This window comes from Capnocytophaga sp. G2 (genome assembly GCF_035282625.1).
In the GTDB taxonomy this organism is placed as follows: Bacteria; Bacteroidota; Bacteroidia; order Flavobacteriales; family Flavobacteriaceae; genus Capnocytophaga.
The window spans coordinates 1-57,671 of the sequence record NZ_JAYKBU010000006.1; the positions used below are offsets into that span (position 1 = coordinate 1).

The window sequence follows — 57,671 nt, forward strand, 5'->3', positions numbered from 1 at the left end:
CCGGGGGCAATATTCAGAACAACAAAACCTTACTCGAAATCTATACCCAAAAATTTAACTTACTAACGGAACTTACAATAATAAGATTCAAAAAAGGTTCCATCTTATAAGAGTCTATTACTTCTTCTTTGTTCGCAAGAGCAAAAGGTATCATTGAGATAATAAAGAATAGAACGCTTAAAGTAAAGGATATCTTTAATTTATTAAGGAAAAGAGCTTCTTTTTTCATATCTCATTATTTTTGCTTATCGTTTATATATTTTTTTAGTATTATATAGGAAGAGACAATAATGATACAAAAATAACTAGTAAGAGAAAGTCTAAAATAAAGCAATTCCATAATATAGGTTGCTTTTGTGACCTCTTCGTTTGAGTAAATAGATATAGTTTCATCATTGAGAATTTTATCTCCATAATGACAAATAATATCAACGATGGTAGTTATAAAAATAAGACAACTGTAGAATAGAATGTAAAATGAATAAGTATCTTTCTTTATTTTTCTAAAAAGAATGAGTAATATAAAAAATATGAGCCCTAAATAAAGATAATTGAATTGATAAATTATAAATTGAATAAATACTTCTTGTTTGTTTTTAAATCCTAAACAAGAAACAAGCATCATACATTCAATAAATAGCAAGAATAACAAGCTATAAATTGCATATTTTTTTAGTGATAATAAGAGTGATTTCATAATGATATTTTTTAATAAAGGATTAGTCTTCAAAATTATATTTTATGAGTTGCATATTTTTTTAAGATAAAAAAAGAGGAAACTATATAAACAGAAATGATGCCAGCGTCAAAGAATCTGTTAAAAAATAATTGAATTATTTCTTCTCTGTGTGAGAATAATTCATCCCAAAAATGGTATTCAAAATGTTCATCTCTTCCTATGTAAAATTCTATACATTGGTATATTACAAATAATATTGCGGATAAAAGATGAAAACAAATATAAAACAGCGTATAAAACTTATAGGTATCCTTTTTTTTCTTTTCACATAGCAAAAGCAAAGCAAAGAATACAATTAATGCAATAACATCTGTTTTTTCTAATCGTACTATCTCTTTAAAATTATCCATATTTATATTATAAAATATAGGTATATGGAAAATGAATTTACTAATGATGACAACTAAAATACTATAAATAAAGTATTTTGTCAATTTTAAAAATATTTTTTTCATATCTATTATTCTTATTTATTATTTTGTTTTTTATTTTTATAAATCACTGTCATAAAGTTATTATGGTGTGATAAAAAACATTTTAATAGTTTCTGATAGTAAAATTTTTTATTTATAAAAATTTCAATGCGTCTGACAATAAAATGTATTGAAAAATATTTTGCATACCACTTCTTACTGTAAGAAAATGTTTTTAGCGATTGTGTGATTGAATTTATAATTTATATTATTCTCCTTTGAAAGTAGGTATCCAATTCATCTGAGAAGCTATATAGCAAAATATATTAAGTAAACCCAAAAGTATTACTGTATAAATCATCCAATTACCACCGAATACTTTATAATTGCTATTTGGGAACTTCTTTCTGCTGGAACGTGCTAAAAGTGCGGGTATGATAATCATCCAAAAGTTTACCGCTCTCTTTGACGAGCTTAGCAAGCCCGTTGTCGTGAGAAAGAAAGCGATGATCATACCTGTGATGAGAATCGTACTCAATCGGCTTACAGCTTTGGTGGAAATACTAACAAATAAAGCTAATGCAAAGCAGAAAAGAAGGGAACTTTCCTTATGGTTGATATCAAGTTGTGGTGCTACCCAATGTAAAAAGTTTTCAGTAATTCCGCCTCCAGAGGTAATATATGCATACGTGAGTATATAGAGAGTGAAAGTTACTGCAAGTCCATTGGCTATATTCCAACCTTTTCCTAAGAGATGAGAGACCATTGTATTGAAATTAGCTCCTTCAGGGAAGTGAAGATTGGCTTCCAAGATCATAAGCCCCGCTACTACCGTATAGAACCATGTGAAGAGTAGCATGACAACCGATCCTACAAACCATATTCCTGACATAGAAGTTGGATTGGCAAGCATCCCTGCCCCAATAGCTGTTCCTGCGATAATCATTGATCCACCCAATAGTGAGGGGAGTTTTTGTTTTTTCATTTATTTAAAATTTAGGGATTATAGAATTTAAGAATTAGGATATTTTAACTTTTTCTAATTACCTGTAAAAACAGGAATTATCCCCATTTGTATACCTATTTGAGCAAATATATTGATAAGTCCAAAGAGAATAATAAAATAGATCATTCCCTTTCCACCATATACCCTATAGGAGGATTTTGGGAACTTCTTACGACTGGCACGTGCTAATAAGGCGGGGACAATAACAGCCCAAAGCGTACCTGCTAATCCTGCATATCCAATGGCAATGACAAAACCATAGGGAAATTGTAAACTCAGCAATAAGGGGGGAAGAAAGGTAAGCAAAGCTGTCTTAGTTCTCCCCCAAGGAGTATCTGAGAACTTCAGCAAATCAGCTATATAATCAAAGAGTCCTAAAGTAACCCCTAAGAAAGAACTGGCAATAGCCATATAAGCGAAGAAACTCAGAGCGATATCTATATATTGAATGGATATGTATTTATCTAAGACCTCTAAGAGAGTTGCTACATCACCATCTTTGGCGATTACAGGAGCAAATTTTTCTCTTGGTAAATTTCCTTGTACAGCCATTTGCCATAGTATATAGATAAAGAGTGCTAAAAGTGTACCAATAAAGATGGATTGTATCACTCGACGACTATTTCGGTTATAGTATTTGACCAAGCTGGGGACATTTCCGTGAAAGCCGAAAGAAACTAAACATACAGGTAGTGCTGTAAGGAAGTAAGGGAGATGTGCAGGGGCATTTTCATTTTGAGTATCCAATAATGTGCTTCCATTTACCGAAGAGAGTAGTCCGGTCGTTGAAAGGAAGAAAGCGATAATCATACCTCCGATAAGAATAGTACTTAACCTATCTACAGCCTTCGTAGAAAGCCATACGAAAAGGGCTAATACGAGGCAGAAAAGCAAAGAGCCTGTACTTTTAGAGATTTGTATTTCTTTCTGTAGGCTATTGATAGCATTTTCAGTAATACTTCCTCCAGAGGTAATATAAGCATACGTTAAGATATAGAGTACAAAAGCCACGGAAAGTCCGTTGAGAAAATTCCATCGCTTTCCAAGTAAATCGGTAACAATGGTATCAAAACTTGCTCCTGTGGGGTAATGGAGATTGGCTTCCAAGAGCATAAGTCCGGAAGTGGTCATACAGAACCAAGTATAAAAAAGGATAATTACTGAGCCTACAAACCATATTCCGGCAGTGGAGGTAGGATTGGCAAGCATCCCAGCTCCAATAGCAGTACCGGCAATAATCATAGCCCCACCTAATAGTGAGGGAAGTTTTTTTTGTGTCATTTCAGTCTGATTTATTATAACCAATATAATAGAAGTCCTTGTAGGAGTGCATTGATAAGCAGTCCTCAAATAACCCAATATCCACGACGTTCTTCCTCTACACTGTTTTGCATATAGAGTTGTACTTTTTCGTATAGGGCATCACTTTTCCTCTGGTGAGAATTAAGCGTTGGAGTGGCATATATATCTGCTACAAAGCCTACCATAGGAGTAAAGGATAATACAAAGAGTAGTGGTTTTTGGAAAACTTTAGGGATTTTAGGTAGAAAGTGTTGAAAAGTATCATTGATCTGTTTTTTACTGATAATTTTTTCAGTAGTACTTTCTGCTTTTTGAAAAACACCTTCAAATATTCTGTGAATATAAGATTGGAATTGATTAAAAAGATAAGAAGCATATTCTATCTTGAGCAAATCAAATACCTTTTTGAAGGCAATAAATACAAATAAAATGCCTATTCCTATAATGAGAAGTAAAAAAAATAGTTTTTTATATGTAAAAGAACCATTAAAAAGTAGATATATTCCTGCAAAAAAGAAAATGAGATTTAATGTTGTAAAGAATAATATATTTTTTACAGATTTTACTCCAGAGTTAATTCCTAATAGGCTCATTTCCTTAAATATTTTTAAGGGGTTAGAAGTGTTTTGTAATCGCTTAAGTTCAGGTGTGAGTTCAATATCAGAAGTATTATTTTCTATTTTACTGTTGGACATACTTATCAGGAATAATTTCTGAGTGCAAAGATATAAAAAATTTTTTTTATTTAAAATTTAGTTGTAATTTTGCCGAAAAATTTCTTTTGAAAAGAATTATTGTAATTCTCTGTTTATTTTTTTATTTTTCTTCTTGTGGGATCTATAATTTCACAGGAGGGAGTACGGGTAGTGCAAAGACTTTCCAGGTGAATTTTTTTCAGAATAGAGCACCTTTGATTGAACCAGGGATGGATAGAGATTTTACGTTTTATTTACAAGATCTAATAAATAATCAAACGAATCTGTCTCTGACCAATAGTAATGGAGATTTGGTATATGAAGGGGAGATTACTAACTTTACTATTGCACCTATGGCAGCCAATGCAGAACAGAGAGCTGCCCAAAACAGATTAACGGTGACTATTAATGTACGTTTTACAAATAATAAGGAATCCGATAAAGACTTTGAGAAGTCGTTCTCTCATTACTATGATTTTCCTGCCAACACGCAGCTTAGCGCAGTGAAAAGTAGTGCTTTTGAGGCTATTTTTGAGAGAATAGGTCAGGATATTTTTAATGCCTCTTTGGCAAATTGGTAATGAAAGCAACAGAATTATCATATATACTTAAACATCCTAACCAAATTACACTCTCGCAGGTGTATGAACTGGAGAATATTATACATGAGTATCCTTATTTTCAGGTAGTAAAGGCAATTTATTTAAAAATATTATATGCTCAAGAGAGCTATCGATATAATAAAGAGTTGAAGATTACGGCTGCTCATATAGGGAATAGGACATTGTTATTTGATTTTATCACCTCTTCTTCTTTCAAGGAGAAGAAAGATTTTTTCAAAAAAAGTAATATGCCTAAGGCTTATGTGGATGAGGTTATTCCATCAGAATTTACCACTTATGTAAGTGAGGATGTGTTTGAGAAAAAGGAATTTTATCCAATTCCTCCGCCGCAGGACAAGGATAGGTTTAAGAATGATATAGAAGGAGAATATATACCTACCTCCGAGCAAACACGAGCACAGGAAGAAGCACTCCATTTAGGAAAGCCTATTGATTTTCAGAGGACAGATAAGCATTCTTTTGCTAAATGGTTAGAGGTTACACGATATAAACCTATTGATAGGAAAGCCACTAAGACAGCTTCTATAGAATTACCTTTTGTGGATAAGAATGTATTTGAAGAAGGGGATGCGAGAGCTAAAAAATTTGATTTAATAGATAAATTCTTAGAGAGTAATCCGAAAATAGAAGTAAGTAAAGATTACGAGCCTACAATAGAAATTGTGGAGAAGAAAGATATCGGACGACAATTCATGACAGAGACTTTGGCTAAAGTATATCTGGAACAAGGAAAATATGCGGAAGCTATTCAAGCCTATCAGATATTAATGCTAAAGAATCCAGCTAAGAGTACATATTTTGCTGATCAAATAGCAATTATTAGAAAATTACAGAATAAATAAATTATAGAATTATGCTAACATTTAACATCGTTTTGGGGGTTATCTTATTGGTATCCTTTTTATTAGTACTTGTTATTATGGTACAACAACCTAAAAGTGGAGGACTCTCTTCTTCTTTTGGTGGGAATGCACAAGTGATAGGTGGGGTAAAAAAGACAGGAGATTTCTTAAATACAAGTACGTGGACATTAGGAGTAGCTCTAATTGTTCTTTCGCTTATTAGTAATTTAATTCTTAGTGGTAACCATCAATCACAAGGTTCAAGTATTTTTGATGATGTGAAAGCACCAGTACCTACTCAACAACAAGTTCCTACTACTCCAGTGCAACAACAAAATGATACACAGAAGAAATAAATGTTAATTTGGATATAAATATAATTAAAGATTTCTTTAATTATGAATATATTGTTTTCTTAAATAGTCTGTTCGCTATGATTGATTAAAGAAAATAATATATAAATTTGATAGTTTTTATTAGTTAAAAAAGATTTCTCTTTTAGAAAAATTTCTTATCAAAGGGCATTCTGTTAATATTAATGATAATTAAGGAATTTATTTATTCTCATAAATAAATCATAAATAAAATATTTGATGGAATATTCATAACTTTTCTAAAATATTTTTAATGAACGAATAAAAATTATATATTTTTGCAAAGAAATTAATACCATTAAACGAAGACAAAATGAAAGTAAAAATTTTTCTATTACTTATAATAGGTGGATTACAGTGTGTATTTGCACAAACGACATCTTTGCGACAAAGTCAAAATCACTTAAAAGATATGAATCTTTATGGAAAAGTAAAGACTTTTAAAATCACACCCTATAAGTTGGTAGATTATTTTGGTAAAATAACTAAAGGAAATAAGCAAGATTTTTGGAAAGGAGATGTAGTTATTGTTTTTGATGAACAAGGATATAAAAAGGAAAATAATACTTACAATAAGGTAGGACAACTTAGTCAAAAAGTCATCTATAGATATGATGAGAAAGGTAAACGTACTTCTCGAGATCTCTATAATTCTTATGGAAAGTTGCAGATGAAATTCCTTTATGTATATGACAATAAAGGATTTAAGACAGCATATAATAGCTATAGCCCTACAGGAGAACTTAATGATTCCTATCTTTACAAAAATGATGCAAAAGGACGTATGCTTGATGAAACTTGGATTAAGAAAGATAAATCTTTTGGTTCTAAGTATACCTATGACTATGATGCTAAAACAGGAAAGTTAGCTAAAATGTGCCAATATACTAGCTCTGAAACTCAGGTAGATAATTGTACCACTTATAAGTATGATAAGTTGGGGCGTATCTCCGAGATAGAAATTTATAATAGCAATAATATCCCTACCCGAAAAAGTGTTATTACTTATGATGATAAGGGAAATGAAAAAGAAATAAAATATTATGATGGAAAAGGAGTGTTTTTGGAAGAACGATATTATGAATATAAATTTGATGATAATGGGAACTGGATTGAACGTATAGAATATATCAACCAATTTCCTAAGAGTTTTTTAGAGAGAGAGATTACTTATTATCCATAAAAGTATAAATTATTTTACTTGATATAATATTTGAATTTTAAGGGAGGCTGTCCGAAGAGGGTAGCCTCTTTTGCATAAAATAATAGAAAATAAAAAATTATTTAATAATATGTGTAGTATATATCTACTCAAATTCTTAAAATAAAGACAAAAAAGAATTTTTGTAAGAATAATGTTGTACTTTTGTGCCAAAGAACTAAATATTTATTTTTGATATGAAAAAAGCACACTTACAGATATTTATATTTTTACCTCTACTTGTATTTGCTCAAAAAAATGCTTCTGAAGAGTTCTCAAAAGAAGAATTAAAGAAAATTCGAAAAGCAGAAATACAATCACAAGAATATGCTTATGATGCCTACAAGGCACATAAGGCGCATAAAGTGCTACAATCAGAGGTAGATTACCGAAAGTCAATTTCCAAAGATAAAAATAATGCATTAGCACAATATAACATGGGAGATGTGCTTTTTTCTCAAGAAGCATATAAGGAAGCGGCTAATTATTATAGAGAAGTCTCTGTGAATAAAAAAGCAAATAAAGAAGAAAAGCACAAGGCTTTTCATAATTTAGGAAATCTTGCTATGAAGGATAAGAGGTATGAAGATGCTGTACAATACTATAAGGAAGCTTTGCGTAATGATTCTACAGATGATGAGACTCGATATAATTTTGCTCTTGCTAAAGAAATGTTGAAAAAGCAGCAAAACCAAAATAAGGACAACAAGGATAATAAGGATCAAAATAAAGATAATAAAGACCAAAACAAAAATAATAAGGATCAAAATAAAGATAATAAGGATCAAAATAAAGATAATAAGGATCAAAACAAAGATAATAAGGATCAAAATAAGGATAATAAGAACCAAGATAAGGACGATAAAAATCAAGGAAGTCCAGAACAGGATAAGAATAATTCACAAGATAATCCAAAAAATGAGGATACTCCTCAGGATAATAGGCAACCACAATCTAATAATGGTAAACAAGAAGGAGAACTTTCTTCAGAACAAATAAATCGTATTCTTAATGCTATAAATAATGAAGAGAAAAAAACACAAGAAAAACTTAATGCTAAGAAGATAAAAGGAACTCCTATTCGTACAAATAAAAAAGATTGGTAAGTAATTGGATAATTATCTGACCGATCTTTATGTCATTTAGAATTAGTTATTTATGCGTAATTTCTTATTTTATATATTATTTTTTTCAACTACGGTATTTTTTGCGCAGGAAGTCTCATTTAAGGCAGAACCTTCTCGTAAATCATTAGGAGAAAATGAACGTCTTCGCATAGATTTTACAATGAATAAAGAAGGGGATAATTTTGTAGCTCCTTCTTTTGAAAATTTTGAGGTTACAGGACCTACACAATCGATATCCAATTCTTGGATAAATGGGGTTCGTAGTTTTTCAAAGACTTATACATATATGCTTCTTCCTAAAAAGAAAGGAAGACTTACTATAGGAGCGGCATCTGTGATTATTGATGGCAAGGAATACAAGACAAAGCCTATTACTATAGAGGTAACTAATGCCGTAGCTAATCCTCGTAATGCACAAACAACGCCTCCTACTTCTCCTTTTGGTAATAATCCTTTTGGTAATTTCCCTTTTGGATTTGATCCCTTTGGAACAGAAGATACGCAGCCAGCAGAAGTGATAGAACCTACTTCTGAACAACTTTTTATGACAGCAGAAGTCTCAAAAAGACAAGTTTATGTTAATGAGCCAATTACTATTACTTATAAATTATATATAGCTTCTCAGTTTGGTATAGCAGGATTTGAAAATATAGAGGAGCCACGTTATGCAAACTTTTGGAATCAACAACTTTTAGATAAATTGCAAGTAACTGAAGTTGTACGTAATGGAAAGCATTATCGCTGTGTGACGCTAAAACAAGTATTATTATATCCTCAGCAAGCAGGAGAGCAAACAATAGATCCTCTCTCTATTTCATTCGTACTACAACTTCCTTCCAATCAGGTAGATTTTTTTGGGAATCGTTCGTATGTAACTCGTAGTAGGACTCTTCAAACAGTTTCTACAAAAATAAATGTTCTCCCTTTACCAGAAGAAGGAAAGCCTGCTAACTTTTCAGGAGCTGTAGGAAAATTTTCTTTATCAATAAATTTTCCTACTCAAAAAATGAATGCTAAAGAAACTTCTATAGGAGAGGTTATTATATCAGGGAAGGGAAATTTCAGGCTTTTTGATATGCCTAAATTGGCTTTTCCTCCTGCCTTAGAAGTATATGAACCAAAAGAAATAGAACATTTAAATAATTCCTTATCAGGAATGAGTGGGGATATAACTCATAGTTATACAATTGTACCTCAGTACAAAGGAAAATTCCCCATACCTCCATTGAGTTTTACCTTTTTTAATCCTGATACACAAAAATATGAAACAGTTACGGCTGATGGCTTTACTATTGAAGTACTCAATGGAGAAGAATACAAAGCTCAGGAGGAGGGAAGTATGTATGGTCAAATACAGCAAGGACAGTTCCAACCTTTGATGACGAATACAAAATTACTTCCCATAGCTAAACACATTTTCTTTGGTTCTATATCATTCTATTTACTTTGGCTTTTACCTTTACTTTTGATACCATTGGCAATTTTGTTTAGCTATATTTATCATAAGCGGAATATGGATTCTCAAGAGAATAGAATTCGTAAGACTAATCGTTTGGCTAAGAAATATCTTTCCGCAGCAAAAAGAAATCTACATGATAAAGATGCCTTCTATGAAACACTGGAAAGGGGATTGCATACTTATCTTAAGGCTAAGTTACATATAGAAACAACAGAGCTTAGTAAGGATAAAATTCAGGATCTATTAATGGATAGAGAGGTAGATGATAAGATAGTAGAAGATTTCTTACAATTACTATCTAATTGTGAAAAAGCAAGGTATTCACCTTATACACAAGCAGATATAAATAATGATTATGAGCAAGCAGTAAGTATTATTGCCTTATTAGACAAACAATTATAAAGATATAAAATGAAACAGAAAAGAAATTCTTTTATGCTTAACAGAGATCTTAGTTGGCTTTCTTTTAATGAACGTGTATTGCAGGAAGCAGCCGACCATAGGAATCCTTTGATAGAACGTTTGCGGTTTGTGGGAATTTTTTCTAACAATTTAGATGAATTCTTTAGAGTACGTTATGCCGTTATTAAGCATAATGAAAGAAGTATTCTTTTAGAGCAGATTAATAATCAAGTAAATATACTTCAACAAAAGAGTCTTGATATTCTTGAATCCATTACTCAAGAGTTGAAAAAAGAAAATATTTATATAATTAATGAGAAGGAAATCTTACCTGAGCATATTGATTATGTGAGAGATTATTTTATTAATACAATCAGTCCTGCTCTCTTTACTATTATTCTTAATGAGGTAGAGGCTATTCCTACCCTTAAGGATGATGTAGCTTACTTGGCGGTTCGCATGTTGCTTCCTTCAGAAGGTATGGATAAACTTAAGAAACAATATGCTCTTATAGAACTTCCTAAAACATTAGAACGCTTCATTGTATTGCCTTCTATTAATGAATGTACTTATATCATATTGTTAGATGATGTTATACGATTTTGTTTAACTACTCATTTCTATATTTTCCCTTGTAAGGATATTTCTGCTTATATGATCAAGATTACACGTAATGCAGAGTTAGATTTGGATACCGACCTTAATAAGAGTTTTGTTGAAAAAATTTCTAATAGTGTAGAGGGACGTAAGAGGGCAGAACCTGTGCGCTTTATCTATGATAAGCTTATAGATAATAACATGCTACAGTTCTTAAAAGAAAGGATGGGAATACAGCCTACAGATAGTGTTATTGCGGGAGGACGTTATCATAATCGCCGTGATTATATGAACTTTCCTGATTGCGGTCATAAAGATCTTTTATATCATCCCTTCACAGCTTGTCCTATTAAAAATTTTAGAGTAGAAGAAAGTCTTTTATCTCAAATAGCTGAGCGGGATTATTTGCAAAATACACCTTATCATAGTTTTTCATACCTTATTCGCTTTTTAAGAGAAGCTGCCCTTGATCCCAAAGTGAAATCAATTAAGATTACTATTTATCGATTAGCAAAACAATCACAAGTAATTAGTTCCTTGATTAATGCTGTAAAGAATGGGAAACAAGTAACAGTTCAAATAGAACTTCAAGCAAGATTTGATGAAACAGCTAATATACAATATGCTGAATTACTACAGAGAGAAGGTGTACAGATAATATTTGGAATACGAGGGTTAAAAGTACATAGTAAAATAGGAGTAATAGAAAGAGAAGAAAATGGAGAGATTTATCGTTATGGTTTTATTAGTACAGGAAATTTTAATGAAACTTCAGCAAAGATATATACGGATTATACTCTTTTCACTGCTAATCAAGAAATATTAGCAGATGTAAATCGGGTATTTGAGTTTTTTGATACTCCTTTTCAAGTATTTCAATATAAGCATTTATTAGTTTCTCCACATTATACAAAGAATTCTTTCTTGAATCTTATAGATCAAGAGATTAGATTAGCTAAAGAAGGAAAGGAAGCTTTTTTGAAGTTGAAAATGAATGGAATTACTAGTTTTGAGATGATAGAAAAGCTTTATGAAGCCAGTCAGGCTGGGGTGAAAATACAAATGATTGTTCGTGGAGTATGTTGCTTACTTCCTAAGGTAAAGGGATTAAGTGAAAATATAGAAGTAATTAGTATTGTTGATAGATTTTTAGAACACTCTCGACTATATATTTTTGGAAATAATGGACAACCTATTTATTATATTTCTTCAGCAGATTGGATGTCTCGGAACCTTAATAATAGGGTAGAGGTCTCTTGTCCTATTTATCAGAAAAATATTCAAAAGCAATTATGGGATACTTTTCACTTGGCATGGGAGGAGAGTGTCAAAGCGCGTATTATTGATAAGGAACAGAATAATACTTATCGCTCACGCTGTAAGAATGAAAAATCTTCACAGGAAAAAATATACTCTTATTATAAGGGGATTTGAGAATATACTAAAGCATTAAAGAGGCTTCTGTGAGAGCCTCTTTAAATAGTAGTAATTTTAAATATTTCACTATGAGCAAATGATTCCTATCTTAAGCTACTAATGAATTCACATGTTTCATTAGGCTACTTTTAAGATTACCCGCTTTATTTTTGTGGATAATATTTCTTTTTGCCAATTTATCAATCATAGAAACTACAGTAGGTAACAATTCTTTTGCAACAGCTACATCAGTAGTAGTACGCAAGCGTTTAATAGCGTTACGAGTTGTTTTATGTTGATAACGATTTCTAAGGCGTGCAGCCTCATTTCTTCTGATTCTCTTAATTGCTGACTTATGATTTGCCATTTCTTATCTTAATTAAAAAGTGGTATTTAGTAAAAAATAGAGTAGTCCGTAGGGGAATCGAACCCCTGTTACAAGGATGAAAACCTTGCGTCCTAACCCCTAGACGAACGGACCTGCAAATGAAAACATAATTAAGTAGTCCGTAGGGGAATCGAACCCCTGTTACAAGGATGAAAACCTTGCGTCCTAACCCCTAGACGAACGGACCATTGAACCTTTAAAATATTGCTCAATTGCGAGTGCAAAAGTACAATAAATTTTTTAATCTGCAATAGGTTTGCACAAAAATATATATTTTTTTTATACGAAAAAATACAATTGTATGATTACAAATATTTTACAAGTAAAAACAATTTTTGTTTTCCTAGAATTGGAAGTAGATAAAGGGCTGAGGACCCGCAGATGCAGTAGCAAATACTATCCAAAAGACAAAAGCAAGAATGAGAGCCTTAAAAAGTAAAGGGGATTTTTGAAAAGTTTTTCGCATAAAAAGATTCCATTTTTCAGGAAAAAAATGCCATACAAAACCTATAACTAATAGTATGAATATATTCTGATATCCTTCAATAATTGTTAGCCATTGTTGAGGGACAAAAGTAAGATGCTTGATATTTTCAATGATAGTCATGGCAATAGAAAAATCCTTCGCACGGAAGAATATCCAGCAGAAAGCAACAAAATGGAAGGTAATAATGATAGATATAATGGAGAATAATCGTTTGATTACGGTTTTCTTTTCAGATTCTTTTTCAGGAAAGATTTCTTTAAAAGATTTATGAAAAGATAATGCTAATCCATGCAAAGCACCCCATATAATAAAGCGTAAATTGGCTCCATGCCAGAGCCCTCCTAAGAGCATAGTGGTTAACTGATTAAAATGACTTCTTAAGGATTTTGCCTTATCTGGAGAAAGTAAAATGGAAAGTTCAAAAAGAATGATGATTCCTAAGACAGCTAATAAAGGAATAAGGCTTTCTTCCCCATGAAGAAAAGCCCAATAAATTGTAGCTATGAAAAATAAGGAGGAGAAAAAATATCCCCAAAAGGAACCCTTGCGATTTCCTCCTAAAGGAATGTATAAGTAGTCCTTAAGCCATGTGGAAAGTGAAATATGCCAACGACGCCAGAATTCAGTAATATTCTTTGACTGATAAGGGGTACGGAAATTCACAGGAAGGGTGAATCCCATCAGAAGAGCCAGTCCAATTGCCATGTCCGAGTACCCAGAAAAATCACAATAAATCTGTAAAGAATACCCATATACAGCCATTAAATTCTCAAAGGATGTATAACTATTAGGAGCATCAAATATCCTATCAACAAAGTTAATGGATATATAATCCGAGATAACGGCTTTCTTGAGAAGCCCTCCAATGATGAGGAATAAAGCAAGAGAAGTCTCTTCCTTAGTGAGAGTTATTTTTTTATAAATTTGAGGAATAAAATCCTTAGCTCTCACAATAGGACCAGCTACCAATTGAGGAAAAAAACTTACAAAGAAAGTAAAATCTAAGAGAGATTTAGCGGGTTCTATCTCTTTCCTATATACATCTATAGTGTAGCTCATAGTTTGAAAAGTATAGAAGGAGATACCTATAGGCAGAACTATATCCTTGAAGGCAAAGCTACCATGAAAAAGATTATTAAAGCTATCTATAAGAAAATTAGTGTATTTGAAGTACCCTAATATACCAAGATTCACAACAGAGCTAAGTATTAAAAAGAATCTTTGTGTTCCCTTATGATTACTTTTATGTATTTGTCCTGCGAAAAAGTAATTCAATAGGGAAGAAATGAGTAATAATATAAAGTAGTTCCCTCCAGCCTTATAATAGAAGAAAAGAGAAAATAGTACTACATATACTGTACGGAAGTGAGTATGCTTTTTGGTAAGGATATATACTAGGTAAAAGACCAAAAACATCCCCAAAAATAGACTGCTATTAAATAGCAAAGGATGATTTTTATCATAAATAAACCAATTTTTAATATGCTCCATGGAGCAATTCTCAAGTACCCAAAGGTACAAATCTTCTATCTTCAAAGGAATAGGTTATTTTTGCTGATTTTTATATTTTAAGTAGTTACTCATAAGGGCATCAAAAAGCATTCCTCCTTGTTCTATATATCCTTCATGAGTATAGTGTACACGGTCATTAGCGATTAGATTTTGAGCAATAAGCTGAGACATAGCTTGACTTCCTCCAAGTAAGTTATAGAGATCAAATACTCCATAGTTTACTTTTACAGAATTATCAATTAGAATATTAGTATATTGCTCACATAAGGGATTAGGTAATTTCTTTTTAAATAAGGAAGGAGGAGGTGAGGTTAGTAAAATAGGACAATCACCATAATGGGAACGAATTTGCTCAATAAAAATCTCCACCTGCTTATCGTAATTCTCAGCAGAGAGTTTTCCGAAAGTCTCATTAGTACCTAAGGAAACAATGATTAAATCAGGATGTAAAGCTTGTATTTGTTCAAAGAACAGATTACATCTGTTATAATCAGAGAAACGAGCGCCATTCACTCCAATAGTATGATAGATAACTCCATTTTGATCATTCTCTAGAATAATGCCATTAAGAGCAAATGTATTGTTCTCTGTATTAGGAGTTAAATATATTTTATTAAGCCCTTCTAAATTATTATATGTATATCCATAAGAGGATTCACTATTGGAGAGAATATCAAAACTGTCTAAGTTTACGGGTTGAGAGGTAGGATAGTTACTCACTATTTTCTCTTCAGTAGGAATTTTCAATATAGCTCCTTCACGGATAGTTGTCCCTTTTAGGTGGTTGAGAGATTGTATTTTACTCTCTGTAGTTTTATATTTTCTAGATAAAGCATAGAGCGTTTCTCCCTTTTGTACTTTATGAGAGAGTGTTTTGTGGGTTATTTGTGTAGGGGGTGTTTTTATAGGCTTTATAGAAATACCTGTTCTACTGGTAGCCAAATCAAACAAATGTTTATTATTTGGGGTAAGTATTCTTAAAGTATTGAAGGAATAATCCTTGTTTTTTAAATTAAGTTCTATAACAAAGTTTTTATTATTAGTAAGCAAAGAATACCCTGTAATTCCTATAGCATCAGTATCTGTTTTACTAGTATTCTTTTGGCTATCCCAAGTGATATTTGAGGAGAAGCGGACATTGTGTTCTCCATTAGTGCGTATCAGTGAATAAGGGAAAACAATCCCCAAACCACCATTCCCAAATTGAGACTGGAAGCGTTGGCGTACTTGATTGGTCATTGCATCGCCTTGAATATGTGAATCTCCAATATGGACAATATTTAGCTTTCTATCCTTGCGTATATCTAAGGCATTTAATTTCTCAAAGAAAGGTTCTAGTGCTTTTGGGTTGTATATATTCTCATATTCTTTAGGAGCTTCCTCTTCCTTAGCATCAATGTTCTTCTCATTAGGAGTATTCATAGAAGAATCTATAGAGAAATGGCTCATTTTAGAATGCAATAACATGGTAGTAACCAATGCCATTGTAAGACCAATAGCTCTTAAAAGTTTTGTTTTTCTTTTCATTATTTTAGTGTTGTTGTTGTAGTCAAAGATTATTCTACTCGCAAAAATTGTGCAAATATATGATTTTTATACTTTATTTAACTATGTAATGTTCTTTTTAAGATTTAGTTTGTATTTCTCACTATTGATAAATACAGAGTCTAATTATTTTTTAATCAAAGAGATAGTGTTACACTTATTTAGCTTAAAAATAGTTACTAACAATAATCTTTCTATTGTTTATAACATCTTCATTCTTTTAAAGTTCAGGTTTGAATAATTGGGCATATTTTTTTATAGTTTCTTTATCAAAATTAGGTTCTTCCTCTATTCTTCCCAAGATAGGTGTATTTGCATAGGAGGCTATCCATGATTCAGTAGAAGGATTCTCATTTCCACTGAAAATAATTCCATATACAGAGAGTCCTCTGCTTTTTAAAGCTTCTAAAGAGAGAAGAGTATGGTTAATACTTCCTAAATAGTGGCGAGAGACTAGGATTACTCTATCGGAAGGCTTAATCAAGTCCATCATAATATTATGGTCATTAAGAGGAACAAAAAGTCCTCCCGCTGCTTCTATTACTAAAGAATGAGAAGTTGTGGGGCGAATAATGTTTTCCATTTTAATGGTAACTCCTTCCATTTGTGCTGAGAGATGTGGGCTAGCAGGGTACTCAAATTCATAGCTGGAAGGGAAAAAATGTGTTTGTGAGTTGGAAATTAAGGACTGTACTTTCATAGTATCGGATGCATGTTTATCACCCGATTGTATAGGTTTCCAATAATCTGCCTCAAGGGCTTCCACTACTATGGCTGAAGTGATAGTTTTTCCTACTTCAGTAGAGATACCTGTGATAAAATAAGTGTGATTCATTTTTGTATTTTTGAAACAACTCTTCCAGTCTGCAAAATTACAAAAATATCTTTTTAAGGCCACCAAATAAGTTGAAAAAATTATCTTTCCACCCGTGTAAAATTTTTATCTTTGCATTTTGAAAAAGTAATAACTGATGATGACTGATATAAGCCTTCAAGTGCAAACGCTCCCTGATAATCCTGGTGTATATCAATTTTTTGATAATACAGATACTATTATTTATGTAGGTAAGGCAAAGAATCTTAAAAAACGTGTATCTTCTTATTTCAATAAAGAACATGATTCTCCTAAAACACGGGTATTGGTAAGCAAAATTGTACGTATAGAACATATTGTAGTAGCTACTGAGAATGATGCTTTATTGTTAGAAAATAATTTAATTAAGAAGTATCAACCACGTTATAATATTCTTCTCAAGGATGGAAAGAGTTATCCATGGATATGCATTTCCAATGAGCGTTTTCCCCGAGTATTTTTTACTCGAAAAGTATACAAGGATGGAGGTACTTATTATGGACCTTATACAAATTTAAAAATAGTACGTACTATTTTGGACTTAATCAAAGACCTATATCCTTTGCGCAATTGTAGGTTAGATCTCTCTAAAGAGAATATAGACAAAGGAAAGTACAAGGTTTGTCTTGAATATCATATCAAAAACTGTAAAGGACCCTGTGAGGGTTTACAAACAGAAGAAGAGTATAATCATAATATTCAACAAATCAAAGAGATACTTAAGGGAAATCTTAAAGAAGTTATTACTTATTTTAAGGAAGAGATGCTTAAGCATGCTCAAGCATTTCGTTTTGAAGAGGCACAGGAGATTAAACTCAAATTGGAGAGTTTGGAAAATTACCAATCAAAATCCACGATAGTGAGTACTAAAATCCATAATGTAGATGTATTTTCCATTGTTTCAGATGAGGAATATGCTTATATTAATTTTTTACAGGTTGCCCATGGGGCTATTGTACGTGGACATACCTTAGAAGTGAAGAAAAAATTAGAAGAAACCGATCAAGAACTACTCGAATTAGGAATTGTAGAGCTCAGAGAACGTTTCAAGTCCAATTCAAAGGAACTTATTGTACCTTTTCCTCTGAGTATGGAGCTTTCTGAACGACTTACTATACCTAAGGCAGGGGAAAAATTTCAACTTCTACAACTTTCTGAACGAAATGCACAAGCCTACCGTCAGGAAAAGTTTAAGCAGGTAAAAATTACTGACCCTGAAAGGCATACGAATCGCTTACTTACTCAAATGCAACGGGATTTGCACCTTTCTGAGCCCCCAGCTCATATAGAATGTTTTGATAATTCTAATATTCAGGGAACTAATCCAGTAGCGGCATGTGTGGTGTTCAAGAATGCTAAACCTAGCAAAAAGGATTATCGCCATTTCAATATAAAGACCGTAGAAGGACCTAATGACTTTGCTTCTATGGAGGAGGTGGTCTATCGTCGTTATCGTCGTTTGTTGGATGAGGAAGAACCTTTGCCTCAACTTATTATTATAGATGGAGGGAAGGGACAATTAAGTGCTGCTCTTAAGGCTCTTGAACTTTTGGACTTAAGAGGTAAAATAGCCATTGTGGGAATAGCTAAGCGCTTGGAAGAAATCTTTTATCCAGGTGACTCTGTTCCTCTGTATTTGGACAAAAAATCAGAAACACTTAAGGTAATTCAGCACTTGCGTAATGAGGCACATCGTTTTGGGATTACTTTTCATAGGCAAAAGCGTAGTGCTAGTGCTATTCATTCCGAATTGGAACAGATTAGCGGAGTAGGTAAACAGACACAAGAAGCATTACTAAAACACTTTAAGTCGGTAAAGCGTCTCAAAGAAGCTCCAAAAGAGGAAATAATTGCCTGTATAGGTCTGTCAAGAACTCAAAAAGTCTGGGAGTATTTCCACCCTGCAGGGCAAAGTCTACAATAATGGAGTATGATATAATTGTTCTCTGAGTGAGTAATTCGTCCTTAAATAGTTCTTCTCCTTCGGGGAGAAACTGGGAGAGGATTATTTTTTGTGCAGATTGTAAAGTATGGATAATCCTTTGATAGTGTGATATTTATCGTCTATTTGGATTTTGGAAGTTAGCCTACTGAATACATGTCCTACTCCTCCTGTAGAGATAACTAAGAAATCACTTTCATAGGTATGTTTAATTCGTTCAATGAGTCCCTCTACCATAGCAGTATAGCCATAAATGATTCCGCTTTGCATACAGGTTTCCGTATCCATACCTAGAACGGATTTAGGTTCATTAAGTTCTATATAAGGAAGTTGAGCGGTATTATTAACTAGAGATTGTAAGGAAGTAACTACCCCAGGAGCAATGATTACTCCTAACATTTCCCCACTTTCGTCAACTCCTGTGAGGGTGAGGGCAGTACCAAAATCTATGATAATTTTCTTCTTTTCTGGGTACAGGTAATGAGCGGCTACTGCATTGGCATAAAGGTCAGTCCCCATTTGGTTGGAATGATGGCTAACGGCACTGGGAGTATCACGATTAACGATAAAAGGTTTTATAGAAAAGGTTTTCTGAAGCATTTTTGCAATGACTTGCGTTTGCTGAGGAACTACGGAACCTATTACAATTTTATTAATTTTTCCAAAAGCATTCTTGTACTGTTCTTTATAGGTTTGGAAACTCATATAGAACTCTCCTGCAGTACGATAAGGCTTGGTAGCAATTGTCCAAGAAAGATGTATTTCTTTACTCTCAACTACCGCAAAACGGATGTTAGAATTACCAATATTGACAGCTAATAACATGTTACAAATTTAGTAAATTAGGGATTATCAGATGCATACCACTCAGCGAAGGAGCTTTCGGTTTCTTGTAAACGAAGGCTATAGAGTGATATATAGTTAGGTAGGTGAACTTGCAAGCGTTTGGCAAAATCTATAATAAGCATTTCGCTAGTAGGCTGATAGGGGAGAAGTACTACCCTATGTCCTTCTGCTTTTAGTTCTTCGGCTAATTTGTGGTGTGGACTATTTCCGTTGAAGAAGATTGTATGGTCAGATTCTTTGATAATATATTCATTGACAATATCCTTAATATCTCCAAAATCAATAACCATACCATTTTTTACATGTTCAGGGTTTTCTATAGGACTTCCAATCACTGTAACCCACAGTTTATAACTATGTCCGTGAATATTCTTGCACTTACCATCATAACCATAGAGAGCATGTCCAGCTTCAAATTCAAATTTCTTTGTGATACGGATTTTAGTCATAGTGTTATTGAATTTTATATTTTCTTTTGTAAGCATTGAGGGTATTCTTCATAAGCATAGCAATGGTCATGGGGCCTACTCCTCCAGGGACAGGAGTAATATAGCTTACTTTTTCCTTTACGTATTCAAAATCAACATCACCCACAATACGAAACCCTTTTTTAGTGGTTGTATCAGCTATACGAGTAATGCCTACATCAATAATAGCGGCTCCTTCCTTGACCATGTCTGCCTTTAAGAATTTGGGTATTCCTAAGGCAGCAATGATGATATCCGCTTTCTTAGTAAGTTCAGATAAGTTCTGGGTATGACTATGGGTAAGGGTTACAGTAGCATTCCAAGGCTTTTGTGAAAGAAGGATACTTATAGGGCGCCCTACAATGTCCGAACGACCTATTATTACTACATCTTTTCCATCAGTAGGGATATGGTATTGGTTAAGAAGTTCTAAGATACCGTAAGGAGTAGCCGGAATGAAAGATTTTAATCCTAAAGCCATACGACCAAAATTAGTAGGATGGAAACCATCGGCATCCTTGTCAGGATTTATAGCTAAGAGTATTTCCTGCTCATGAATATGCTTAGGTAATGGGAGTTGCACAATAAAACCATCTACAGAATCATCTTCATTGAGCCTATGGATTTGTTTGAGAAGTTCTTCTTGAGATATATTCTTAGGCATCTCCAATACAGAAGATGTGAAACCTACTTTCTGACAGGCAGTAACCTTATTATTCACATAAGTCATGCTTGCTCCATTATCCCCTACTAAGATAGCTGCTAAGTGTGGAACTCTATAGCCCTTCTTTTTGAGAATATTTACTTCTTTGGCAATGGTTTCTTGTACAAGCAAAGAGGTCTTTTTACCATCTAATAATATCATTGGGTTTTTAAGATTGAGTGTAGAAGATATTTTTTATATAAGCAATGTAGGGACGAATGGATATTCATCCCTACATTTGTATAACAAGTTATTGACTAAAACAAAACATTGTCTTAGTAAAGATTAAATGTCAATAGCTTCTCCATAAGCAGCTGCTACAGCCTCTTTTACACCTTCACTCATGGTAGGGTGAGGGTGTACTGCCTTAAGGATTTCATGAGCAGTAGTCTCCAACTTACGAGCGACTACAGCTTCTGCAATCATATCGGTAACTCCTGCACCAATCATGTGACAGCCGAGCCATTCACCATATTTAGCATCGAAAATGACTTTTATAAATCCTTCTGTAGCTCCAGCAGCATTGGCTTTACCAGAGGCAGTGAATGGGAACTTACCTACTTTAATATCATAGCCTTTTTCTTTAGCTTGTTTTTCGGTAAGTCCTACAGAAGCAATTTCAGGAGTACAATAAGTACAACCAGGAATGTTACCATAGTTAATAGGTTCTACATGTAAGCCTTTGATCTTTTCTACACAGAGGATACCTTCGGCAGAAGCTACGTGAGCTAAGGCTTGTCCAGGGACTACATCCCCGATGGCATAATAGCCAGGAACATTGGTTTGGTAGAACTCATTTACTTGGATTTTATCACGGTCAGTTTTAATACCTACAGCTTCTAATCCGATATTTTCAATATTGGTTTTGATACCTACAGCGGAGAGAAGAATATCTGCTTCAAGCACCTCTTCTCCTTTAGCGGTTTTCACAAATGCCTTAACCCCTTTTCCTTTGGTATCTACTTTAGTTACTTCAGAGGAAGTCATGATATTAATACCAAGTTTTTTGAAACTCTTTTCTAATTGTTTAGAGATTTCTTCATCTTCCACAGGAACAATATTGGGCATGAACTCTACTACAGTCACTTCTGTGCCTATAGAATGGTAGAAATATGCAAATTCGATTCCTATAGCACCACTTCCTACAATAATCATTTTCTTAGGTTGTTCAGGGAGGGTAAGAGCTTGGCGGTAGCCAATAATTTTCTTACCATCTTGAGGAAGAGCCGGTAATTCACGAGAGCGTGCACCAGTGGCAATAATAATATGGTCTGCACTATATTCAGTTACTTTGCCATCCTTGTCCTTCACTTCTACCTTCTTACCAGGTTTTAGGGTACCATATCCATTGATGACTTCAATTTTATTTTTTTTCATAAGGAATTGTACTCCTTTGCTCATAGTGCCGGCTACATCGCGGCTACGCTTTACAATGGCAGAGAAATCTTTATCAAATCCTTTGTCTTTTACTTTAATTCCGTAACTTTCGGCATGCTTAAGATATTCAAACACTTGAGCAGATTTCAAAAGTGCTTTGGTAGGAATACATCCCCAGTTAAGGCATACCCCCCCAAGATTCTCTTTTTCAATAACAGCTGTTTTGAAGCCTAACTGAGAGGCTCGGATAGCGGTTACGTATCCACCGGGACCACTACCTAATACTATAACATCGTACTTATTCATTGTAAAATATTTTATGTTCTAAAAAACGGCACGAAATTACGAATTTTATTTGTTATAAAGAAAAAATTTTTCCGAAAATTTTCTATCTTTTTATAACCCCTTAATTTGAAAGAAGTTTGGATTTTTTTGTAATATTTTTTAGAGATTATTGTTTTATTTCCTAAATAATTTTTTATCTTTGCCAGATGATATATCATATTTTTTAATAGAAAAGAATGTAAAATACTTATTATATGAGTGTTATAAATCAAATTCTTACTGCTAAGCGTACTCCTTGTTTATTTGTAAATGTAGGAGGAATTCTGGATAAACTCTTACAGGGATCTAAAATGCCTAAAATGTACAGAGCTATTAAATATGATACTGCTAAAAATAAAAGAAGTATTACAGAAGTTGTTAATAAGTTTAATATTAATACAATAGTAATAGAGACTTCTACAGCAAAAGAATATGAAGAAAGTATTATTAGGGAACTTATAACCCTTAGGACACAAGGAGTTACTATATATGAAGCAGAAGAGTTCTATGAGGTAATTAATAAGCGTATTCCTATTGTTCGTCTTGAAACACAAAAGTATTTAGGAGATAATATTTTTTCTATTCGTCTTAGAAAGCGTCATAAACTATTAAAACGAATATTTGACTTGTTTTTTGTATTATGTTTAGCACCTATTGCTCTTCCTTTGATATTGATAGGTGTTTTACTAACTGTTCTGACCTCAAAAGGAGGTGCATTCTTCCATCAAATGAGAATAGGAAGAGAAGGAAAACCTTTTAAGATATACAAGATTAGAACTATGGTTATTAATGATGGGGGATTCACAGTAGCTAATGATACAAGAATTACTCCAATTGGTAAAATTTTGCGATTTACTAAAATAGATGAATTACCACAGTTATATAATATTTTCAAAGGGGACATGAGCGTAATAGGTCCTCGTCCTGAGATTCCTGCTTATGTAGAAAAATATTCAGAGCAAATGCCTTTTTTTGGATTGAGACACATGATAAAGCCAGGTGTCTCAGGTTGGGCACAGATACATCTACCAAAAGCCACTCCAGAAGATAATCTTAAAAAATTGGAATATGATTTATACTATATAAAACGGTATTCTATAAGCCTAGATATCAAAGTACTTATAGAAACCGTTAAGATAGTACTAACCTTAAATAGTCATTAGTTTTTCTTAAATTCTTTAATGATCTGTTCGGCTAGTTCATCTCCTATGCGCTCTTGTGCTTCTATGGTAGAGGCTCCTATATGAGGAGAAAGTGATATATGAGGATGCATGAGTATTTTGATAGAAGGTGTAGGTTCATTTCTGTATACGTCTAAGCCTGCAAAAGCTACTTTCCCGTGTTCTAAGGCATGTAGAAGCGCATCTTCATCCACTACACCACCACGAGATAAATTGATAATTCCTACTCCATCTTTCATTTGCTGGAACTCATGTTCTCCTATAATAGCATCTTTTTGGGCAGGGACGTGTAGGGTAATGAAATCAGCTTGTTTTAGCAGTTCCTCTTTTTTGATAGTATATATATCAAAGTCAAGACTGCGACCGTCAAAGAAAGAAAGAGTAATAGTAGCCTTTTCATGATGAGGATCATGAGCTATGACCTTCATTCCTAATCCCAAAGCGATAGTGGCTACTGCTTTCCCAATACGTCCTAATCCTATAATACCCAAGGTTTTTCCTCTGAGTTCCTGTCCTTTGGCATAATTCTTCTTAAGTTGAGCAAAATGAGTATCTCCTTCTAAGGGCATGTTTCGGTTGGCATCGTAGAGAAAGCGTACGCCATTGAAGAGGTGAGCAAATGTGAGTTCTGCTACTGAATAGGAGGAAGCATTGGGAGTATTAATTACTTTAATACCTTTTTCTTGTGCATATTTTACATCTATGTTATCCAGCCCTACCCCCCCTCGTCCGATGAGTTTAAGAGATGGGCAAGCCTCTATGAGATCTTTCTTGGCTTGGGTTGCTGAACGTACTAGGAGTATTTCTACTTGTTCCTTATTAATAAAGTCAGCTAATTGGTTTTGAGCTACTTTGGTCGTAATCACTTCAAAACCTACCTTACTGAGTGTATCTATTGCCTGTTGGCTGATACCATCATTGGCTAATATTTTCATAAGTATTTTTTATACAGTTTTCTCAAAATGTTTCATCACATCAACCAGAAGTTGTACACTTTCTATAGGCAAAGCATTATAGATAGAAGCTCGGTAACCTCCTACACTTCTGTGACCTTTAATGCCATTAATACCTGCTTCACTCCAAAGCGTATTAAAGCGATCAGTGAGGGATTCATCAGTAAGATTAAAGACTACATTCATACGAGAACGGTCTTTTATATCAGCATAGCCTTTGAATAATGGATTTCTATCTACTTCTTCATAAAGAATACGTGCTTTTTCTTTATTCTTAGCTTCGATAGCTTTGATACCTCCTTGCTTCTTGAGCCATTCCATAGTAAGCAAACATGTATACACAGCAAAAGTGGGAGGAGTATTGGTCATGCTTTGGTTCTTGATATGTACTTGATAGTTGAGGTAGGTAGGAATTTTATGGGTTACCTTTCCTAGTATGTCCTCACGAACAATAACTAAAGTAGCTCCCGCACTTCCTATGTTCTTTTGAGCCCCTGCATAGATGAGAGCAAACTTATCAAAAGGCATTTCTTTAGAAAAAATATCTGAACTCATGTCTGCAATTAAAGGAATATTTACCTCAGGATACTCGAAATATTCTGTTCCATAAATAGTATTATTGGTAGTAATATGCAAGTAATCAGCATCTTTAGGGATTGTGTAAGAAGTAGGGATATTCCTATATCCATTATCTCGGGAAGAGGCAACAATATCAATATTTCCTACAAATTGAGCTTCTGTAAGGGCTTTGTGAGACCAGGTACCTGTATCTATATAAGCTCCTTTGTGTTCAAGCAGGTTCAAAGCAGTGGAGTAGAACTGGAGGCTAGCACCTCCTTGTAGAAATAATGCCTGATATCCTTTTCCTGTGAGTCCTGCTAATTCCAGAGCTAAGGCTCTGGCACGTTCCATGATGTCAACAAATTCTTTACTACGGTGGGATATTTCCAAAATAGAAAGTCCTGTACCCTCTAACTCAAGAACTGCCTGAGATGCTTTTTCCAATACAGAAGAAGGCAGGATAGCAGGACCTGCATTGAAATTATGTTTTTTCATATTCCTTTATTTAACGTATTTATCTCTATAATAATTTTCTCTCTTAACAATAAGGTACAAATTTGTCTCTTAATAAGGGTTTTATTTAAGAAAACGGGGCAAAAGTACTATTAAAAAATAAGGTAAACAAATTAATTAATATTATTTAAGAAAGTCATTGTATCCACCCCATCGGCATAGTCAGATAAGGAAGGAATTTGTGTTTGTCCAAAGGGAATAGTGTGAGGAATATTTCCCTTGCTTACAATGCATTGTATTTGCTCTTTGTCAGCCTCTAAGTGTTGTGTGAGTGTCGATATATTTTTATATCGTTCATAAAAAAGAGTTGCGATAGGAGAGGCATATTTTTGGTCTTCTTTCAGTAGAAGAAATCCATTTTCTAAAAGTTTGAAGAGGCTCATAAGGTATACTGCTTTGTTATAATCGTAGTTGTTGAGATATTTCTGATGCTGTAATAGAGTATGATAGGAGTAAATAGCTTCAAAGAAGGGATTAAAATTATATGTTTCAGGTACGAATATTTTAGAGACACTTCTACAACCTAGACCAAAATATCTAAAAATGTCTTCTCCTAAATTATGCAACTCCTCAGGAGTTTCTTCTCCAGTAAGTACAGCTACTGAATTGCGATTCTTACGAATAATATGAGGTTTTTTTCCAAAATAGTATTCAAAGTAACGAGCAGTATTATTGCTTCCTGTTGCGATGACGGCATCAAAGTCGGTAATTCTCTCTTGAGAGAAGTGAGTTAAATCTGCAAAAATAGGATTGATAGCTTTGAGTTTTTCCATAAGGAAAGGGAGTAAAACCTCATCATGGGAGGAGAGCTTGACAATAGCTTTATTGCCAGAAAGGAGTACACAGAGTAGATCATGAAAGCCTACTAAGGGGATATTTCCTGCTAAGATAAGAGCTACCTGTTTAGGAGATTTTTCCTTAATAGAATAGGTGGAAAGCCATTTGCTTAAATGTTCTTCTTCCAAGAGGTTTGTCCAATGCTGTAATGCAAAAAGACAGTTTTCTCTATTAAACCAAGCATTGTGTTGTTCAGCCTTCTGTAGCACTATTTCTAAATCATGATACAGTGAAGCCTGTTTTCCACATAGGAAAAAGTCATTAAGCATATTGCCTAAAGTAGCAAAGGCTTGTATTCTTTGTTGTAGGGTGTGCATGGTAATCTTTTTAAGGATGCAAAAATACGAATAATAATGATTATTGGTTAAATGATTAGTGATTAATTAAATAAAAATAATAATTAATTATTAAATATATTCCTTATCAAATTTAACTTTTCTTTAATCGCTGATATTCTTATAGTTATAACAAAAAATAAAAAATATTAAAAAATAATACTACTTTGTTTTGCAAGGTACTGAATTTTTTTATAATTTTGCAGCACAAAAAGGATACTTATGGAAGCTATTAATTTAGAAAAAATCAAAACCCAAATGCGAAAGGGTGTATTGGAGATGTGTATCCTCTCCATTATTCATAAGAAGGAGGAAGTATATGCATCGGACATTATGGAAGCACTCAAACAAGCAGACATGATTGTAGTGGAGGGTACCCTCTATCCACTCATGACTCGTCTGAAAAATGCTGAACTGCTAAACTATTCTTGGCGAGAATCTACCTCAGGACCACCCAGAAAGTATTACACACTTACTGACAAGGGATATTCCTTCCTTAGGGAAGCCCTTGCCTCATGGAATGAATTACAAACAACAATAGCCAAACTTATTTAATCATGGACAAAACACATAATATTAGCTTAGGCGGTTTTTCTTTTACAATAGAAAATGATGCCTATCAGAAACTCTCCACTTATCTTATGAAGGTGCGTCAATTTTTAGGAGACTCCTCCGATACCAATGAGATTATCTTTGATGTAGAGCAACGTATGGCAGAACTACTAAAAGCTCATACACAAACAGTTGAAGTGGTTACCCAAGAAGATGTGGATTACCTTATAGAAGTTTTGGGTAAGCCAGAACAATATGTAGATGAATCCCAAGAGGCTATTACCGAAGAGAAAAGGACTAAATTTTCCTTCAAAGGAAGAAAGCTCTACCGCGATATGGATGATAAAAAAATAGGTGGAGTACTCTCTGGAATTAGTTATTATTTCCAGATAGATGTTTCTTTGTTACGAATTATCTTTTTATTACTGTTCTTAACTAATAGTTTTGCCTTTTTCTTTAGTACTTCTTTCTGGTTATTGCTCTATATTATTTTTTGGGTAGTAGTGCCACCAGCCAATACAACTGCAGAAAAGTTGGAGATGAAAGGAGTAGCAGTGAATTTGGATACACTTTCCTCATTCAAGGAAAATACTCATTCTCAGAGAAAAGAATGGTATAGAAGTGTGACAGATTGGAAATTAGGAGGCGTGTTGGGAGGTTTTGCTCAGTGTTATTCGCTCAACAGCACTTGGCTGAGAATAGGATATGTTATCTTTAGCCTACTTTTCTTCTTCACAAGGAATGTGGGGATGCTCTTTCCTGTTATTCTTTACCTTATCTTATGGGTTTTGCTTAAGAAAGAAGGAAAAGAAGATGAAAAAAATAGAAATGCAGTGAAGGAGAGTAGTGACAAAATCTCTAAAGAGCCCCATAATTCCTCTTTCTTTTGGAGTTTTTTTAGAATATTTTTTAAAGCTATAGGATATTTTATTGCTACGATTATTTTTATAGTTCTATTTTCTGTATTTTTATCATTGCTCCTCAGTTTGTTAGGAGTAGGATTTGCGGGAGGAATTACCTCGGTATTGCTTACTGATTATGCTCCTTTTATTTTATCAGAATGGCAAAAAGTATTATTTTATATTATTTTAGCAATAGCTTTTGTGTTGTTGTTTTCTATACTTGTATTATTCTGTTTCAAAATCTTTTCCTCATCGCATTACAAAACGCCAAAGGCTTGGTTCTTGGCAAATATTCTACTCTTTGTTTTTTCTCTTCTGGGAGGGCTTACTCTTGCAGCAAGTGTCTGTAAGAACTTTGTGGCTGAGAATAGAGCAGAGGAAAAAATACCAATAAACGTCTCTTCCGATACACTTTTCATTCAGGAAAAGCATATAGCTCCCTGGCAATATAGCATACTCTTGGATAGTAAAGGTGATGGTAAAAGCGGAAAAGTACATTTCTTAAAATTAGCCTCTACACAGGAGAAAACGCCCTTTTTACTTGTGGAGACTTATTCTAAAGGGAGAAATATAGATGATGCTTTAGAGAATGCCCAAAAAATAAACTTCCCTTTAGAGATTAAAGATAACAATATTCAAATTCCTAATGGATTTTCACTAAAAAAGGGAAACCCTTTTCGCTTTCAGGAAGTGTATATAAAGTTATTTGTCCCCTCAGGAAAGGTAGTCAATTTCTCTTCATTTCCCACAATGAAGAGAGGAAGTATGCTTCCACAAGGCACTTTTCAAGCGATCAATGATAGCATTATAAAAAAATAGCAATCCTCAGAAGTCTCATAAAATAATTTTTGATTAGCTTTAAAACAGAGATATTCCACATATCTCTGTTTTTTCTTTTAATAAAACCTTACAATCCAATTGTAAATATACGACATTTTTGAAGTTTTGTCAAGTTAAAAATTTATTAAAACAATAAGATATAAAAACTTTTGATGATAAATAATTTGAAAAACTGGCGATGATAGCGATCTCTTTTACATCATCTTTCTTCTTCTTTTTTGTATAAGTATTTTTCTTATTCTTCGTCTTTGTTTTAAGCGATAATAACAATTATTGTATCGCTACCTGCGATAATAGGGATAGGTAGATTATTGCTTTCAATAGAATATTGCACGCTTCTAACAATTCCTTTTTCAGTTACTTTAATAATGTTGTATCTTTGTGATATGTTAAAAGATTAGGAGAAAACGGTGTTCATTTCACAAAATTGTATTATTTTTGCACCTTGATAAAATAATATGGGATATGTTAGCACGATTAGATATTGTAAAACAACGATTTGATGAGGTTTCTGACCTTATTATCCAACCGAATATCATAGCTGACCAAAAGCGCTATGTACAGCTTACAAAGGAGTATAAGGAGCTTAAACAACTTATGGATAAGCGTGAGGAATATATTGTTATAACAGGAAATATTGCTGAGGCAGAGGAAATCATAAAGGACGGAAGTGATGCTGAAATGGTAGAGATGGCACATCTTCAATTGGAAGAAGCCAAAGAAAGACTTCCTCAGCTTGAAGAGGAAATAAAATTCTTACTTATTCCTAAAGATCCTGAGGATAGTAAGAATGCAGTGATGGAAATCCGTGCAGGGACAGGAGGAGATGAAGCATCAATCTTTGCAGGAGATCTTTATCGTATGTATAGTAAGTATTGTCAGGATAAGGGATGGAGTGTTTCTGTAATGGATATGAATGAAGGTACTTCAGGGGGATTTAAGGAAATCATCTTGGAAATCAACGGAGAGGATGTATATGGCACATTGAAATTTGAAGCAGGTGTACATAGGGTACAGCGCGTGCCACAAACTGAAACACAGGGACGTGTACATACCTCTGCAGCCACTGTTATAGTATTGCCTGAGGCAGAAGAGTTTGATGTAGAACTTAATATGGAGGACGTTAAGATTATCCGAACTACTTCCACAGGTCCTGGAGGGCAGTCTGTCAATACAACTTATTCAGCTATTCAACTTCAACATATCCCTACAGGAATAGAAGTACGTTGCCAAGATGAAAAGTCTCAACATAAGAATCTTGATAAGGCACTGAAAGTGCTCCGTTCTCGCCTATATGAGATGGAACTTGCTAAGAAGATGGAGGCCGACTCAGCTCGTCGTAAGAGTATGGTGTCCAGTGGTGACAGAAGTGCTAAAATACGTACTTATAACTATCCTCAAGGGCGTGTTACTGATCATCGCATCGGGCTTACCCTCTACGATTTAGGCAATATCATCAATGGAGATATTCAGCGCCTTATTGACGAACTTCAATTGGCTGAAAATACTGAAAAACTTAAGGAGGGAGACATTTTTTAATAAGGTAAAAGATAGTAGTTAATAATGTTCTATTACCTTTTACTTTTTTCTTTACAAGATATTGAGTACTTGTTCTTTTATTTTCTCTAGTTCGTTTTTCATTAGTACAACAATTTGTTGCATTTGTGCATGATTGGCTTTTGAACCTAATGTATTAATTTCTCTCCCTATTTCTTGAGCAATAAAGCCAAGTTTTCGTCCGCTGGATTGAGGTTCATTTAAAGTAGTAAGGAAATAGTTTAGGTGATTGGCAAGGCGCACTTTTTCTTCAGTGATATCCAGTTTTTCAAAATAAAAGATTAGCTCTTGTTCAAAGCGATTTTCATCCACTCGGTCTTTTATTTCCTCAATGGCTTTCTCCATACGATTGCGGATAGCTGCTAACCTTTCGGAATCTAGCTGTTCTATTTCTTGTAGGAGTTGTTGAATATTTTGGATATGTAGTACGAAGTCCTTTTCAAGAATAGCTCCCTCGGTGGTACGAAACTCCTGTAACTGCTTGAGTGCTTCAAGTAAATGTATTTCTATCTGAGCGAATTCTTCTTCATCAACTTCTTCTATGGGAATAGTAAGGGCATCAGGCATACGTACAGCCATTTTCAGAAGTTCCCATTGAGGGGCATTGGGAGTAATGGCTTGCATTTGTTTGATATATCCTTGTACAATAGGAGCATTGATAGTAGAGTTGGTACTCTCAGAGGTGTTTTCTACTGTAAGGATAAAATCAATTTTTCCACGTTCTAAAGTATCTGAAATAAGTTTCCTTAAAGGAAGTTCTTTTTCTCTATAAACTTGAGCAATGCGGGTATTAAGATCTATTGCCTTACTATTAAGGGACTTTATCTCAATAGTAATTTTCTTATCTTCTAATTGAAGCGTGCTTTTTCCAAAGCCAGTCATGGATTGTATCATCTTCTCAAAGGTTCTGTTTGACGTGTGCAAAGGTACTAAAATATCCTTTAGAAATATCAAAAAGTTCTTTAAAATTGCATATTGTAAATTAATTTTGTACATTTGCAAAGTTTTTATATTTAATCAAGGAAAATCCATAGAATGGACATTCAATCTGTAAAACAACGTTTTGGAATTATAGGAAATGACTCCAAACTAAATCTTGCTATAGAAAAGGCAGTCCGTATAGCTCCCACCGATGTTTCTGTACTGATAACAGGTGAGAGTGGAGTAGGAAAGGAGGCATTTGCACATATTATACATACCCTCTCCAGCAGAAAACATGGCAAGTACATAGCTATTAACTGTGGAGCTATTCCAGAAGGAACTATTGATTCTGAGTTATTTGGTTTTAAGGCTGGAAGTTTTACTCATGCAGGGAAAGAGGATAAAAAAGGGTATTTTGAGGAAGCCAATGGAGGCACTATTTTCTTGGATGAAGTAGGGGAGCTCCCTCTTTCAGCACAGGTACGACTCTTGCGGGTGTTGGAGAATGGAGAGTTCATCCGTGTGGGAGACTCTACTCCTCGAAAAACCGATGTGCGTATTGTGGCAGCAACGAATGTAAAAATGCAAGAAGCTCTCAAGAAAGGGCGCTTTCGTGAAGACTTATATTATAGACTTAATACAGTAGAAATTTTCTTGCCACCGTTAAGAGATAGAAAGGAGGATATACATCTATTATTTAGAAAGTTTGCTTCGGATTTTGCACAGAAGTACCGAATGCCTACTATACAACTCTCTGAAGAAGCTGTAAAAGAACTTATTCGTTATCGCTGGCCTGGCAATATTCGTCAGCTTAAGAATATTGCAGAACAAATTTCCGTGGTAGAACAAAAAAGAGAAATTTCTGCTGAAACGCTTCTTTCCTATTTACCTCAAGAAGGAGGTAGTAATTTGCCAGCTATGATTTCACAAACTAAAACGGAAAGTGATTTTGCCTCTGAGAGAGAAATTCTTTATAAGGTACTCTTTGATATGCGTAATGATCTGAATGACCTTAAGCAACTTACCTTTAAACTTATTGAAGAAGGTAATACGCCTAAAGTACAGGAGGAAAATCAAACACTTATTCACAAGCTGTATGGCTCACAGGGAACCCCTTATTCTGATACAAATAGCGAACCAGCTATGATGTTACTCTCTCATGAAAAATCTCCTTTGGTGCGTGGTCATAGCCATTATGATTTTGCTGAAGAGATTCAAGAAGAAGAACCTATTTCCCTGCAAGATAAGGAAGTAGAACTTATAAGGAAAGCATTAGAACGGCATCGTGGTAAGCGTAAGGAAGCTGCTAAGGAACTGGGTATTTCAGAAAGAACGCTCTACCGAAAAATAAAACAATATGATTTAGAATAAGTTTTTATTTTGTACATGAATCCTATTTTTATTGGATATTGAATGGATACAATTTAAAAAAAGAATATAAGGAATTTACTTTTTAAAGAAAATGTATAGGAAAACGATAATTAATATAATATAATCGTAGAAAAGATTGTTTATTTTCAAAAAAAATTGTAATTTTGCGAGAGTAACATTAATTCTATTACATAATGAAAAAAATTATCACCCTTGTAGCCTTATTATTCGTAGGAGTAAGTCTGGCACAGTCCTATGACACTTATTTTACAAAGGAGGCGTTGCGATTGGATTTTTACCTTTATGGAACGAAAAATACAATCAATGCCACCCTTAAAGGGCTTAAGCAAGAACCTCTTTTTGGCGGTTCTCATACACATCTGATACATCCTAATCAAGGAGAATATCGAGTACAAGTGAAGGAGAAAGACTCTCATAAAGTACTTTATTCCAAAGGAATGGTTACGCTCTTTGAAGAATGGCAAAGTATGGAGACAGATGATAAAAAAGTAGAATTCTTTGAAATTCCTTGCCAAGTACCTTTTCCTAAACAAGTGGTAGAGGTAACCTTTGATCGAAGGCTCAGAAACGGTAGCTTTCAGACTATTTTCCAAACGAAAATAGATCCTACTGACTATAGAATTATAAAGGATACTCCACCTCAGTATCCCATCAAAACTATTCTTGAGAATGGAAGTTATGAAAAGAAATTGGATATTGCTGTACTTCCCGAAGGATATACTCAAGCAGAGATGGATAAGTTCCTTTCAGATGCAAAAAGACTTTTTGATTATCTTTTCTCTATTGCTCCATATGATAAGTACAAGAAAAATTTTAATATTTATGCTATATTAAGTCCTTCTCAGGAAAGTGGGACAGATATGGAGGGAAGCCCAACCAATTATAAGAATACGTTATTTGATTCTCATTTTTATTCCTTTGGCTTGGACAGATACCTAACCTGCCCCTCCTTATTTAAGGTGGCAGATGTTGCCAGTGGAGTGCCTTATGACCAGTTATTTGTAATTGTCAATACAAAAGAATATGGAGGAGGAGCCTTTTATAATTTAATAAATCTGAATGTATCAGATAACAAATATGCCGAAAAGACTTTTGTACATGAGTTTGGTCATGGATTAGTAGGTTTGGCAGATGAATATTATTATGAAGAGGGAATGGGAAGTCGTTACAATCTAAAAATAGAACCTTGGGAAGCAAATATTACTACCTTAGTGAACTTCCAAAGTAAATGGAAGGATCTAGTAGATAAAAAAACACCAATCCCTACTCCACGTACGGAGAAATACAAAGACAAGGTAGGCGCTTTTGAAGGAGGGGGATATCTCTCTAAAGGGATGTATAGCCCTATGCAGGATTGTAGAATGAAGTCCATACAGAGCAATGAATTTTGTCCTGTATGTACTCGTGCTATAGAAAGGACAATGCGTTTTTATGCAGAATAAATAATTGATTGAAGAAATACACTTTGATTGTAGTGTGTCTCAGACAATCAAAGTGTATTTTTTAATTTTATCTAATCTAATCTAATAAAAATGATTAACGGTTTCTCAAAACTTACTAAGAAACAAAAACGACAATGGATCTACCAGAACTATCTTTTCCAATATTTTCCGGAAGAAGTATTCTCTATCTATGATTTGTCTGATGATAAGTTACAGAAGCTACATGATGATTTCATAGAAAATACAATAGGAAACTATGTGCTACCCTTAGCAGTAGCTCCGAATTTCTTTATTGACGACCATTGTTATACAGTTCCCATGGTATTGGAGGAAAGTTCTGTAGTGGCAGCAGTAAGCAAAGCTGCTAAATTCTGGTCGCAGCATGGAGGCTTCCATTGTCAGGTACGTAGCATGGAAAAAGTGGGGCATATACACTTATTTTTTGATGGTAATAAACAAGAGTTATTTCAGTTCTTTAGCCAGATAGAGCCCTTGTTATATAAAGAGACCCAGCCACTTACTGAAAATATGCGAAGGAGAGGAGGAGGAATTTCTTCCATTATGCTTAAGGATATGACAGATTCCTTAGAACATTACTATCAAGTATTTGTTACTTTTCTCACAGGGGATGCTATGGGAGCTAACTTTATCAATTCATGTCTGGAACAGATGACCAAAACGATAGAAAGAGAGTCAATAGCTCGCTTGACCAAAGGCTCCTTAGAAGTGCTTATGAGCATCCTCTCCAACTATACTCCTCAATGCTTAGTGAAAGCAGAGGTATCAACTCCTGTTTCCCAGATGTCATTTGAGGATATAGAAGGTGTTACTTTTGCCACTGATTTTGTTCGCGCTATAGCTATAGCCAATGCCGATGTATATAGGGCAGTTACTCATAATAAGGGTGTTATGAATGGAATAGATGCTGTAGTTATTGCTACCGGAAATGATTTTCGCGCAGTGGAGGCTGCAGCTCACGCTTATGCTACTAAAGACGGTAGATATAAGAGTCTTACTCAAGCCTGTATCAAGGATGATATTTTTCATTTTAGTATAGAAATTCCTCTAGCTATAGGTACAATAGGAGGACTAACCAAGCTCCACCCTATGGTTAGGACAGCTATGAAAATTCTTGAAAATCCTTCAGCAGAAACACTTATGAAAATTATTGCTTGTGTGGGATTAGCACAGAACTTTGCAGCAGTGAGTTCCCTAATTACTCATGGTATTCAAAAGGGACACATGAAAATGCACTTAGCAAACATCCTTAACCAATTAGGCGCTACTTCAGAGGAAAAGCAGCAAATCATAACATACTTTAAGAATAAAACAGTCTCTTATAGTGAGGTAGTGCAACTTTTTAATCAAATAAAGGGCAGAGAGTAAAGACAAATCACCCAATGATTAACTTTGTTGGTATTATCAGTTAAGTATTTTCACCATAAGTTCCTTAAGAATATCATAGAAGGAGATAGAACCACTTTCCACACCTTTGCTTTTGAGGTCAGCTTCTTTAATAACCTCCATACAAAAACTGATTTTTCTCAAGGGATATTTGGCAGCAGCAAGCCTGTAATCTTTCAAAAAATAGGGATTTATTCCCATCTCTCTTGCCAATTCTGCATCGGATTTTCCAGTAGAACTAGAGTAGATAAATAGGTTTCTGAAGTATCTGTATAGATTTTCTGTAATCATAGCTATGGGATTATCCTTTTGATTTTCATTAAAGTATTTAATAATTTGTATGGCTTTGGGAATATCCTTTTGTCCGATGGCATTTTGTAGTTCATATACATTGAAATCCTTACTAATACCTATGTTCTGCTCTATATGAGCAGGGGTAATTTCAGTACCTTTGGCAAGGATTATTTTTAGTTTATTCAGTTCATTGGCAATACGACTCAGATCTGTCCCCAAGAAGCTAATGAGTAGTTGGCTGGCTATTTGGGTAATAGTATATCCACTTTCCTTTAAATAGCTACTAATCCATTTTGCTGTATCATTTTCATATAGTTTTTTACCTTCAAAATAGACATACTTTTTAAGTTCTTTGGCTAATTTGGTCTTTCCATCTATTTTTCCATATTTGTAACATAGTACCAAGAGAGTTGTCGGAGAAGGATTTTCTACATAAGGGAGTAGTTGTGCAATGGTACGGCTAAGTTCCTGTGCTTCTTTAACAATGATTACTCTTCTTTGTGCCATCATGGGATACTCTCTTGCATAGTGGATAAGTGAATCTATAGTGATATCCTTTCCATAAATAACCTGTTGGTTGAAAGCCTTTTCCTCTTCAGAAAGTACATTCTCTTCAATATAATTACTGATAAGATCAATGAAATAAGGTACTTCTCCTGAGAGATAATAAATAGGACTATAATTATTTTTTTTCAGTTCGGCTAAGATTTTTTCTACTTCGTTCATGTTATTTTTGTAAGCTTCTTTTTTGTATATTTGCACCTATGCAAGCATTGAATTTTCCAATATATGAATTTCGGTTCAAAAGTAATGAAAATAAATCATATATTTTTGATGTTATCCGAAAAAAATTTGTGGTGCTCACTCCAGAGGAGTGGGTTAGGCAACATGTTATACATTTTCTCTTAGAAGAGAAGAAATACCCAAAATCCTTAATGAATGTAGAGAGAAGAATACAAGTTAATCATCTTATTAAACGGTATGATATAGTTCTTTATCGCTCTGATGGTAGCATTTTCTTGGTGGTGGAATGTAAGGCACCACATGTGGAGATAACTCAAGAGGTATTTGATCAAATAGCTCGCTATAATATGACACTGAAAGCGGAAAATTTGATGATAACCAATGGATTGAAACACATTTTTTATCAAATAAATGGTGAAAAGAAAGCGTATATATTCCTTAAAGAACTTCCTGATTTTTATCTTTAAATAATTTTCTAAAAATTATCACTAATTATTGAGCACTAATCATTAAAAAGTTGTATCTTTGTACTCCATTTGGGTGAGTGGATAGTATAATGTAATTAGCTATAATTTTTTTACCTTGTCTTTTATTTAATTATGAAATTATCACATGCTAGCCTTATAATATTCTTGGTATTATTGTTAGACCAAGTCAGTAAGATATATATAAAAACCCATTTCATGATAGATCAGTCTATCCATGTATTCGATTGGTTCCATATACGTTTCATTGAAAATCCAGGAGCAGCATGGGGAGTTAAGATACCAGGAATGTATGGTAAACTTATTCTGACTATTTTTAGAATCATAGCAATCATGGGGATTGGTTATTGGTTATGGGATTCAGTAAAGAGGAAAGCTCCTAAGATTTTAATTATTTCCATTGCTCTTATTTTTGCTGGAGCTTTGGGAAATATTATTGATTCTATACTTTATGGAGTGATTTTTGATAGTAGTGTGAATAATGTAGCTACTTTCATGAGTAACCATCCTTATGGGACACTTTTTCATGGTAAAGTAGTGGATATGCTTTATTTTCCTCTGATAGATACCACCCTTCCGGAATGGGTACCTTATTATGGAGGAAGTAGATTTACATTTTTTGATCCTGTTTTTAATATTGCCGATGCTTCTATTAGTATAGCTGTGGGATTGTTGATAATTTTTAATAAGAAAGCTTTTAAAAAATAGTTGTAAATACGTTAACAAAAATTATGTGTAATTAGTATTTTAGAAGAGAAAAAATGTTTTTTTATTAACTATTAATTAGTAATTATTAAGAGTTGCCTTTTCTTTTGATAAAAATAAGATTGGGTACCTAAGAAAATAAATTTAGAAAAAAAATAAAAAAAGTAGTATTTTATTTTCAAATAAGAAAAAAGTTTATACCTTTGTGCAAAATTTAAACAAGTAAAAGAGTAATTTTATGGATACAAATCTATTTGAAACTTATGTAAAAGCTATGCACCAGGAGGTGCCTGGTTTTATTTCTATCACTGTGGTAAGTACAAATGATGGTAATACTATTGCGTATGAGGCAGCTTCTAATGTTGATAATCGCTTGTCCAGTGCTTTCCAAGTAGAAATTTTAAGACAAGCCACTAAAGCATTAGGATATGTAGAAGGGCTTAATGATAAAAATATTGAACGTATTGAAATTGCCCTTAAAGAACAGTTACATGTGTTATTTTCCTCTAAAAATCGCCAGTTCTTGGTACATTTGATTCTTGATGGAACAAAATACAATATTGCCATTACAAAAATGTTACATGAAAAATTCTTCAAAGCTGTAGAGGACAGTTATGTACCTTCAGCAGAAGAACAACAAACTGTAAGGAGGAGATTATTCTTCTAATGATAGATTTAAAAAAATATTAAATGCTCTTCCATGTGAAGGGCTTTTTGTGTTGATTTTCTAACTAATTGTAATATATACTAATCATTAATTATATGAAAAAGATTGTTTTAATAGTTGTCTTCTCTTTTTTTCTAAGTAATTGTGCTAATTCAAGTGCACCTGAATCCAAGCAGAAAGAAAAAGTTTCTAAAGAGGAAGGGACTACTGCTTTACAAACAGAACAAATAACTCTCAAAATAGAGGGTATGAAATGTCCTCATGGATGTGCTGCCATGATAGAGAAAAATCTTAAAAATACGCAAGGAGTAAAGGAGGCTGAGGTGAATTTTGATACAAAAACAGCTGTTATCTCTTATGATAGTCATAAACTTTCTATAAAAAATCTTATTTCTGTTATTGAAAATACCAATGGTGGAGATGCTTACACTGTAGTAACAGAATAAGAAAATTAATTTTTAAGGAAGTTTAATTATAAAGCAGTAGAGTATGTTATCAAATTCAAGTAAATATGCAATTAATGCCGTGTTATATCTGGCTATCAATTCATCGGTAAATAATAAGAAAGGAGTAAAGGAGATAGCAGAGACATTACAGATTCCCACTGCTTTTTTAGCTAAGATTCTACAGGTTTTAGCAAAGAAAGAAGCTATTTGTTCAACAAAAGGACCAGGAGGGGGATTCTATTTAACGGAAGAAAAAGCAAAAGCTCCTTTAGCGAGTATAGTCCATTATATAGATGGTAGTGATAAATTTGCTGTTTGTCTTTTAGGAATAAGGTCGTGTTCTGAGGAGATTCCTTGTCCAATGCATTATGCAGTAAAACCTTTTAAAGTACGATTTTTAGAAGAATTAGAAAAGCACAGTATAGAATATTTTGCAGCTAAAGTAAGAAACGGAGAAGCCTACTTAATGGTCTGATAAGTAGATTTTTAGTGAGTTTAGTGTAAAAGAGAGAGGCTACCCGAAAAGGGTAGCCTCTCTCTTTTGTAGAAAATGTCTATTTATTTTTTTCAAGTAATGTTTTAATCCTCTTGTAATTATCCATATCATTCAAAGCCATATAGATGTTTTTGAGTTGTTCTAGAACATCGTGATTAGGTTTTTTGGCATTATTCTTTATATAATCATTCAATACATCGGTTGCTTTTCTAAACAGATTATCCTTTTGATTCTTAAGCTCATCATATTGCTTAATGTCTTCAGCAGTGTTTCCCAAAGCATTCATTTGTTCTACAAGAGCATTTCCCTCATTGGTATAGCTAATGGCATAATTTAAGGCAGCGTTTGCATTGTCAGGAGCTATTTTTAGTGCTTTTTGGAAATACTTTCTTGCTTCCTCATTTTTACCCTGTTGAAGGTTCATTACCCCAATATTATATTGAGCATCAGCATTATCAGGCTGGAGTTCAGTGGCTTCTTTCATAAGAGCTTCAAACTTATTCATATCCCCCAATTGGTAATATACATTAGCCTCCTGCATAATAAGGTTTGCATTTTTAGGATAATGCTTACGAGCATATTCAAAAGCTTTAATTGCCTCCTCTTTGTTTCCTTGTGCTACATAAATATAAGCAATAGCCTGTATAATTTCTGCTTTTTTGGAAGGGGTTCTCTCTTGAGTAGGGTCGCTATAATTACCTGTTTTCATCTTCATGTCACGAGTATTCTTATCAGCAGATTTTTCTATGAGCCCAGTTTCTTTATTTTTAGCAGCATATAGGATTTCAGATCCATCATACTTTAAATTCTTCAATTCTAAGAAATACTTTAATGCTAGATCATTTTCTTTGGCTTGGCTGGCGGAGACAGCGGCATTATATAAGAATAAGGTATCCTTAGGACTGAAACGATAAACCTGTTCAAAAGCAATAGCTGCATTTTTGAAATCATTTTTTTGATAGAAAGCTTGACCCTTATCTACGGCGAGCTTAGCTACATCTGCTTTGAGATTTTCTACCTCCGTAGATATTTTACCTCCTGCTTTTTTAGCTTCAGCTAAGGAAGTGGACGCTTCAGTTAAAGAGTTCATCACATCCTTTCCTGCAATAGCTTTTCTTAAGGCAATCTCTCCTTTTAAAAAGTAATATTCAGCTGAAAACTTTCTATCGGATAATGCAGCACTCTTCACTCCTTCTAATAGTTCTTGAGCTTGGGAAAGATTGTTCCTGTCAATGGCTCTTTTAATCTCTTTTAATTCTTTTTTTTGAGCAAAAGAAACAGCAGAAAGTGCAAGAGTTGCTATTAATAAAACACTTTTTCTCATTGTAACTTAATTTTTATATTAAACTTATAATTATTTATTCATTAGAAATAGTTTTCTCCTCACCGCTGTCTATTTCATTATCATCTTCTTTCATTACTTTAGCTACTGCAGCAATTGAGTCATTTTCCTTGATATTGATGAGTCTGACACCTTGTGTGGCACGTCCCATAACCCGAAGAGCTTCTACAGACATACGAATGGCCATTCCTGATTTGTTAATAATCATTAGATCATCTTCCTGAGAAACACTTTTAATAGCTACAAGCTTTCCTGTTTTCTCAGTAATGGAAATAGTTTTTACTCCTTTCCCACCTCGGTTGGTAATACGATATACAGCTTCTCCTGTTTCAGGGTCATCTATAAAAGTACGCTTTCCATATCCATTTTCAGAGACTACCAGTACAGTTTCCTCTTTTGGATTTTCAATGGTAATCATACCAATTACTTCGTCATTCTTTTCATCATCAAAAGAGATTCCTCGCACTCCTGATCCACTTCGCCCTACAGAACGAACCTTTTCCTCTGGGAATCGAATAGCCTTACCTGATTTCACAGCCATCATTACTTGACTACTTCCTGTCGTAAGGCGTGCTTCCAGTAATTCGTCATCTTCCTTGATAGTGATGGCAACAATACCATTTTGGCGAGGACGGGAATATTGCTCTAAAGCAGTTTTTTTGATGATACCTTTTTTGGTAGCCATAATTACATAATGGCTATTGATATATTCTTGGTCTTTTAAATCCTGTGTACAGATGAATGCTTTTACATTATCTTCGGAATCAATATTGATAAGGTTTTGGATGGCTCTTCCCTTAGTATTTCTTCCTCCTTCAGGAATTTCATATACCCTGAGCCAGAAACATTTACCTTTTTCAGTAAAGAAAAGCATGTATTGGTGGTTAGTACCTACAAACAGATATTCTATAAAGTCCTTATCACGAGTGGCGGACGCCTTTTGACCGACCCCCCCACGGGCTTGTGTTTTATATTCATTAACGGGAGTTCGCTTAATATATCCTGCGTTGGAAATAGTAATAACCACTTGTTCATTAGGAATAATATCTTCCATAGAAATATCTCCTCCTGAATATTCAATAATAGAGCGGCGATCATCTCCATATTTGGCTTTCACTTCTATAAGCTCATTTTTTATAATTTCAGTACGACGTTCTTTATGAGCCAGGATATCTTCTAAATCCATAATTAGCGCCATAATCTGTTCATATTCCTCACGAATTTTGTTAAGTTCCATTCCTGTGAGGCGAGCTAATCGAAGGTCTAATATTGCTTGCGATTGAATTTCAGAAAGTTCGAATTCTTTGATGAGTTCTTCTTTAGCTATTTGGGGATTATCTGAATGGCGAATAATGTAAATAGCTCTATCCAATGTGTCTTGGGTGGCAATAACTTTCATATAACCCTCCAAGATATGAGCTTTTTCCTTAGCTTTCTTTAGTTCGTATTCGGTTCGCCTATATACTACATCATGACGGTGTTCTACAAAATGATATATTAGATCCTTAAGGTTCAGCTGTTCAGGGCGCCCATTAACTAACGCAATATTATTAACACTGAAAGAGGATTGTAAGGGGGTGTGCTTGAATAGGTTATTTAATACTACGTTAGGTATAGCATCTTTTTTAAGGACATATACAATTCGCATCCCTCCTTTGCCTGTTTCATCAAATACATCGGCTATGCCATCCAATTTTCCTTCTTTGACAAGGTCAGCAGTTTGCTTTACCATCAAGGCTTTATTTACCTGATAGGGAATTTCTGTAACAATGATACAATCGCGATTATCCACCTCTTCAAAGTGGGCTTTTCCACGAATGATGATTCGTCCACGTCCTGTCTTGAACGCTTCTCTTACTCCATCATAACCATAGATAGTACCTCCTGTAGGAAAGTCAGGGGCTTTGATATATTCAATGAGCTCATCTATCGTGATATTTTGATTCTCAAGGTAAGCAACTATCCCATCTACAACTTCAGAGAGGTTATGAGGAGGCATATTCGTAGCCATTCCTACAGCAATCCCTGCAGCCCCATTAACAAGTAAGTTAGGAATACGTGTAGGAAGAACGGTAGGTTCCTCCAGAGTATCATCAAAGTTAAGCCTGTGATCAACAGTTTCTTTCTCAATATCAATGAGCATATCTTCCGCCATTCTGCGCATTCTCGCCTCCGTATAACGCATAGCAGCAGGAGAATCTCCATCAATAGAACCAAAGTTTCCCTGCCCATCTACAAGCATGTAACGCATATTCCAGTCCTGAGCCATGCGCACCATAGTATCATATACAGAGGAATCTCCATGAGGGTGATATTTACCTAATACCTCCCCTACAATACGGGCAGATTTCTTATAAGGAGTATTACTACGAACCCCCAACTCGTGCATACCAAAAAGGACACGGCGATGTACAGGTTTTAATCCATCTCGCACATCAGGTAAAGCACGTGAAACAATTACCGACATTGAATAATCAATGTAGGCACTCTTCATCTGGTCTTCAATATTAATAGGAATGAGTTTTTCTCCTTCAACCATTGTAAAATCTTCTTTTTATTTCAAGGTGCTAATTTACGACCTTTTTTTGATTTGAAAAAATAAAAACCGAAAAATAATGGTAAATCTAAGAAATTAACATTATTTTATAGTTTTTCAACTATTTTATTTACTTATTCACGTACTATTTTCTGTAAAGTATCTAATGAAAATTGTTCTAAGAGGATTTCTTTGTCTTCTTTTAGAAAGTCAAAATCACTTTCTTTAGCATGACGAATTGTATACAAAATAACATTTTCAATACAGCTCACTTTGAATTTTTCTCGCAGATTTTCAAGTAGAAAGGGAAGATTATTGAATTTGTCTTCTATACAAAGATTAAAGCTAATAGCAGAATTTTGTAATAAACTTACCTTTATCTGATAAGTAGCTAAAAGATTGAAAATAAAACTAATATTTTCCTCAGCAATAAAAGAAAAATCTAAAGAAGAAAGAGAAAGAAGATGTTGGTTTTGCTTGCGAATATAGCATGAAATCTTAGGAATTAATTCCTTGGTATTGCAAACAGAACTGCCTGAAGCTTCAGGTTGTAAGAAAGAACGAACATTCAGAGGAATTCCCTTTTTCTGTAAGGGTTGGAGAGTTTTGGGGTGAATTACAGAAGCTCCATAAAAAGCAAGCTCAATAGCCTCCTGATAAGGAATCTTCTCAAGTAATTGTGTTTGTGAAAAATATCTAGGATCTGCATTGAGTACTCCTGCAACATCTTTCCAAATAGTGACGTTCTCCGCTTGCAAACAATAGGCAAAAATAGCAGCAGAATAGTCAGAGCCTTCTCGGCCTAAGGTGGTGGTAAAAAAATTGGGATCACTTCCTATAAATCCTTGTGTAATGTACATTAGAGAAGGGTTGATATTATCAGAAATATTACGCTGTGTTTCTTGCCAATCTACTTCAGCTTCTCTATAATTACTATTGGTTTTTAACAAATTGCGTACATCTAACCAAGTGTTACGAATTCCTTGGTCATTTAAATAATGGCTAATAATACTGGTAGAGATAAGTTCTCCAAAACTAACAATTTGATCATATACGAAGCTATGTTTTGGAGATTTGTTCTTCTCTAAAAAAGAAGAAATTTCTCCAAAAAAACCATCAATTTTCCAATATACAGGATGATTTTTGTTTTCAAAAAGTTCATTGATAATTTGGTAATGAAAATCTTTTACTTTCTGCAGATTCTCTTCTAAGGAAGATTTATCATTGAAGTAACTATTTACAACCTTTTCTAGAGCATTGGTTGTTTTTCCCATAGCAGAGACAACAATAAGAATATTCTTTTGGTTGTCTTTCTTTAAGATAGACACTACATTGCGTACGCTATTGGCATCTTTTACGGAGGCGCCTCCAAATTTGTATATTTTCATAGGATAATATTAACAAGGGTTCTATGTAAGAAAAACTTTTGAGAAAAGAAATATTCTTAGTAACTTATCTATTTGTAAATCAATAGTTTAACTAAAAAATATCCTCTATATAATTAACAGACAAAATTACTGAAATATTCTTTGTAATAGACAAAATTTATAAAAATTGCAAAAAGAAGTTATTGACTTAAGATATATTGATATAGAAAGTGTATTACTTAATTTGAACATATATGTATTAAAAAAGCCATCTTATTAAAGACAGCTTTTAAAAAAGTGGAATTTCAAATTAATAACCATGTTTATGAGTTGGAAAGCATTGTGGGCATTACAAGCATATACACTTTCTCTCCTTCATCCAATCCATCGGCAGGAGTAAGGATTCCTGGGCGATTGGAGTAGGACATTTCCAAGAGCACCTCATCGGAGGAGAGGTTACTGAGCATTTCTATAAAGAATTTTGAGTTAAAACCAATTTCCATATCATCGCCTTCATAATTACAAGGAATAGTTTCATTAGCACGATTATTATATTCTATGTCTTCAGCAAAGATTTGTAAGGAGTTTCCCACTATTTTTACACGCATTTGATGAGTGGATTTGCTAGCAAAGTTAGAAATACGTTTGGTAGAGTTCATCAAGAGATTACGGTTCACAATTAGTTTATTTGGATTTTCCTTAGGAATCACAGCCTCATAATTAGGATAGTTACCATCAATGAGGCGACATACATAATCTAATTGATCGAAGGAAAATTTAGCATTACTTTCATTGTACTCAATGGTAACTTCACTTTCACTTCCTGCTAAAATACCTTTGAGAAGGTTAAGAGGTTTCTTAGGAATAACAAAAGAAGCAGGGTATTCAGATTTTATATCCTGTCGTTCATATTTTACTAATTTGTGAGCATCGGTAGCTGCAAAGATAAGGGCATCCTCTGTAAGGTTAAAGAAAACACCATTCATAATAGGACGCAGATCATCATTTCCTGTAGCAAAAAGGGTGCTTTGTATGGCAGTAGCTAAGATGTCTCCCATAAGACTTACATGATTAGCATTTTCTATTTCTACTACAGTAGGAAATTCTGCACTATCTAAATAAGCTAAAGTGTATTTCCCATTATTGGAAACGATATCAACAGTATTATTATCATTAATAATAAAAGTAAGTGCTTGTTCGGTAAATGTTTTAAGAGTCTCAATTAGAATTTTATAAGGAACAGCAATACTTACAGTATCAGAACTTTCCACCTCAATGACTCCTTTGATAGTTGTTTCTAAGTCAGAAGCAGAAACCACTAGCTTATTTCCGGATAATTCAAATAGAAAATTCTCTAAGATAGGCATAGTATTATTGGTGTTGATAACTCCACCTATAATTTGAAGTTTTTTCAACAAATACGAACTTGATACAATAAATCTCATGACGTTTGTTTGCGTTAGTAAAAATAAATGCAAAGATATTTCAAAAAAAGGGAACTATAAAATTTTTCACTAAAAATTAAGAAAATCGTTTCTTATACCAGAACTTACTAATTAAACCTATGAATAGAAGAAAAGTTAAGGGGATTATAAGTGATATTGATTTCCAATAATTTGACTCTTTTTCCAATTTCTTTTTGTCTAAGAAAGCTAAAGAAACTTTTTTATTTCTTAGTTGTAAAAAGGAAGTATCATCAAGGAGGTAATTTACACAATTTTGAAGGAAAATTTTGTTGTCAAAGAATTGGTTCGTCCATTTATCATAGCCCAGTTCGATAGGTTCTCCTTGAACAATATCATTTCTAATGATATCACCATCAGAGATTACTATCATCTTGGTAGGAGTACTTAGGTCTTTGTCTTTTATTTGAGGAATAGGTTTCACTCTATTTTTATAGACAGAAGAAAAAGTACCCTCTAAGAGTACTGCTACAGGAAAATTACCTTTTTCGTAACCTTCCATTGTCTTTTCAGGGAATTCAAGAATAATTTCTCTTGGGGTTCCTTCTTGCTTGGAGATAGGAGAGGATGTGAGAAGTATCTGTTTCTTGATTCCATTACTCAAGGTATCAATACTACTGACAAATTGTAATCGAATTCCATCTAGGTTTTTGTTTATTAAGTGATTATTAGAAGAAAGAATCATAGGTGAGTATACCCAAGGGATAGGAGTGTATTGTGTTTGGCTTCCACTACCTTGAGCTACCATAATTTGAGTAAAATACCAATCATTAAGTAAGTCATAGTTCAGACGTACGCCATACTTGAAAAGCATGTCTCCTAAGTTCAAATCAAGAGGCATAGCCATAGTATGACCTTGTTGGTGAAACATATCTTCTAAGGAAACGGCTACAGGATCTAATAACCACAATACTCGTCCTCCGTTCATAATGTATTGGTCAAGAACTTGTTTTTGTTTATCGGTGAATCTTTCTGTAGGTTTTGCTATGATACATAACTGAAATTCTGAAAGTTGCTTAAGTGTCCTCTCAGGAGAAGTAGCTACAGAATCCAATGTAAAAGGAGCAATATGGTAGTATGCCTGTTCTGAGCGTAAGAAATCTGCAATTTGGATATCAGCAAGGGTACCATTACTTTTGAGGACTGCTATTTTTTTATCTTTTTCTAATAATAACTTGTATAAGGCGTCAGAGAAGGCATACTCTAAGTTCTGTACAGAAAACTGTATTTTTTCTTGATTAGTAGCTCCTAACTTATTCCGAAGTAAAGAGACTTTCTCTTGTTTTTCTCCTTTGGTAATTATTGCCCAGGGAAATAGGTATTCTTCAGAGGTTTTACCTTCTGTCATAGAGGTGATCATAAGGGGAGTGAGTCCTTCATAACTAAGTTTTTGTATTTCATCTTCAGGTTTTTTACCTTCTAAAGGATTAATGAATTCGAAGCGAATATATTGGTTCTTTGCTTTATATTCCTCTAATAACTGAAGTGTTTCTATCTGTAAACGCTTGTACTCAGCAGGAATATTTCCTTTGAGTAATACTTTTATCACCAAAGGCTCTTTTATTTTTGAGAGTACTTGTAAGGTAGTAGGGGAGAGGGTATAGCGCTTATCATAAGTAAGGTCAAATCGTTGGTAGAAAACCCTGCTAATACCTAAAATAACTACTAAGCTAATGATAACTAAAAATAGGGAAATAAAGTGAGGTTTTATATTTTTCATTTTTTTTCTAATTGTAAAGATAGTTGTGTTAAGTATAAGAAAAAGAAACTAATACAGAGAAAATAGATTATATTTCGTGAATCAATGACTCCCCTACTTATATCTTCAAAATGTGTTTTAAAGCCAAAAGAGAAAAGAGTATTTTCTGTAAATATACCTATAAGTTCATCCAATCCAAAGAAAAAGAAGAAGTTCAAGAAGGTAGCGATAATAAAAGCAATGATTTGATTCTGGCTTATAGCAGAAGCGGCAATTCCTACAGCTATAAACGTAGAATCTAAGAGTAATAAAGCAATATAAGACCCAATCGTACTGGCTATATCCATATTCCCCTTAGGATTTCCCAGTTGCCAGACTATATATATGTATATACCTGAAAAACATAAAAGAATACATACAAATACAAATACTGAAAAATATTTAGCAAGAACGATTTTCCAAATAGAGATAGGGCGAGTAAAGAGCAAGGGGAGCATGCCATTGCGCTTCTCCTCAGAGATAATGCGCATAGTGAGTGCTGGAATAAGAAAGACAAAAATCCACGCAGAAAGCAAAAAGAAAGGTTGTAATGAGGCAAAACCACTTTCAAAGATATTATAATCTCCTGATAATACCCATAAGAATAGACTATTGAAAAGTATGAAAGCACCTATGACGACATATCCTATAGTGGAGGTGAAAAAATAACGAATTTCCTTCTTAAATAAAGCTCTCATTTTTAAATGATAATTTCCAGATTTTGCGCCAAAAGTACAACTATTTTTTTAGCTAACAAAAATTACCTATATATTTTTTTAAACAAGAATTTGGCATAATTATTGCTATAACCCAATGCTGTTTATAAATAAGGAAATGATGAAAAAATGTTTTATATTATTTTTTGTACTTGTTACTTCTTTTTCTCAAGCACAAAATGCTAATAGGGCTAAGGCTCTGTTAGATGAGGTATATAAAAAGGTGTCTTCTTATAAAAATATTTATATTGATTTTCGCTATTCTTTTGAAAATTCAAAAGAACATATTAAGCAGGATACTCGGGGTAATGTAACCTTAAGTGGTGAGAAATATCTGCTTAATTATATGGGGGTTACTAAACTTTTTGATGGGAAAAAGATATATACTATCATCCCTGAAAACGAAGAGGTTACTATAGAGACTGCTAATAATAAAGATGAGCAGATGATCATGCCATCCCAAATGCTTACTTTCTATAAGAAAGACTTTTCTTACAAATGGGATATTGTCCAACAAGTGAAAGGAAGAAAAATTCAGTATATAGAACTTAAACCAATCAAACAATCTTCTGATATCAAGCTTATTCTTCTAGGGATAGATACTACTACTAAGCATATCTATAACCTTATACAGGTGGGCAAAAATGAAGCAAAAACAACCATTACAATTAATGAGTTTAAAACAAATCAGCCCCTAAGCGGAAATGAATTTGTTTTCAATGAGGATAAGTATAAAAAGCAAGGCTATTACATTAATAAATAATTTTATGTAAAGGCGCAATTAATTGCGCCTTTTTTTATAACTTTGCCACTTTGATTGCTTTGCATATTTTTTATGAAGATATTAGATCGTTATATATTATCACGCTTTATATTTAATTTTGTTAGTTCCTTTTTGATAATTATACTGATATTTATTTTTCAAACTATTTGGCTTTATATAGATGAGTTAGCAGGGAAGGGACTTAGTATATTTATCATTATAAAGTTTGTAGCGTTGATGCTTCCTAACTTAATACCTCTTATTCTTCCTCTTACAGTAGTGCTCTCTTCCATTATGACCTTAGGTGCTTTTGGTGAGAGTTATGAGCTTGCAGCAATGAAAGCCTCAGGTGTTTCTTTACTTAAGGGAACTCGTACTCTTATTCTTTTCATGCTTTTGCTTAGTATTGGGGTATTTTTCACTTTTAATAATTTGCAACCTTGGTCAAATCGTAAAGCGGTAGCTTTGCGTGATAGTATTAAGAACAAGCAACCATCGCTGGCTATTAGTCAGGGCATATTCAATAACGTACAGGATTTCTCTATTAAGGTGGAAAAGAAAACAGGTGAAAACGGAGAATTCCTTCATGATATTGTGATACATAAATTAGGGGTAGATGGACTTAGTCGTACTGTTATTAAAGCCAAAGAGGGAGAGCTTTCAGGACATAAAAAAGGCTCTAATGTGCTCCAACTTATTTTAAAGGATGGTACTTATTACGAAGATGTTAAGAGTGCGAATAGTGATATTACCTTTCCTTTTGTAAAGGCAAAGTTCCAGGTACATACCCTTAATATTGATATTAGTTCTCTTAATACAGAAGTTAGTTATGATGAAAGTGGTGAAAGAGATTATTACAAAACAATGAATATAAATCAACTTTCTCATGCATTGGACTCTATTGTTACAAATTATAAACAAGAAGCTAAAGATTTTGGAGATAATTTCTATAGACGAACAGGGATGCCTTATCTGTTAGAACAAGAGGAAGACGAAGTATCAAAAGTTCCTCCGATAGACTCCATAAGAGAGATGAGCCTTGTCTTAGAAAAATATAAAGAGCAGGATAAACTTTCACAAGTATATAACCTTGCAAAAGATAACATTAATTCCCTTATTAATAATTTGGATAATAATAAGGATAATGTGGAATATCAACAGAAGTTGATTAATATATATCGTCTTACTTTTAGTGATAAAATTGCTTTGGCAATTACCTGTTTTGTGCTTTTCTTTGTAGCAGCACCTTTAGGTGCAATTATTCGGAAGGGAGGTATAGGAATGCCTTTGGTGGTTGCTATAGGACTATTTCTTACTTATTATTTTTCAGGACTGCTTACCAAAAATATGGCGACTAATGGTAATATCAATCCTTATATAGCCCCCTGGATACCTACATTTTTCTTATTACCTTTGGGTATTTATCTTACAATACTTGTTAATGAGGATAAACCTGTAGGTAACTTTGGAGAATTGGTGCACTTTATTGAAAAATTATTCTTTAAGAGAAGAAAATAAGAAGAAAGCTAATCATAACTTTTATAACTTTATTATTAGTAATAATATTAGTTTGTATAATAACTTTATTTTATGAAAGACCTATTAGGAAGATCTCTGTTGGATTATCAGCTTAATGATCGTGAAAGTGATGTACGTGTGGAGACTAATATTTCTGCAAGTGAGTATCTTTTTAGATCACATTTCTTTCGCTCTTTCTCTCAGATGATTCCTTTAGAACAAGAAGCACTTACTTTAGCTAAAGGTCGTGTATTGGATGTAGGGGCAGGAGTGGGTTCTCATGTATTATACTTACAAAAACAAGGATTAGAAGCGGTAGCATTGGATATATCTCCCTCAGCAATTGAGGCTTGTAAGTTAAGAGGTGTGAAGAGAACAGTTGTAGGAGATATATTGAATTATCAAGGGAAATTTGATACTATCCTCCTTCTCATGAATGGTATAGGCATTTGTAAGCGACTTTCTTTGATAGATATATACTTACAAAAATTAAAATCACTTCTTACTGAAGGAGGACAAATCCTTACTACATCTACAGATATTATTTATATGTTTGACCAGGATGAAGATGGTAGTTACATTATCCCTATGGATGAGGAAGTTGATTATTATGGCGAACTTATTTATACTATCTATTATAAAGGACAAAAGGAATCTTTTCCTTGGCTTTTTATAGATTATAATACTTTACAGAGAGCAGCTAGTAATAACGGTCTTAATTGTGAACTTATACAAGAAGGAGAGGATTATAATTACTTAGCAAAAATGACTATGTAATTCTATAATTTATGAATTTTTCTTCTGTTTTTTACTTCCTTCATATATGTTATAGTTTACTAATCGGCTTTCTAATTTTCCATTGAATAGTTTTATTTTGTGAGATGGCCGTAAGCCTACCCATTTTAGGGCTTCCAAATTGGAGGTAATGAACCATGTCTGGGTATTGGGATACTGTTGCTTAAGAGTATCTCCAATTTGCTTATAAAAAGTAGGAGCATCTACTTCTAAGCGTTCTCCGTAAGGAGGATTAAAAGCCATAAAGAGAGGTCTTTCTGTCTGTTTCTGTGTTTTGAAGAAATCACATTGTTCTATAGCAATATAGTCCGAAAGTCGTGCATTTTTCACATTCTCTTTAGCTTTATTCACTGCAGAAGGAGCTTTATCATAACCCATAATCTGATAAGGGAATTCTTTTGCTTTATTTAGGCAACTATCAAAAATAGTTTCAAACAAATCTACATCATAGTCTTCCCATTTCTCAAAAGCGAATTCTTTACGATGAAGATTGGCAGGAATATTACAAGCAATCATAGCACCTTCTGTTAGGAAAGTACCACTACCACACATAGGGTCAAGAAAATCACATTGCCCCTGCCAACCACTCAAGAGAAGAATACCTGCCGCAAGTACCTCGTTAATAGGAGCTATATTTGTTTGTGTACGGTAACCACGATGATGCAAAGAAGCTCCAGAGGTATCTAAAGATACAATAACTTTATTTTCTTTTTGAATATGAATAAAAAGCTGTATATCAGGATGTAATGTATCTATATTAGGACGTTTTCCTGTTTTGTTACGGAACCTATCCACAATAGCATCTTTGGCTCTAAGAGTCATATATTGAGAATGATGGAATAAGTCAGAAGCAAGTGTAACTTCTACAGCAAAAGTTTGTGAGGGAGTAAAGAGTCCCTCCCAAGGATATTCATAAAGTGCTTGGTAGTATTCTTTTTCATTCCTAACATAGAAAGAGTGAATGGGTTTGAGAATCTTCAGAGCAGTACGTAAACATAGATTTGCTTTATACATAAAACCCTTATCTCCTAAAAAAGAAACACTACGTATTCCCTTTTCTATTTTCATTGCTCCTAATTGTCGTAATTCTTCCTCTAAAATATCCTCAAAGCCGAAAAATGTTTTCGCAACCATTGCATAGTTTTCCATAAAAAGCAATATATATAAATAATAAAAAAGATATAAATGTATGAATACAAAAAAGGCTGTTCAAAAGTATGACTATTAACCATTTTCTCTTTTATTATCTTAAGAATTCTTCTCTCAAGGAGGGAGTTCCATAAGCAAGTATTAATATACAGCATTTTTTAGAAAGCCATCTTGAATCTTATACATGCTTGTTCTCCCTTGTACCTTTAGAAAAGGAGGTTTTTTAATTTTTTGAACAGCCTTTCACCATAGTCAAGTGCTTACTTTGCTGGAGGATAAATCCAAGTACTTAAGCCTTTATTCTTTATCTCAGGCATATAACTTTCAGCTTGTGCTCTTGAAGAGAAGCCTTTGTAGGCTACTAAGTAATATCCTTTTTCATTCTGACCTACCATTCCTGCTGTGCTATATCCCTCATTCTTAAGTTGTTTAATGCGATTATGAGCATTAGCTTCTGAGCTAAAGGCTCCTGCGATTAAGAAGAAATTTCCTGAGATTTTTGAACTATTAGAGGTATCTGTATGAGAAACGGTCGTAGTGCTTGTATTATTGGTTTGCTTTGTTTGTTGCTGAGCAGCAATGGCGGCTCGTCTCTCAGCTTCTTTAGCTTCTTTCTCAGCTTTTTTAAGCTCTTCCTTACGCTTTTTTACTAAAGCAGGGTCTTTGACTACTTTTACAGTAGTGGGGGTTAGTTGTACATCAGGTAAGTAAGTTGCTTTTGCTATTTCCTGATTTACAAGTTCATCTACTTTGGCTTGATCTGGTTGTACTTCTACTATTGTAGGATTCTCTTGAGTTGTGAGAATTGAATAGGCGGCGTATCCTATGGCAGAAAGCCCAACAATAGTGACTGCAGCATACTTTATAGAAATTGGCATTTTAGGTTTGGGCTTCCCTGCTGCTGCTTCTTGAGGGGTAACACTTGGATTTTCTACTAATCCAGGTTTGTTATTTTGTTCATTCGAATATAAGGGATTAGCTACTTCAACTCCTGATTCACTTTTGTTGATTTCTTTGGTAGTTACATTGGACATTCCAAAAGAATCTGTAAGATAATTTTCTTTAGATAAAGAAGTAAAAATAATATTGTTATCAGTTCCTTTGGTGAATTTTCCTATATTAGCTAAACGAATTTCTTTTCCTAAGCTAAGTTCTTGTTTCCATCGATTTACGACAGATTTTATATATTCCTGAGCTTCTTCATAGGAGGAGCGTTCAACCTCAGAAATATGCTTGGCTACCAAACCATCATTATAGGTGAGGCGAGAATTGAAAGTAAGTTCTTTTTGAGGAGGTGAAAAAGACTTATCTGCCGCCAATTCAGCAGCTTTTCTATTGGAAACAAAAGCACCAAATTCAGGAATAATTACACATTGGTGCTTGAATAATAAATCCTCTATATAAGTATCTAAATTTTTCATAGGTCAATATCTATTAGAGATTTTTAATTTTCGGCACAAAAGTACACATTTTTTATTACATGTGAAAAAAAACACCTATATTGTTGATAATTTTTTTAGATTCTTTACTTAATTCTATTTCGTTTAACACTTTTTAAGGGCTTAAACGTTCTATTTTCCAATCATAGTCTTCCTCAAGAGTATAACGTATGCGATCATGTAATCTGTTAGGACGCCCTTGCCAAAATTCTAAGGATATGGGTCTGACTAGGAAACCTCCCCAATGAGTAGGACGTTTTAAAGGTTTTCCTTCCATTTCCTTTTCTAAAGAATTAAGTTTTTCTTGCAAATATTCACGAGAGGGGATTACTTCACTTTGTGCAGAAATAATAGAACCTAATTGACTTCCTCTGGGACGAGATTCAAAATAACCATTAGAAAGGTTTTCAGCGAGTTTTTCGGCTACTCCTTTGATTATAATTTGTCGTTCTAACACAGGCCAGAAAAAGGATAAGCAGATATTAGGATTGGCGATGATAGCTTTCCCTTTTTCACTATTGTAATTAGTGTAAAAGATGAATCCTTCATCAGTATACTTTTTTAACAATACTATACGTGTTTTCGGGAACCCATCAAGCCCTATAGTAGAAACAGACATTGCATTAGGCTCCCGCTCGGTATTGGATTGTTGAGTCTGAAAAAACCATTGTTGAAATTGTTCCATTGGATTCTCCTTCAAGTCCTTTTCTAGAAGTTCTCCTTGTGAATATACAAGGCGTAAGTTACTTAAATCTTTTTCCATAACTATTTATTCTTTAATACAGTAGGATTCTTTAACCCATTAAAACTAATAATTTCCCCTACTAAAGAACCTACTCGAAGGCTAGCCTTTATTTTTACAGGGATTTTGTTAAGGTCATCACTAATCCATAATGTAAGACTTTCTTGCTCCTTGAATACACGTCCATCTTGCACTAATGGTCTGAAGATGAGAGTATCAATCTTCCCTAAAGGAGTGTCTACCTTTTCTCTTCCTAAAAATTTCAAACGGAATTTGAATACTTCATCATCATCAAAAATCATGTCCATACTTACTTCATCATTTATATTCAATGTATTCATTTTAGGGTTATTACGTAGATAATATAAAGCAGAGATCACATCTTTTATTTCTGGTTGAATGGGCATATTTTTTTCTTGGTTATTCTCCAAATTTTTGATGTGTACATTATTGTTTGCAAAGTTAAAAAAGAAATTAAGTTTTTTCGTATATCCTCCCTCGTATATATTTCTATTGAAGAAATAGGGTTTATTTGTAACCTTGTCAAAGTAGCTCTCATAAGTATCATTTACTTTAAAAAATAGCTTTGCCAAACCAGTAGTTTCTCCTTTTCCTAAAGCATGGTATACGGTCTTTCCTTCGTAAGTTTTATTTTTTAATACAAGAGAAGCATAGCTGGCATTAAAAATACCATAACGCACACGGAACTTGAGGTATTCCCCTTCTTGATAAGCACTTTCATTTTGTGAAAAACAGGGATAAGTTACTATGAGTGAGATTAATATAATTAGTTTTTTTATCATATAGACTTATTTTTATATTGGAAAATCGCAACAAATATACTACATTTTTCTTTTATTCAAATTCTTTATATAAATATTTTATCATTCTGTAGATTGAATCCTTTAAAATGGTAAGAGTTATTTGCAGGTTAATTGCAAAAAGAATGCCAAAAATTTTCATATTTGATTAATAGTTTTTTGTTTTAAAAATTTGTAAATACTAAAAAAATATGTATTTTTGCCAAAAAAATATTATTATGAAGAGGATTTTATTTTTTTCTTTTTGTATTCTCTTTCTAACTAATTGTGGTAGAAAGGAGAGTAGAAATGACTTACAACAATTATATCTAAAAGGTGAGATTAAACAGCTTAAGGTGTCCTCTTATACAGTAGTAGAAAAATTCAATCAGGTAGAGAAAAAAGCAAAAACTACTGAGCGAGAGAATTTCTTACTAATATTCAATGACAAGGGAAATCAGGTGGAGAAAACACTTTTTTCTCCTACAGATAAGCCTATACGAAAATTTACTTATCAGTATGATATGAAAGGAAAGCGAGCACTGGTAAATGAATTTCGAGAAGATGGTTCTTTGAAAGTTAGGTACATCTATACTTATGTTCAAGAAGGGAATCAGTTGGAGGTAAATGCATATAATGGAGAAGGAGCCTTTATAGAGAAAGAGACACGTACCTATGATTCTAATCAGAATCCTTTGGAGGAAATCTCTTATAATGGGAAAGGAGATTTAGAGCAAAAGCAAGTTAATATCTATAATAATGAAGGGCTTTGTTCAGAGAGTAATCTTTATACAGGAACGGGAGAACTAAAATTTCGGTATACTTACCTTTATGATAATGAAAATAATATGATCGAGAGAAAAAAGTATGATAAAGAAGGAAAAACAATCGCTAACCATACCTATACGTATTCTTTTGATAAACAAAATAATTGGATTAAGAGAATTGAATATATTAATGGTAAGGCAACTTACCTAACAGAAAGAGAAATAGGCTATGGTATAGGTCAAAAGGAACTTAGAGAGCCTATAGCTCAGATGGATACAGCTCCTGAAAAACAACCATCTTCTTCTTCTGTGCGAAAAAATGATTGGACGAACCAAGAACTCAAAGGAGAAGTGAAATCCTTACGAGTAAGGACTTATACAGGACAAAACCATAAGCAGAAAGATAATGGGCAGAATACTCTTTCTATATTCACTAAAAAGGGATATCTTAGCCGGATTACTTATTATGATAAGGATAATCTCTATAGTTATGAGAAAACATTTGCTTATGAATATGACAAAGGAGGCTGGCGTACACAAGGAAAAATGTATTTCAATGACAGTGATTATCTTTTAATTAATTATGATGAAAAAGGATATATGACAGGAGGTTATCTGTATCAGAATGGTACACGGTTTGACCTGAAGGTTGCCTATAATGAGTCTGGA

Annotated in this window: 51 protein-coding genes and 2 tRNA genes (1 of these 53 running past the window's edge); 24 read left to right on the forward strand and 29 right to left on the reverse strand. The window is 33.7% G+C overall.

Annotation, left to right across the window (positions count from 1 at the left end):
- Nucleotides 1-732: 732 nt before the first annotated feature.
- The 4 genes from VJJ03_RS04675 to VJJ03_RS04690 all read right to left on the reverse strand — a co-directional run bounded on the left by VJJ03_RS04675 (nt 733) and on the right by VJJ03_RS04690 (nt 4,155).
- Entirely contained in the window at nt 733-1,194 is a 462-nt protein-coding gene (locus VJJ03_RS04675) for a hypothetical protein (protein ID WP_323974126.1), read from the reverse strand.
- 226 nt (nt 1,195-1,420) lie between these two features.
- On the reverse strand, nt 1,421-2,137 hold the full coding sequence (locus VJJ03_RS04680; RefSeq protein WP_323974128.1) for an aromatic amino acid transport family protein: 717 nt from the start codon (nt 2,135-2,137) through the stop codon (nt 1,421-1,423).
- Between the two features lie 54 nt (nt 2,138-2,191).
- The gene (gene mtr / locus VJJ03_RS04685) at nt 2,192-3,439 is read right to left on the reverse strand and encodes a tryptophan permease (protein WP_323974130.1); all 1,248 of its coding nucleotides are present in this window, start codon (nt 3,437-3,439) and stop codon (nt 2,192-2,194) included.
- Nucleotides 3,440-3,504: 65 nt separating this feature from the next.
- Entirely contained in the window at nt 3,505-4,155 is a 651-nt protein-coding gene (locus tag VJJ03_RS04690) for a hypothetical protein (RefSeq protein WP_323974132.1), read from the reverse strand.
- 86 nt (nt 4,156-4,241) lie between these two features.
- On the opposite strand from VJJ03_RS04690, the gene VJJ03_RS04695 reads away from it, so the two are divergent.
- The 7 genes from VJJ03_RS04695 to ppk1 all read left to right on the forward strand — a co-directional run bounded on the left by VJJ03_RS04695 (nt 4,242) and on the right by ppk1 (nt 12,214).
- Entirely contained in the window at nt 4,242-4,736 is a 495-nt protein-coding gene (locus VJJ03_RS04695) for an LptE family protein (protein ID WP_323974134.1), read from the forward strand.
- On the forward strand, nt 4,736-5,620 hold the full coding sequence (locus VJJ03_RS04700) for a hypothetical protein (RefSeq protein ID WP_323974136.1): 885 nt from the start codon (nt 4,736-4,738) through the stop codon (nt 5,618-5,620). The genes VJJ03_RS04695 and VJJ03_RS04700 overlap by 1 nt, the downstream gene beginning before the upstream one ends.
- Nucleotides 5,621-5,631: 11 nt before the next feature.
- Nucleotides 5,632-5,976, forward strand: coding sequence for a preprotein translocase subunit SecG (gene secG, locus VJJ03_RS04705; RefSeq protein WP_009745644.1), 345 nt, complete (start codon nt 5,632-5,634; stop codon nt 5,974-5,976).
- A 331-nt stretch (nt 5,977-6,307) separates the two neighbouring features.
- On the forward strand, nt 6,308-7,177 hold the full coding sequence (locus VJJ03_RS04710) for a hypothetical protein (protein ID WP_009745645.1): 870 nt from the start codon (nt 6,308-6,310) through the stop codon (nt 7,175-7,177).
- A gap of 215 nt (nt 7,178-7,392) precedes the next feature.
- Nucleotides 7,393-8,301, forward strand: a complete 909-nt coding sequence (locus VJJ03_RS04715) for a tetratricopeptide repeat protein (RefSeq protein ID WP_323974138.1) — start codon at nt 7,393-7,395, stop codon at nt 8,299-8,301.
- A gap of 52 nt (nt 8,302-8,353) precedes the next feature.
- Nucleotides 8,354-10,183 carry a BatD family protein gene (locus VJJ03_RS04720; protein WP_323974140.1) on the forward strand — a complete coding sequence of 610 codons (1,830 nt, stop codon included), beginning with the start codon at nt 8,354-8,356 and terminating at the stop codon, nt 10,181-10,183.
- Nucleotides 10,184-10,192: 9 nt separating this feature from the next.
- Nucleotides 10,193-12,214 (forward strand): polyphosphate kinase 1, encoded by a 2,022-nt coding sequence (ppk1, locus tag VJJ03_RS04725; RefSeq protein ID WP_323974141.1) that lies wholly within the window; start codon nt 10,193-10,195, stop codon nt 12,212-12,214.
- A 91-nt stretch (nt 12,215-12,305) separates the two neighbouring features.
- On the opposite strand, the gene rpsT is transcribed toward ppk1, so the two are convergent.
- The 6 genes from rpsT to bioD form a co-directional block, all read right to left on the reverse strand.
- Nucleotides 12,306-12,563 (reverse strand): 30S ribosomal protein S20, encoded by a 258-nt coding sequence (gene rpsT / locus VJJ03_RS04730; protein WP_323974143.1) that lies wholly within the window; start codon nt 12,561-12,563, stop codon nt 12,306-12,308.
- Between the two features lie 42 nt (nt 12,564-12,605).
- A tRNA-Glu gene (locus VJJ03_RS04735) sits at nt 12,606-12,677 on the reverse strand.
- A 22-nt stretch (nt 12,678-12,699) separates the two neighbouring features.
- Nucleotides 12,700-12,771: transfer RNA gene (locus tag VJJ03_RS04740), tRNA-Glu, on the reverse strand.
- Between the two features lie 156 nt (nt 12,772-12,927).
- Nucleotides 12,928-14,562, reverse strand: a complete 1,635-nt coding sequence (locus tag VJJ03_RS04745) for an MBOAT family O-acyltransferase (protein WP_416377844.1) — start codon at nt 14,560-14,562, stop codon at nt 12,928-12,930.
- 54 nt (nt 14,563-14,616) lie between these two features.
- Nucleotides 14,617-16,110 (reverse strand): LysM peptidoglycan-binding domain-containing protein, encoded by a 1,494-nt coding sequence (locus VJJ03_RS04750; RefSeq protein WP_323974147.1) that lies wholly within the window; start codon nt 16,108-16,110, stop codon nt 14,617-14,619.
- A 238-nt stretch (nt 16,111-16,348) separates the two neighbouring features.
- The gene (gene bioD, locus VJJ03_RS04755; protein WP_040358043.1) at nt 16,349-16,963 is read right to left on the reverse strand and encodes a dethiobiotin synthase; all 615 of its coding nucleotides are present in this window, start codon (nt 16,961-16,963) and stop codon (nt 16,349-16,351) included.
- A 136-nt stretch (nt 16,964-17,099) separates the two neighbouring features.
- Here bioD and uvrC point away from each other — a divergent pair, with 136 nt between their 5' ends.
- The gene (gene uvrC, locus VJJ03_RS04760; protein ID WP_323974149.1) at nt 17,100-18,905 is read left to right on the forward strand and encodes an excinuclease ABC subunit UvrC; all 1,806 of its coding nucleotides are present in this window, start codon (nt 17,100-17,102) and stop codon (nt 18,903-18,905) included.
- A gap of 81 nt (nt 18,906-18,986) precedes the next feature.
- Here uvrC and VJJ03_RS04765 read toward each other — a convergent pair whose 3' ends face one another.
- The 4 genes from VJJ03_RS04765 to lpdA all read right to left on the reverse strand — a co-directional run bounded on the left by VJJ03_RS04765 (nt 18,987) and on the right by lpdA (nt 22,622).
- Entirely contained in the window at nt 18,987-19,748 is a 762-nt protein-coding gene (locus VJJ03_RS04765) for a type III pantothenate kinase (protein ID WP_323974151.1), read from the reverse strand.
- A gap of 17 nt (nt 19,749-19,765) precedes the next feature.
- Nucleotides 19,766-20,218 carry a 6-carboxytetrahydropterin synthase gene (locus VJJ03_RS04770; RefSeq protein ID WP_323974153.1) on the reverse strand — a complete coding sequence of 151 codons (453 nt, stop codon included), beginning with the start codon at nt 20,216-20,218 and terminating at the stop codon, nt 19,766-19,768.
- A gap of 4 nt (nt 20,219-20,222) precedes the next feature.
- Nucleotides 20,223-21,101 (reverse strand): bifunctional methylenetetrahydrofolate dehydrogenase/methenyltetrahydrofolate cyclohydrolase FolD, encoded by an 879-nt coding sequence (folD, locus tag VJJ03_RS04775; protein WP_323974155.1) that lies wholly within the window; start codon nt 21,099-21,101, stop codon nt 20,223-20,225.
- A gap of 123 nt (nt 21,102-21,224) precedes the next feature.
- Nucleotides 21,225-22,622 (reverse strand): dihydrolipoyl dehydrogenase, encoded by a 1,398-nt coding sequence (gene lpdA, locus VJJ03_RS04780; protein WP_009745657.1) that lies wholly within the window; start codon nt 22,620-22,622, stop codon nt 21,225-21,227.
- Nucleotides 22,623-22,855: 233 nt separating this feature from the next.
- Here lpdA and VJJ03_RS04785 point away from each other — a divergent pair, with 233 nt between their 5' ends.
- On the forward strand, nt 22,856-23,803 hold the full coding sequence (locus tag VJJ03_RS04785; RefSeq protein WP_323974157.1) for a sugar transferase: 948 nt from the start codon (nt 22,856-22,858) through the stop codon (nt 23,801-23,803).
- Here VJJ03_RS04785 and VJJ03_RS04790 read toward each other — a convergent pair.
- From VJJ03_RS04790 to VJJ03_RS04800, 3 genes are all read right to left on the reverse strand, one after another.
- Entirely contained in the window at nt 23,800-24,756 is a 957-nt protein-coding gene (locus tag VJJ03_RS04790; protein WP_323974159.1) for a D-2-hydroxyacid dehydrogenase, read from the reverse strand. The genes VJJ03_RS04785 and VJJ03_RS04790 overlap by 4 nt on opposite strands.
- A gap of 9 nt (nt 24,757-24,765) precedes the next feature.
- Nucleotides 24,766-25,830, reverse strand: a complete 1,065-nt coding sequence (gene serC, locus VJJ03_RS04795) for a 3-phosphoserine/phosphohydroxythreonine transaminase (protein ID WP_323974161.1) — start codon at nt 25,828-25,830, stop codon at nt 24,766-24,768.
- Nucleotides 25,831-25,961: 131 nt separating this feature from the next.
- Nucleotides 25,962-27,002 (reverse strand): acyl-CoA reductase, encoded by a 1,041-nt coding sequence (locus tag VJJ03_RS04800; RefSeq protein WP_323974163.1) that lies wholly within the window; start codon nt 27,000-27,002, stop codon nt 25,962-25,964.
- A gap of 240 nt (nt 27,003-27,242) precedes the next feature.
- Here VJJ03_RS04800 and VJJ03_RS04805 point away from each other — a divergent pair, with 240 nt between their 5' ends.
- The 3 genes from VJJ03_RS04805 to prfA all read left to right on the forward strand — a co-directional run bounded on the left by VJJ03_RS04805 (nt 27,243) and on the right by prfA (nt 30,853).
- Nucleotides 27,243-27,575, forward strand: coding sequence for a PadR family transcriptional regulator (locus VJJ03_RS04805; protein ID WP_009745662.1), 333 nt, complete (start codon nt 27,243-27,245; stop codon nt 27,573-27,575).
- 2 nt (nt 27,576-27,577) lie between these two features.
- The gene (locus tag VJJ03_RS04810; RefSeq protein WP_323974166.1) at nt 27,578-29,293 is read left to right on the forward strand and encodes a PspC domain-containing protein; all 1,716 of its coding nucleotides are present in this window, start codon (nt 27,578-27,580) and stop codon (nt 29,291-29,293) included.
- A gap of 486 nt (nt 29,294-29,779) precedes the next feature.
- Nucleotides 29,780-30,853 carry a peptide chain release factor 1 gene (gene prfA, locus VJJ03_RS04815; protein ID WP_040358045.1) on the forward strand — a complete coding sequence of 358 codons (1,074 nt, stop codon included), beginning with the start codon at nt 29,780-29,782 and terminating at the stop codon, nt 30,851-30,853.
- A 51-nt stretch (nt 30,854-30,904) separates the two neighbouring features.
- On the opposite strand, the gene VJJ03_RS04820 is transcribed toward prfA, so the two are convergent.
- Nucleotides 30,905-31,765 (reverse strand): YicC/YloC family endoribonuclease, encoded by an 861-nt coding sequence (locus tag VJJ03_RS04820; RefSeq protein ID WP_323974281.1) that lies wholly within the window; start codon nt 31,763-31,765, stop codon nt 30,905-30,907.
- Between the two features lie 141 nt (nt 31,766-31,906).
- Between VJJ03_RS04820 and VJJ03_RS04825 the strand changes: the two genes are divergently transcribed.
- From VJJ03_RS04825 to VJJ03_RS04835, 3 genes are all read left to right on the forward strand, one after another.
- On the forward strand, nt 31,907-33,163 hold the full coding sequence (locus VJJ03_RS04825) for a sigma-54 interaction domain-containing protein (protein WP_323974168.1): 1,257 nt from the start codon (nt 31,907-31,909) through the stop codon (nt 33,161-33,163).
- 194 nt (nt 33,164-33,357) lie between these two features.
- Nucleotides 33,358-34,626: a M64 family metallopeptidase gene (locus VJJ03_RS04830; RefSeq protein ID WP_323974170.1), complete on the forward strand. Its 1,269-nt coding sequence runs from the start codon at nt 33,358-33,360 to the stop codon at nt 34,624-34,626.
- Nucleotides 34,627-34,716: 90 nt separating this feature from the next.
- Entirely contained in the window at nt 34,717-36,012 is a 1,296-nt protein-coding gene (locus tag VJJ03_RS04835) for a hydroxymethylglutaryl-CoA reductase, degradative (protein WP_323974172.1), read from the forward strand.
- 36 nt (nt 36,013-36,048) lie between these two features.
- Here the strand turns inward: VJJ03_RS04835 and holA are convergent, their stop codons facing one another.
- Nucleotides 36,049-37,050 carry a DNA polymerase III subunit delta gene (gene holA, locus VJJ03_RS04840; protein WP_323974174.1) on the reverse strand — a complete coding sequence of 334 codons (1,002 nt, stop codon included), beginning with the start codon at nt 37,048-37,050 and terminating at the stop codon, nt 36,049-36,051.
- A gap of 38 nt (nt 37,051-37,088) precedes the next feature.
- On the opposite strand from holA, the gene VJJ03_RS04845 reads away from it, so the two are divergent.
- From VJJ03_RS04845 to VJJ03_RS04865, 5 genes are all read left to right on the forward strand, one after another.
- Nucleotides 37,089-37,535, forward strand: coding sequence for a type I restriction enzyme HsdR N-terminal domain-containing protein (locus VJJ03_RS04845; protein WP_323974176.1), 447 nt, complete (start codon nt 37,089-37,091; stop codon nt 37,533-37,535).
- Nucleotides 37,536-37,667: 132 nt separating this feature from the next.
- Complete coding sequence (locus tag VJJ03_RS04850) at nt 37,668-38,261, forward strand: lipoprotein signal peptidase (protein ID WP_009745672.1); 594 nt, start codon at nt 37,668-37,670, stop codon at nt 38,259-38,261.
- Between the two features lie 235 nt (nt 38,262-38,496).
- Nucleotides 38,497-38,925, forward strand: a complete 429-nt coding sequence (locus tag VJJ03_RS04855) for a hypothetical protein (RefSeq protein ID WP_009745673.1) — start codon at nt 38,497-38,499, stop codon at nt 38,923-38,925.
- Between the two features lie 95 nt (nt 38,926-39,020).
- Nucleotides 39,021-39,371, forward strand: a complete 351-nt coding sequence (locus VJJ03_RS04860) for a heavy-metal-associated domain-containing protein (protein ID WP_323974178.1) — start codon at nt 39,021-39,023, stop codon at nt 39,369-39,371.
- A gap of 43 nt (nt 39,372-39,414) precedes the next feature.
- Nucleotides 39,415-39,846, forward strand: a complete 432-nt coding sequence (locus tag VJJ03_RS04865; protein WP_009745675.1) for an RrF2 family transcriptional regulator — start codon at nt 39,415-39,417, stop codon at nt 39,844-39,846.
- Between the two features lie 79 nt (nt 39,847-39,925).
- Here VJJ03_RS04865 and VJJ03_RS04870 read toward each other — a convergent pair whose 3' ends face one another.
- From VJJ03_RS04870 to VJJ03_RS04895, 6 genes are all read right to left on the reverse strand, one after another.
- Nucleotides 39,926-41,191 carry a tetratricopeptide repeat protein gene (locus VJJ03_RS04870; protein WP_009745676.1) on the reverse strand — a complete coding sequence of 422 codons (1,266 nt, stop codon included), beginning with the start codon at nt 41,189-41,191 and terminating at the stop codon, nt 39,926-39,928.
- Between the two features lie 34 nt (nt 41,192-41,225).
- On the reverse strand, nt 41,226-43,748 hold the full coding sequence (gyrA, locus tag VJJ03_RS04875; protein WP_009745677.1) for a DNA gyrase subunit A: 2,523 nt from the start codon (nt 43,746-43,748) through the stop codon (nt 41,226-41,228).
- Between the two features lie 131 nt (nt 43,749-43,879).
- Nucleotides 43,880-45,133, reverse strand: coding sequence for an aspartate kinase (locus VJJ03_RS04880; RefSeq protein ID WP_009745678.1), 1,254 nt, complete (start codon nt 45,131-45,133; stop codon nt 43,880-43,882).
- A 302-nt stretch (nt 45,134-45,435) separates the two neighbouring features.
- Entirely contained in the window at nt 45,436-46,557 is a 1,122-nt protein-coding gene (dnaN, locus tag VJJ03_RS04885) for a DNA polymerase III subunit beta (protein ID WP_323974184.1), read from the reverse strand.
- Between the two features lie 76 nt (nt 46,558-46,633).
- Nucleotides 46,634-48,295: a gliding motility-associated ABC transporter substrate-binding protein GldG gene (gene gldG / locus VJJ03_RS04890; RefSeq protein WP_323974186.1), complete on the reverse strand. Its 1,662-nt coding sequence runs from the start codon at nt 48,293-48,295 to the stop codon at nt 46,634-46,636.
- Complete coding sequence (locus VJJ03_RS04895) at nt 48,292-49,011, reverse strand: ABC transporter permease (protein ID WP_009745681.1); 720 nt, start codon at nt 49,009-49,011, stop codon at nt 48,292-48,294. Before VJJ03_RS04895 ends, gldG begins: the two co-directional genes overlap by 4 nt.
- A 139-nt stretch (nt 49,012-49,150) precedes the next feature.
- Between VJJ03_RS04895 and VJJ03_RS04900 the strand changes: the two genes are divergently transcribed.
- The 3 genes from VJJ03_RS04900 (at nt 49,151) to VJJ03_RS04910 (ending at nt 52,087) form a co-directional block, all read left to right on the forward strand.
- Nucleotides 49,151-49,792 (forward strand): LolA family protein, encoded by a 642-nt coding sequence (locus tag VJJ03_RS04900; RefSeq protein WP_040358364.1) that lies wholly within the window; start codon nt 49,151-49,153, stop codon nt 49,790-49,792.
- A 72-nt stretch (nt 49,793-49,864) separates the two neighbouring features.
- Complete coding sequence (locus VJJ03_RS04905) at nt 49,865-51,310, forward strand: LptF/LptG family permease (protein WP_323974190.1); 1,446 nt, start codon at nt 49,865-49,867, stop codon at nt 51,308-51,310.
- A 72-nt stretch (nt 51,311-51,382) separates the two neighbouring features.
- Nucleotides 51,383-52,087, forward strand: a complete 705-nt coding sequence (locus tag VJJ03_RS04910; protein WP_323974192.1) for a class I SAM-dependent methyltransferase — start codon at nt 51,383-51,385, stop codon at nt 52,085-52,087.
- 9 nt (nt 52,088-52,096) lie between these two features.
- Here VJJ03_RS04910 and VJJ03_RS04915 read toward each other — a convergent pair whose 3' ends face one another.
- The 4 genes from VJJ03_RS04915 to VJJ03_RS04930 all read right to left on the reverse strand — a co-directional run bounded on the left by VJJ03_RS04915 (nt 52,097) and on the right by VJJ03_RS04930 (nt 56,238).
- Nucleotides 52,097-53,254, reverse strand: a complete 1,158-nt coding sequence (locus tag VJJ03_RS04915) for a class I SAM-dependent RNA methyltransferase (protein ID WP_323974193.1) — start codon at nt 53,252-53,254, stop codon at nt 52,097-52,099.
- Nucleotides 53,255-53,514: 260 nt separating this feature from the next.
- Nucleotides 53,515-54,675 carry an SPOR domain-containing protein gene (locus VJJ03_RS04920; protein WP_009745686.1) on the reverse strand — a complete coding sequence of 387 codons (1,161 nt, stop codon included), beginning with the start codon at nt 54,673-54,675 and terminating at the stop codon, nt 53,515-53,517.
- 133 nt (nt 54,676-54,808) lie between these two features.
- Nucleotides 54,809-55,456: a pyridoxamine 5'-phosphate oxidase gene (pdxH, locus tag VJJ03_RS04925; protein ID WP_323974196.1), complete on the reverse strand. Its 648-nt coding sequence runs from the start codon at nt 55,454-55,456 to the stop codon at nt 54,809-54,811.
- 2 nt (nt 55,457-55,458) lie between these two features.
- Nucleotides 55,459-56,238, reverse strand: a complete 780-nt coding sequence (locus VJJ03_RS04930; RefSeq protein WP_009745688.1) for a DUF3108 domain-containing protein — start codon at nt 56,236-56,238, stop codon at nt 55,459-55,461.
- 236 nt (nt 56,239-56,474) lie between these two features.
- Between VJJ03_RS04930 and VJJ03_RS04935 the strand changes: the two genes are divergently transcribed.
- A protein-coding gene (locus tag VJJ03_RS04935) for a sugar-binding protein (RefSeq protein WP_323974198.1) crosses the window boundary here: on the forward strand, nt 56,475-57,671 show its 5' portion. 291 nt of this gene lie beyond the right edge of the window; 1,197 of the gene's 1,488 nt are visible here — the first part of the coding sequence; it begins with the start codon at nt 56,475-56,477; its stop codon lies off the right edge, out of view.

What these genes read in the sequence shown, in the direction of transcription:
- folD (WP_323974155.1), bottom strand. Translation starts at nt 21,101, where the DNA reads ATGATATTATTAGATGGTAAAAAGACCTCTTTGCTTGTACAAGAAACC.
- VJJ03_RS04785 (WP_323974157.1), top strand. Translation starts at nt 22,856, where the DNA reads ATGAGTGTTATAAATCAAATTCTTACTGCTAAGCGTACTCCTTGTTTA.
- VJJ03_RS04855 (WP_009745673.1), top strand. Translation starts at nt 38,497, where the DNA reads ATGGATACAAATCTATTTGAAACTTATGTAAAAGCTATGCACCAGGAG.
- dnaN (WP_323974184.1), bottom strand. Translation starts at nt 46,557, where the DNA reads ATGAGATTTATTGTATCAAGTTCGTATTTGTTGAAAAAACTTCAAATT.
- VJJ03_RS04825 (WP_323974168.1), top strand. Translation starts at nt 31,907, where the DNA reads ATGGACATTCAATCTGTAAAACAACGTTTTGGAATTATAGGAAATGAC.
- VJJ03_RS04905 (WP_323974190.1), top strand. Translation starts at nt 49,865, where the DNA reads ATGAAGATATTAGATCGTTATATATTATCACGCTTTATATTTAATTTT.
- VJJ03_RS04675 (WP_323974126.1), bottom strand. Translation starts at nt 1,194, where the DNA reads ATGAAAAAAATATTTTTAAAATTGACAAAATACTTTATTTATAGTATT.
- VJJ03_RS04715 (WP_323974138.1), top strand. Translation starts at nt 7,393, where the DNA reads ATGAAAAAAGCACACTTACAGATATTTATATTTTTACCTCTACTTGTA.
- lpdA (WP_009745657.1), bottom strand. Translation starts at nt 22,622, where the DNA reads ATGAATAAGTACGATGTTATAGTATTAGGTAGTGGTCCCGGTGGATAC.
- VJJ03_RS04910 (WP_323974192.1), top strand. Translation starts at nt 51,383, where the DNA reads ATGAAAGACCTATTAGGAAGATCTCTGTTGGATTATCAGCTTAATGAT.
- VJJ03_RS04835 (WP_323974172.1), top strand. Translation starts at nt 34,717, where the DNA reads ATGATTAACGGTTTCTCAAAACTTACTAAGAAACAAAAACGACAATGG.
- gldG (WP_323974186.1), bottom strand. Translation starts at nt 48,295, where the DNA reads ATGAAAAATATAAAACCTCACTTTATTTCCCTATTTTTAGTTATCATT.
- VJJ03_RS04810 (WP_323974166.1), top strand. Translation starts at nt 27,578, where the DNA reads ATGGACAAAACACATAATATTAGCTTAGGCGGTTTTTCTTTTACAATA.
- uvrC (WP_323974149.1), top strand. Translation starts at nt 17,100, where the DNA reads ATGATGACTGATATAAGCCTTCAAGTGCAAACGCTCCCTGATAATCCT.
- VJJ03_RS04870 (WP_009745676.1), bottom strand. Translation starts at nt 41,191, where the DNA reads ATGAGAAAAAGTGTTTTATTAATAGCAACTCTTGCACTTTCTGCTGTT.
- VJJ03_RS04915 (WP_323974193.1), bottom strand. Translation starts at nt 53,254, where the DNA reads ATGGAAAACTATGCAATGGTTGCGAAAACATTTTTCGGCTTTGAGGAT.
- VJJ03_RS04770 (WP_323974153.1), bottom strand. Translation starts at nt 20,218, where the DNA reads ATGACTAAAATCCGTATCACAAAGAAATTTGAATTTGAAGCTGGACAT.
- VJJ03_RS04850 (WP_009745672.1), top strand. Translation starts at nt 37,668, where the DNA reads ATGAAATTATCACATGCTAGCCTTATAATATTCTTGGTATTATTGTTA.
- VJJ03_RS04880 (WP_009745678.1), bottom strand. Translation starts at nt 45,133, where the DNA reads ATGAAAATATACAAATTTGGAGGCGCCTCCGTAAAAGATGCCAATAGC.
- VJJ03_RS04745 (WP_416377844.1), bottom strand. Translation starts at nt 14,562, where the DNA reads ATGGAGCATATTAAAAATTGGTTTATTTATGATAAAAATCATCCTTTG.
- VJJ03_RS04750 (WP_323974147.1), bottom strand. Translation starts at nt 16,110, where the DNA reads ATGAAAAGAAAAACAAAACTTTTAAGAGCTATTGGTCTTACAATGGCA.
- pdxH (WP_323974196.1), bottom strand. Translation starts at nt 55,456, where the DNA reads ATGGAAAAAGATTTAAGTAACTTACGCCTTGTATATTCACAAGGAGAA.
- holA (WP_323974174.1), bottom strand. Translation starts at nt 37,050, where the DNA reads ATGAACGAAGTAGAAAAAATCTTAGCCGAACTGAAAAAAAATAATTAT.
- gyrA (WP_009745677.1), bottom strand. Translation starts at nt 43,748, where the DNA reads ATGGTTGAAGGAGAAAAACTCATTCCTATTAATATTGAAGACCAGATG.
- VJJ03_RS04895 (WP_009745681.1), bottom strand. Translation starts at nt 49,011, where the DNA reads ATGAGAGCTTTATTTAAGAAGGAAATTCGTTATTTTTTCACCTCCACT.
- VJJ03_RS04860 (WP_323974178.1), top strand. Translation starts at nt 39,021, where the DNA reads ATGAAAAAGATTGTTTTAATAGTTGTCTTCTCTTTTTTTCTAAGTAAT.
- VJJ03_RS04690 (WP_323974132.1), bottom strand. Translation starts at nt 4,155, where the DNA reads ATGTCCAACAGTAAAATAGAAAATAATACTTCTGATATTGAACTCACA.
- VJJ03_RS04900 (WP_040358364.1), top strand. Translation starts at nt 49,151, where the DNA reads ATGAAAAAATGTTTTATATTATTTTTTGTACTTGTTACTTCTTTTTCT.
- ppk1 (WP_323974141.1), top strand. Translation starts at nt 10,193, where the DNA reads ATGAAACAGAAAAGAAATTCTTTTATGCTTAACAGAGATCTTAGTTGG.
- serC (WP_323974161.1), bottom strand. Translation starts at nt 25,830, where the DNA reads ATGAAAAAACATAATTTCAATGCAGGTCCTGCTATCCTGCCTTCTTCT.
- VJJ03_RS04845 (WP_323974176.1), top strand. Translation starts at nt 37,089, where the DNA reads ATGCAAGCATTGAATTTTCCAATATATGAATTTCGGTTCAAAAGTAAT.
- VJJ03_RS04865 (WP_009745675.1), top strand. Translation starts at nt 39,415, where the DNA reads ATGTTATCAAATTCAAGTAAATATGCAATTAATGCCGTGTTATATCTG.
- VJJ03_RS04930 (WP_009745688.1), bottom strand. Translation starts at nt 56,238, where the DNA reads ATGATAAAAAAACTAATTATATTAATCTCACTCATAGTAACTTATCCC.
- VJJ03_RS04800 (WP_323974163.1), bottom strand. Translation starts at nt 27,002, where the DNA reads ATGCACACCCTACAACAAAGAATACAAGCCTTTGCTACTTTAGGCAAT.
- VJJ03_RS04820 (WP_323974281.1), bottom strand. Translation starts at nt 31,765, where the DNA reads ATGATACAATCCATGACTGGCTTTGGAAAAAGCACGCTTCAATTAGAA.
- VJJ03_RS04710 (WP_009745645.1), top strand. Translation starts at nt 6,308, where the DNA reads ATGAAAGTAAAAATTTTTCTATTACTTATAATAGGTGGATTACAGTGT.
- rpsT (WP_323974143.1), bottom strand. Translation starts at nt 12,563, where the DNA reads ATGGCAAATCATAAGTCAGCAATTAAGAGAATCAGAAGAAATGAGGCT.
- VJJ03_RS04790 (WP_323974159.1), bottom strand. Translation starts at nt 24,756, where the DNA reads ATGAAAATATTAGCCAATGATGGTATCAGCCAACAGGCAATAGATACA.
- VJJ03_RS04680 (WP_323974128.1), bottom strand. Translation starts at nt 2,137, where the DNA reads ATGAAAAAACAAAAACTCCCCTCACTATTGGGTGGATCAATGATTATC.
- secG (WP_009745644.1), top strand. Translation starts at nt 5,632, where the DNA reads ATGCTAACATTTAACATCGTTTTGGGGGTTATCTTATTGGTATCCTTT.
- VJJ03_RS04805 (WP_009745662.1), top strand. Translation starts at nt 27,243, where the DNA reads ATGGAAGCTATTAATTTAGAAAAAATCAAAACCCAAATGCGAAAGGGT.
- VJJ03_RS04720 (WP_323974140.1), top strand. Translation starts at nt 8,354, where the DNA reads ATGCGTAATTTCTTATTTTATATATTATTTTTTTCAACTACGGTATTT.
- VJJ03_RS04920 (WP_009745686.1), bottom strand. Translation starts at nt 54,675, where the DNA reads ATGAAAAATTTAGATACTTATATAGAGGATTTATTATTCAAGCACCAA.
- VJJ03_RS04700 (WP_323974136.1), top strand. Translation starts at nt 4,736, where the DNA reads ATGAAAGCAACAGAATTATCATATATACTTAAACATCCTAACCAAATT.
- VJJ03_RS04830 (WP_323974170.1), top strand. Translation starts at nt 33,358, where the DNA reads ATGAAAAAAATTATCACCCTTGTAGCCTTATTATTCGTAGGAGTAAGT.
- VJJ03_RS04765 (WP_323974151.1), bottom strand. Translation starts at nt 19,748, where the DNA reads ATGTTATTAGCTGTCAATATTGGTAATTCTAACATCCGTTTTGCGGTA.
- bioD (WP_040358043.1), bottom strand. Translation starts at nt 16,963, where the DNA reads ATGAATCACACTTATTTTATCACAGGTATCTCTACTGAAGTAGGAAAA.
- mtr (WP_323974130.1), bottom strand. Translation starts at nt 3,439, where the DNA reads ATGACACAAAAAAAACTTCCCTCACTATTAGGTGGGGCTATGATTATT.
- prfA (WP_040358045.1), top strand. Translation starts at nt 29,780, where the DNA reads ATGTTAGCACGATTAGATATTGTAAAACAACGATTTGATGAGGTTTCT.